The 56269-nt window shown below is 63.3% G+C and carries 47 protein-coding genes and 1 pseudogene; 21 read left to right on the top strand and 27 right to left on the bottom strand.

From position 1 onward, the window contains the following. Window positions 1-470 precede the first annotated feature (470 nt). Window positions 471-1295: a hypothetical protein gene (locus BGO22_RS22335; protein WP_286852446.1), complete on the top strand. Its 825-nt coding sequence runs from the start codon at window positions 471-473 to the stop codon at window positions 1293-1295. Window positions 1296-1652: 357 nt separating this feature from the next. Here BGO22_RS22335 and herA read toward each other — a convergent pair whose 3' ends face one another. The 4 genes from herA to BGO22_RS22310 are packed head-to-tail and all read right to left on the bottom strand — an operon-like array spanning window position 1653 to window position 8487. Continuing rightward, window positions 1653-3422 carry an anti-phage-associated helicase HerA gene (gene herA, locus BGO22_RS22325; protein ID WP_070401328.1) on the bottom strand — a complete coding sequence of 590 codons (1770 nt, stop codon included), beginning with the start codon at window positions 3420-3422 and terminating at the stop codon, window positions 1653-1655. Then, entirely contained in the window at window positions 3419-4654 is a 1236-nt protein-coding gene (locus BGO22_RS22320; protein ID WP_070401327.1) for a DUF4297 family anti-phage-associated protein, read from the bottom strand. The genes herA and BGO22_RS22320 overlap by 4 nt, the downstream gene beginning before the upstream one ends. 36 nt (window positions 4655-4690) lie before the next feature. Then, on the bottom strand, window positions 4691-7366 hold the full coding sequence (locus BGO22_RS22315) for an AAA family ATPase (RefSeq protein ID WP_070401326.1): 2676 nt from the start codon (window positions 7364-7366) through the stop codon (window positions 4691-4693). Continuing rightward, window positions 7363-8487 carry a metallophosphoesterase family protein gene (locus BGO22_RS22310; RefSeq protein WP_070401325.1) on the bottom strand — a complete coding sequence of 375 codons (1125 nt, stop codon included), beginning with the start codon at window positions 8485-8487 and terminating at the stop codon, window positions 7363-7365. Before BGO22_RS22310 ends, BGO22_RS22315 begins: the two co-directional genes overlap by 4 nt. A 403-nt stretch (window positions 8488-8890) precedes the next feature. Between BGO22_RS22310 and BGO22_RS22305 the strand changes: the two genes are divergently transcribed. From BGO22_RS22305 to BGO22_RS22295, 3 genes are all read left to right on the top strand, one after another. Continuing rightward, a complete protein-coding gene (locus BGO22_RS22305) occupies window positions 8891-10633 on the top strand; it encodes a TnsD family Tn7-like transposition protein (protein WP_083293392.1) in 1743 nt (580 codons plus the stop codon). A 76-nt stretch (window positions 10634-10709) separates the two neighbouring features. Beyond that, complete coding sequence (locus BGO22_RS22300; protein WP_083293391.1) at window positions 10710-11054, top strand: helix-turn-helix domain-containing protein; 345 nt, start codon at window positions 10710-10712, stop codon at window positions 11052-11054. A gap of 18 nt (window positions 11055-11072) precedes the next feature. Next, complete coding sequence (locus tag BGO22_RS22295; RefSeq protein ID WP_083293390.1) at window positions 11073-11993, top strand: TniQ family protein; 921 nt, start codon at window positions 11073-11075, stop codon at window positions 11991-11993. Between the two features lie 99 nt (window positions 11994-12092). On the opposite strand, the gene BGO22_RS22290 is transcribed toward BGO22_RS22295, so the two are convergent. The 4 genes from BGO22_RS22290 to BGO22_RS22425 all read right to left on the bottom strand — a co-directional run bounded on the left by BGO22_RS22290 (window position 12093) and on the right by BGO22_RS22425 (window position 17311). Continuing rightward, a complete protein-coding gene (locus BGO22_RS22290) occupies window positions 12093-13358 on the bottom strand; it encodes an AAA family ATPase (RefSeq protein ID WP_116958701.1) in 1266 nt (421 codons plus the stop codon). Further along, complete coding sequence (locus BGO22_RS22285) at window positions 13359-15647, bottom strand: TnsB C-terminal domain-containing protein (RefSeq protein WP_502686493.1); 2289 nt, start codon at window positions 15645-15647, stop codon at window positions 13359-13361. Further along, window positions 15644-16537 (bottom strand): TnsA endonuclease N-terminal domain-containing protein, encoded by an 894-nt coding sequence (locus tag BGO22_RS22280; protein WP_147326202.1) that lies wholly within the window; start codon window positions 16535-16537, stop codon window positions 15644-15646. The genes BGO22_RS22285 and BGO22_RS22280 overlap by 4 nt, the downstream gene beginning before the upstream one ends. Before the next feature lie 447 nt (window positions 16538-16984). Continuing rightward, window positions 16985-17311 carry a helix-turn-helix domain-containing protein gene (locus BGO22_RS22425; RefSeq protein ID WP_181936463.1) on the bottom strand — a complete coding sequence of 109 codons (327 nt, stop codon included), beginning with the start codon at window positions 17309-17311 and terminating at the stop codon, window positions 16985-16987. Between the two features lie 260 nt (window positions 17312-17571). Here BGO22_RS22425 and BGO22_RS22275 point away from each other — a divergent pair, with 260 nt between their 5' ends. Next, a complete protein-coding gene (locus BGO22_RS22275; protein ID WP_147326204.1) occupies window positions 17572-17805 on the top strand; it encodes a hypothetical protein in 234 nt (77 codons plus the stop codon). 93 nt (window positions 17806-17898) lie between these two features. Here BGO22_RS22275 and BGO22_RS22270 read toward each other — a convergent pair whose 3' ends face one another. The 3 genes from BGO22_RS22270 to BGO22_RS22260 form a co-directional block, all read right to left on the bottom strand. Beyond that, complete coding sequence (locus BGO22_RS22270; protein WP_147326205.1) at window positions 17899-19713, bottom strand: AAA family ATPase; 1815 nt, start codon at window positions 19711-19713, stop codon at window positions 17899-17901. A gap of 199 nt (window positions 19714-19912) precedes the next feature. Then, on the bottom strand, window positions 19913-20731 hold the full coding sequence (locus BGO22_RS22265) for a cysteine hydrolase family protein (RefSeq protein ID WP_070400754.1): 819 nt from the start codon (window positions 20729-20731) through the stop codon (window positions 19913-19915). A 5-nt stretch (window positions 20732-20736) separates the two neighbouring features. Continuing rightward, entirely contained in the window at window positions 20737-21480 is a 744-nt protein-coding gene (locus BGO22_RS22260) for an NUDIX hydrolase (RefSeq protein WP_070400755.1), read from the bottom strand. A gap of 75 nt (window positions 21481-21555) precedes the next feature. On the opposite strand from BGO22_RS22260, the gene BGO22_RS22255 reads away from it, so the two are divergent. The 4 genes from BGO22_RS22255 to BGO22_RS22240 all read left to right on the top strand — a co-directional run bounded on the left by BGO22_RS22255 (window position 21556) and on the right by BGO22_RS22240 (window position 26268). Then, a complete protein-coding gene (locus tag BGO22_RS22255) occupies window positions 21556-22608 on the top strand; it encodes an SPFH domain-containing protein (RefSeq protein ID WP_070400756.1) in 1053 nt (350 codons plus the stop codon). Continuing rightward, complete coding sequence (locus tag BGO22_RS22250; RefSeq protein WP_070400757.1) at window positions 22605-23543, top strand: diacylglycerol kinase catalytic domain-containing protein; 939 nt, start codon at window positions 22605-22607, stop codon at window positions 23541-23543. The genes BGO22_RS22255 and BGO22_RS22250 overlap by 4 nt, the downstream gene beginning before the upstream one ends. Before the next feature lie 374 nt (window positions 23544-23917). Next, window positions 23918-24052: a hypothetical protein gene (locus BGO22_RS22245; RefSeq protein WP_416186991.1), complete on the top strand. Its 135-nt coding sequence runs from the start codon at window positions 23918-23920 to the stop codon at window positions 24050-24052. Between the two features lie 209 nt (window positions 24053-24261). Continuing rightward, window positions 24262-26268: an autotransporter-associated beta strand repeat-containing protein gene (locus BGO22_RS22240; RefSeq protein ID WP_070400758.1), complete on the top strand. Its 2007-nt coding sequence runs from the start codon at window positions 24262-24264 to the stop codon at window positions 26266-26268. A gap of 442 nt (window positions 26269-26710) precedes the next feature. On the opposite strand, the gene BGO22_RS22235 is transcribed toward BGO22_RS22240, so the two are convergent. From BGO22_RS22235 to BGO22_RS22185, 11 genes are read right to left on the bottom strand one after another with little or no spacing between them, the layout of a single operon-like run. After that, on the bottom strand, window positions 26711-27763 hold the full coding sequence (locus tag BGO22_RS22235) for an MBL fold metallo-hydrolase (protein ID WP_070400759.1): 1053 nt from the start codon (window positions 27761-27763) through the stop codon (window positions 26711-26713). A 9-nt stretch (window positions 27764-27772) separates the two neighbouring features. Further along, entirely contained in the window at window positions 27773-28606 is an 834-nt protein-coding gene (locus BGO22_RS22230; RefSeq protein WP_070400760.1) for an SDR family NAD(P)-dependent oxidoreductase, read from the bottom strand. Between the two features lie 15 nt (window positions 28607-28621). Then, window positions 28622-30223 carry an AMP-binding protein gene (locus tag BGO22_RS22225; protein ID WP_070400761.1) on the bottom strand — a complete coding sequence of 534 codons (1602 nt, stop codon included), beginning with the start codon at window positions 30221-30223 and terminating at the stop codon, window positions 28622-28624. A gap of 43 nt (window positions 30224-30266) precedes the next feature. Beyond that, window positions 30267-30860 carry a carboxymuconolactone decarboxylase family protein gene (locus tag BGO22_RS22220; protein WP_070400762.1) on the bottom strand — a complete coding sequence of 198 codons (594 nt, stop codon included), beginning with the start codon at window positions 30858-30860 and terminating at the stop codon, window positions 30267-30269. 40 nt (window positions 30861-30900) lie between these two features. Further along, a complete protein-coding gene (locus BGO22_RS22215) occupies window positions 30901-31608 on the bottom strand; it encodes an ABC transporter ATP-binding protein (protein WP_070400763.1) in 708 nt (235 codons plus the stop codon). After that, entirely contained in the window at window positions 31605-32357 is a 753-nt protein-coding gene (locus BGO22_RS22210; protein ID WP_070400764.1) for an ABC transporter ATP-binding protein, read from the bottom strand. The genes BGO22_RS22215 and BGO22_RS22210 overlap by 4 nt, the downstream gene beginning before the upstream one ends. Then, complete coding sequence (locus BGO22_RS22205) at window positions 32354-33322, bottom strand: branched-chain amino acid ABC transporter permease (protein WP_070400765.1); 969 nt, start codon at window positions 33320-33322, stop codon at window positions 32354-32356. The genes BGO22_RS22210 and BGO22_RS22205 overlap by 4 nt, the downstream gene beginning before the upstream one ends. Beyond that, on the bottom strand, window positions 33319-34176 hold the full coding sequence (locus BGO22_RS22200) for a branched-chain amino acid ABC transporter permease (RefSeq protein ID WP_070400766.1): 858 nt from the start codon (window positions 34174-34176) through the stop codon (window positions 33319-33321). The genes BGO22_RS22205 and BGO22_RS22200 overlap by 4 nt, the downstream gene beginning before the upstream one ends. 48 nt (window positions 34177-34224) lie before the next feature. Further along, the gene (locus BGO22_RS22195; RefSeq protein ID WP_245980922.1) at window positions 34225-35487 is read right to left on the bottom strand and encodes an ABC transporter substrate-binding protein; all 1263 of its coding nucleotides are present in this window, start codon (window positions 35485-35487) and stop codon (window positions 34225-34227) included. Beyond that, window positions 35459-35698 carry an SDR family oxidoreductase gene (locus BGO22_RS22190; protein ID WP_070400768.1) on the bottom strand — a complete coding sequence of 80 codons (240 nt, stop codon included), beginning with the start codon at window positions 35696-35698 and terminating at the stop codon, window positions 35459-35461. Before BGO22_RS22190 ends, BGO22_RS22195 begins: the two co-directional genes overlap by 29 nt. Before the next feature lie 25 nt (window positions 35699-35723). Beyond that, entirely contained in the window at window positions 35724-36911 is a 1188-nt protein-coding gene (locus tag BGO22_RS22185) for a lipid-transfer protein (protein WP_070400769.1), read from the bottom strand. A 201-nt stretch (window positions 36912-37112) separates the two neighbouring features. Between BGO22_RS22185 and BGO22_RS22180 the strand changes: the two genes are divergently transcribed. Next, complete coding sequence (locus BGO22_RS22180; RefSeq protein WP_070400770.1) at window positions 37113-37808, top strand: TetR/AcrR family transcriptional regulator; 696 nt, start codon at window positions 37113-37115, stop codon at window positions 37806-37808. A gap of 117 nt (window positions 37809-37925) precedes the next feature. Here the strand turns inward: BGO22_RS22180 and BGO22_RS22175 are convergent, their stop codons facing one another. From BGO22_RS22175 to BGO22_RS22165, 3 genes are read right to left on the bottom strand one after another with little or no spacing between them, the layout of a single operon-like run. After that, window positions 37926-39710, bottom strand: a complete 1785-nt coding sequence (locus BGO22_RS22175; RefSeq protein WP_070400771.1) for an acyl-CoA dehydrogenase — start codon at window positions 39708-39710, stop codon at window positions 37926-37928. A gap of 23 nt (window positions 39711-39733) precedes the next feature. Next, on the bottom strand, window positions 39734-40960 hold the full coding sequence (locus tag BGO22_RS22170; protein WP_070400772.1) for a phenylacetate--CoA ligase family protein: 1227 nt from the start codon (window positions 40958-40960) through the stop codon (window positions 39734-39736). 14 nt (window positions 40961-40974) lie between these two features. Then, on the bottom strand, window positions 40975-41793 hold the full coding sequence (locus BGO22_RS22165; protein WP_425459290.1) for an enoyl-CoA hydratase/isomerase family protein: 819 nt from the start codon (window positions 41791-41793) through the stop codon (window positions 40975-40977). Window positions 41794-41898: 105 nt separating this feature from the next. Between BGO22_RS22165 and BGO22_RS22160 the strand changes: the two genes are divergently transcribed. The 11 genes from BGO22_RS22160 to BGO22_RS22110 all read left to right on the top strand — a co-directional run bounded on the left by BGO22_RS22160 (window position 41899) and on the right by BGO22_RS22110 (window position 54070). Continuing rightward, entirely contained in the window at window positions 41899-42966 is a 1068-nt protein-coding gene (locus tag BGO22_RS22160; RefSeq protein WP_070400773.1) for a CaiB/BaiF CoA transferase family protein, read from the top strand. A 120-nt stretch (window positions 42967-43086) separates the two neighbouring features. Then, the gene (locus tag BGO22_RS22155; RefSeq protein WP_070400774.1) at window positions 43087-44325 is read left to right on the top strand and encodes a thiolase family protein; all 1239 of its coding nucleotides are present in this window, start codon (window positions 43087-43089) and stop codon (window positions 44323-44325) included. A 26-nt stretch (window positions 44326-44351) separates the two neighbouring features. Then, window positions 44352-45113: an SDR family NAD(P)-dependent oxidoreductase gene (locus tag BGO22_RS22150; RefSeq protein ID WP_070400775.1), complete on the top strand. Its 762-nt coding sequence runs from the start codon at window positions 44352-44354 to the stop codon at window positions 45111-45113. A 78-nt stretch (window positions 45114-45191) separates the two neighbouring features. Continuing rightward, on the top strand, window positions 45192-45989 hold the full coding sequence (locus BGO22_RS22145) for an ABC transporter ATP-binding protein (protein ID WP_070400776.1): 798 nt from the start codon (window positions 45192-45194) through the stop codon (window positions 45987-45989). Next, entirely contained in the window at window positions 45986-47953 is a 1968-nt protein-coding gene (locus BGO22_RS22140; RefSeq protein WP_070400777.1) for an AMP-dependent synthetase/ligase, read from the top strand. The genes BGO22_RS22145 and BGO22_RS22140 overlap by 4 nt, the downstream gene beginning before the upstream one ends. Continuing rightward, a complete protein-coding gene (locus BGO22_RS22135; RefSeq protein WP_070400778.1) occupies window positions 47950-48834 on the top strand; it encodes a branched-chain amino acid ABC transporter permease in 885 nt (294 codons plus the stop codon). The genes BGO22_RS22140 and BGO22_RS22135 overlap by 4 nt, the downstream gene beginning before the upstream one ends. Window positions 48835-48836: 2 nt before the next feature. Then, window positions 48837-49889 carry a branched-chain amino acid ABC transporter permease gene (locus BGO22_RS22130; protein WP_083293316.1) on the top strand — a complete coding sequence of 351 codons (1053 nt, stop codon included), beginning with the start codon at window positions 48837-48839 and terminating at the stop codon, window positions 49887-49889. A gap of 81 nt (window positions 49890-49970) precedes the next feature. Further along, a complete protein-coding gene (locus BGO22_RS22125; protein ID WP_083293312.1) occupies window positions 49971-51221 on the top strand; it encodes an ABC transporter substrate-binding protein in 1251 nt (416 codons plus the stop codon). 60 nt (window positions 51222-51281) lie between these two features. After that, on the top strand, window positions 51282-52070 hold the full coding sequence (locus BGO22_RS22120) for an ABC transporter ATP-binding protein (protein WP_070400780.1): 789 nt from the start codon (window positions 51282-51284) through the stop codon (window positions 52068-52070). A gap of 45 nt (window positions 52071-52115) precedes the next feature. Further along, window positions 52116-53267, top strand: a complete 1152-nt coding sequence (locus tag BGO22_RS22115; protein WP_070400781.1) for an acyl-CoA dehydrogenase family protein — start codon at window positions 52116-52118, stop codon at window positions 53265-53267. A 92-nt stretch (window positions 53268-53359) separates the two neighbouring features. Continuing rightward, window positions 53360-54070 carry a TetR/AcrR family transcriptional regulator gene (locus tag BGO22_RS22110; RefSeq protein ID WP_083293313.1) on the top strand — a complete coding sequence of 237 codons (711 nt, stop codon included), beginning with the start codon at window positions 53360-53362 and terminating at the stop codon, window positions 54068-54070. Between the two features lie 178 nt (window positions 54071-54248). Here the strand turns inward: BGO22_RS22110 and BGO22_RS22105 are convergent, their stop codons facing one another. Together BGO22_RS22105 and BGO22_RS22100 are read right to left on the bottom strand one after the other, a co-directional pair. Next, on the bottom strand, window positions 54249-55181 hold the full coding sequence (locus BGO22_RS22105) for a YozE family protein (RefSeq protein ID WP_070400783.1): 933 nt from the start codon (window positions 55179-55181) through the stop codon (window positions 54249-54251). Between the two features lie 263 nt (window positions 55182-55444). Continuing rightward, window positions 55445-56029, bottom strand: a pseudogene (locus BGO22_RS22100) (SDR family NAD(P)-dependent oxidoreductase). Window positions 56030-56269 lie beyond the last annotated feature (240 nt).

The following is a 56269-nucleotide window of genomic DNA, read 5'->3' as shown; positions in this document are numbered from 1 at the left end:
CGCGCTCTCGCCCATCCTGCACGTGGTGCCGCTGCAGCTGCTGGCGTACCACACGGCGCTGGCCAAGGGCACGGACGTCGACAAGCCGAGGAACCTGGCGAAGAGCGTGACGGTGGAGTGAGGCGCTGCGGATCGCGCATCGCCTGTGTTTCTGACAAATAAAGTCGAAAACAGCGAAATAGAGTCGAAAACAAAACAATAAAGTCGAAAACTACGGCAGCGACGCTGACATGGCCATCAACCTGAGTTCAGTCATTGACAGTTCTTCAGTTGGGGAGCTGTGCAGCGACTGCCGCTAGGCGCGTCTACACGTTGAACTCACGGTCTTGGCGTAAGAGCTGTCGTCCAAATGCTAGCCAATGGCAGCATACTGCTGAGAGCTTGCGCTATAGGGGTCGGGCATGCATTTAGGAATTGAGCAACACACAGGACTGGTCTTTGAAGGCACGGGGAACCCCGACATTCCCGCCATGCCGATGCCAACGGTGACGCATGCGAAGTTCATCGATACTGCAGACGATTGGAAGGCGCTCCCGAGTCCTTCGGAGGCTTTTGGTCTCGTGTTCCGAGAGGATTCGTATGACCCGGTAAGCCGAACGCGCAGAGGCCGCCTCTATCAGCAAACCAGCGGTGCTCAGCCTTCGAGGCTTATCGTTTCCGCCCACCCCCATGACCGCGGCTTGATTCCAGGCTACGACAAAGCAACCTACAAGTCGCTGTTCGTCTATACGTCTTGCTTCGAAATCCTACAGCGGCCGAACCAGGGCCAAGGTTCGGTTTTGGCGCTAGGGTCGTCGCGCGCAGCGTCAGCGTGGCGCGTCGTGCAAACGGAGGCGCTATACAGCGGCGCCGTGATGGTGACGCTTAAAGCGTTGTCAGCATTCAGCATCCTGCCTGAGCTCGACCTCAACAAGATCGACGAGCAGCTCCGACCTGCGGTCGCTCAGGCAATCGCGCGCGTCCTCGACTCCGCCTTCAAGGAGTCACCTGGCTCTGTCGTTGACAACTGCCGCGATGCCATGCAGGCGATTCTCTCCTCATGGCTTGCTCAGAGTGGCTCGCCCGACACGATCATTGGCAGGGAGCTTGCGCAAGTCTCTGCGACTATAGAGGGTGCACCCTATGAGCGAATCTGCGTGGGTCACCTGGGCAAGGTGTGCGCGAAGCTGCACAGCCGGAACAAGAGCAATGCGCAGCGCCAAAATGGTTATCGACCCATCATGGAAGAGGACGCCGAGCTCGCCATTCATGCTGTTGGCTTCGCAATCCGAGACCTTGAATGGGCGAAAGCCTAAAGCGGCCTGCAATTTCAACCTGCCCGCGCCTTGCGGCCTATTCAGTTCGAAGTCACTCCAGCCACCCGAGAGGCCGTGCAATCCTGGATCAAATTGGCCGGGTTGAAACAGAAGGCGCTCTCTTGCCCTGCTGCATGAACGAATCGCCGCACTTGGGGACTCGCCAGTATGAACAGATCCTCGGGCGGCAGGTCGACAACCTGGGGCTGGACCGCGCGGATTAGTCTTCGGCTTCGCAGCGGGTGTCGCCGGTCACATTCGGCCCGCGTACTCACGCTGTTGGCGCGAAGCCACCATTGGACGCGGCAACCGGTGCTGACCCGTCTGGCCGTGTTAAGGCGGTTAGCCTCGCCTCCCCTATTCCTTGAGCCACGACTTTTTGATCCCCTCGAAGTTGAGTTGCTTCCACTCTTCCTTCCAGAGCTGGTAGTACGGAATATCTGTCGACGAGGGTGGAGGATCGCAGCGCTGCACCTGGACCAACGATGGCATCACCACCGACTCACCGATCAGAAGCGCCTCGCCTGCACCCAGGGTCGGCAACTTGTCGCACAGGTTACCGAGGGTGTCAGGCAACAGGCGGGCGACGTAACTCTGGTCGCTCGGGTTGGTCAAGCGCATCGCCAGGAAATTGCTGCACTGGGAGAAGATCGTCTCGGAGATTTCTGACGGCCGCTGACTCGACAGAAGCAGCGTGACGCCGTACTTGCGCCCTTCCTTTGCAATGCGCTCGATCGAGAGCTTGGAAGCGCGAAAACGTACCAGGTCGCTGTTGGGCACGTACTTGTGAGCCTCCTCATAAACGAGCAGGAGCGGCGCGTCGGTATTGAACTGCTCTTTCGCCGCCGTGCGCATCACTTTGTAGTGATATCCATATTCGAAAAGGATCCGCGAGATCAGTGACACGGTGATGCTCAGGACCTCAAACGGAACGCCGCTCAAGTCGACGATCGTGACGTTGGACTTCGTATCGCCGTAGCCGATCAGGCTCATCAGAGTACCTTCCAGCGTGGCTGTATCCGCAGCCGGACCGAAGAGGAACTGCAGGCGGTCCTGCTCGACCTTGCCCTCGAACCGCGTGAAGAACTTGTCCAGTGTCTTGTCAGCGTAGCTCCCGCCCGTGATGCTTTGCGACTTGGTCGGATGAAAATCGAGTCGCTTAGAAAAGTAAAGATCCAAGCGCTGATCCGCCGTGAGCAGCAGCCCATGGCCACTATCAGTCTTGCCCTCAGTCAGCAACGCGTAGCTGCCGTCGTTCACCATGTACCGCGCCTCGTTCTTCGAGTTCACGGTTTCGTTCTTGATGTTGTACAGCGCGTTCAGCACTTCATGGATGTCGAACTTGAGAGGACTGTCGTAGAAGACGTTCTTCGCGCACTTGTTGTGGCGCTTCTTGTTCTCCGTGACCAAATGGCGAAACACTGCCGATTGGTTGTAGTTGTCGCGCTCGCCCGTATCCAGAAGCACCTCCTCCAGTTCTTCGCTGTTGAGCAGCCAGTAAGGCAAGGTCAGTGTGCTGGCATCCAGGAAGTTCGCGTCGGGGAATGCCGTCCGGTACTCGGAGTGGATGTCGAAGATGACGACGTGGGAGTTGTTCAGCGAGTAATCGCCGTCTTTCGCGCGCACTGCGGTCTGGATGATCTTGGCGATGGTGTGCGACTTGCCCGCGCCAGTGGAACCCACGACGGCAAGATGCTTGTTGAAGAACCGGTCCCCGTCGACGGGGACGGAGATCTTCTCGTTGGACACCAGCGCGCTGAATGCGAACTTCTTTGCCGGCTCAATCGAATCCTCGAAGATTTTCTTGATGTCTTCGTCCGTCGCCGGCGCCACGCCAGTGGGAGGGATGGTCAGCGTATCGCCGCCACGAATGAACTTGCCGTCAGCGATGATTCCCAGCGGCAAGGCCTCGATGAGGTGACGACGCTCGCCGCTGGCAGTTACTTCGATGCAGAAGTTCTCGATGATCGCGATGAGCGCGCATTCTTCGATATCGGTGATGCGCAGATATGAGCCCACCTTGAGGCTCTTATCGTTTGCGAATGCCGAGATGTTGCCAACCGAGATCTTCACCTTGTCCGGGAAGACAGCAATCACTTCGGCCTTGATGTCATTGGAATCGTTCATGCCTGCATGACCTCCTGAAGCAGATAGGCACTGTCACTCTTGATCGAATGGAGCCCTGTGCCCTTGGGCAGGAGGGCTGAGTCCAACGGCGAGCCTTGGTGAAAGTCGTAGACCTCGACGAGCGAGCCTTTGCAGGCAGCCATGGTCGGCGCTAGCTCGTGCTCATCGGGGACGAATTTGAGCGTCCAGAGTCTTTCTTTGGTGGGGCGCTCCGCCAGCATCTCGGGTGAGAAAGCCGAACCGTGGAAGGGATAGCCGTCAATGAAGGCCACGCCCTGCCTCCAAAGGCTCTCCTTGAGCTCAACCAACTGTTCGGGCGTCAGGCCTCGCAGCAGCACGTAGGGGCAAAACCGATCGGTAGCAGGCGTCCGCATATGCTCCGTGTGCGAGAACTTCCGCCCAAGCCCGGCGAGCATGCGACTGGCCTTGGCCACTTCGAACTCTTCGCCCATCTCGATCACGAAGAATCTCGAAGCCTGGGGCAGCTTAGTCGTGCGATGAGAGAAGTACTTTCGACGGACCATCCTCGCGAAGTACTCGCGCCCCATGTAATCCCTCAGCCAGGCGTTGAAGACCACCTCCTTGCGGTTGATTGCCTTCAAGAACTGCGCCTTGGTTACCTTTCGCTGCGCCACGTCCGCTTCGATTGCGAGTCCCTGAACGACGTTGATCGCCATCGGATAGAAGAAGATCCGCGCATCATCGCTGTTGCACCCGGAGATCTCGCGCACCATCAGTTTGATCAACGTCTCCTTCTGAGCGTCATAGGACGGCGCGCTCACGTTGATGTCCAGCAGCGCGAGAAAGTCGGCCAGCTGTTCGTCGGTGAGCACCAGTTCTTCGTGCACTTTGTGGACCTTCTTTTCCTTCGTGAAGGTAAGAAAGTGTTCCTTCACGAAGTCGCCCGTCAGGGGAAGCGTGAGCTTGTGCTGCCCGCTTTGGTAATAGCCGTGAAGCCGGTACCGGAACATTTGGTCTCTGGAGCAGCCCGCGGCATGGAAATGCCGCAGCATGTGCACGACCGCGTCCTTAATCACCGAGTGGTTGTACTCCGTGCCTTCGTAGTACTTGCACTGCACGAAGGCGCTCTCACCCGGATCATCCAGGTCTATGTCCTCCACGCCTTCGACCGTCACGCTGCCATGAGGGGACGCCTCGAGCAGACTCACGATCGTCTGGTCGAACTGGTAGAAGTAGCCTTTGATCGTCGCGATCGCGCTGCGGTCTTTCACTGTCTATCCTCGGGTGATGCTCAACGGCGGTCGGCCTCACGGCGTAGAGGGTTCGCCGCCGCCGTAGCCAGGCGCATGAGATAGCTCGCGTGCGGCAACGCCAAGGTCCTGCCAGGCGTGCGGGTGGCAGCTAAACACCAGGATCTGATGTCTTTGAGCGGCGTCGTAGAGCACCCGCTTCATCTGGCCCAGTCGATCTTTGTCGGTGTGAACCAGGGCGTCGTCTAGGATGAGCAACGTGGGCTTGCCAGCCTCTTGCAGAAGGTCCGCGTAGGCCAGCCGCGCGACGACACCCATCTGCTCCCGTGCCCCGACGCTGAGTTCCTCGAAATCACCGGTCTCCGCGCCGTTGGTGCCGACTCGGGTGATGCGTCCCGGTGATAGGTCATCACTCACCTCGATGCCCGCGCCCGGGAACAGGATCTGTAGGTAGTGGTTCAGGTGTCGCTGAAGTGGCGCGCGCAGGCGTCGTGCCAGCGCGGCGCGCTTCTCTGTGAGCAGCTTGAGAAGATGGCTCAGCGCCTTGGCCCGGCGTTCGAGCTCGGTGCACCGTCTCTCCATGTGGTCGAGCTCGCGCTGTTTGTCCGCGGCGGCCTCTTCCAGCCCCAAGGCGCCCTTGGCCTCCAGGTCCGCCTCCAACCGGATGATGTCGCTCCCGCGTTGGGCGTACGCGCTCTCAAGCTGCTTGGCGCTCCGCTCAAACCGCTCGACGTCCTGCTGCAGAAGTGCAACGTTGAGCGTGCGCAGTTGCTCGGCGAGTGCTTCCACACCTGCCCGCGCCGTGGTCTCGTTCGCAAGGGCATCGGTCAGGGCATGGCTGGCGTCCGCTTTCCTTTTGGCGCGAAGTGGGTCGGCCAGTGTCGCCTGGGCCGCTGCCAGCTCTTCGCTCGCGACGCTGAGCAGGGCCATCGCTTCGCTCACCGCGAGCTTGGAGTCGTTCAGCTGGGACGTCGCATCTTCCAGTATGACCTTCGCCGTGGATTCATCCGATTCCGCTTGCGACACGGATACGCCGGCAGTTTCAGCCCCGACAGGTTCCGTCAAGTTCTGCAGTGCTTGCTTCGCCTCCGTCAGCTTGGTCGACAGCGCCGCTATGTCCACCGCCAAGGCGGCCACCCCCTTCGGAGCGTGGGCCTCCAAGACGGATTTCGCCGCCTTGGCCTCCGCCGCGCGCTGCACGTGCTGGCGCTCACGCTCTTCCGCAGCCGCCAAGTTCGCCACACCCAGGCGCTGGAGCAGCTCCGCCAGGACTTTGCGCTGTTGATCACGATCCGCAATCAGGCTTTGAAGGCCCTCACCGCCCGGCAGCACCGTGATGCGCCCCACCCCCTCAATGTCGATGCCCGTGCGCTCCACCACGGTGAGGCGGTCGGTGGCATTCACCTGGACACCGGCGACCTGCACCTTCGCGCTGGGCTGGAGGCGGAACTCCAGCGCGGTTGATACCGCATCCAACCGAGCCTGCGCGGTGCGCAGGCTCTCCGTGACTTCGCGCAGGCGCTTGAGCTCCGCGCCGGGCATGGCGAGCGACAGCGTCTCGGCCTGCAAGCTTGTTAGCTCTTCCTGCTTGAGCTGCGCTTGGCGGTGACTCCGGCTCAGGGCTTGTACTTGGGCCGCGAGCTCGGTCACCGCCTTCTCCTGGGCCTGCCAGGTCGCCACTTGGCGCGCCGCTGCCAGTCGGTCGCGCGCCCTCATGCTCGCGTGTTCAGCCTGCGCATGGCGCGGCTCCCAGGCCTGGAGCTGACCGTTGGCCTGCGCCAGCTTGTCCTGCGCCGCCTCCAGCTTCTCCTCGCGCAGCTTCACCGCGTCGTCGTCGCGTGCCATGAGCTGCAGTTGTTGGCGCTGGGCGTCAACCTGCGCCGAAGCCTGCTTGAGCAGCAACTCTTGCGCGGTCCTCCGCTGGGCAAGCCCCAACGCGTCGGCCAGCTTGACCTGCGCTTGCTCAAGTTGCGCGCGCAGGGTCAGCCAGGGCCGAGCCTCGCCGTCTTGCCCATGATCAAGACGCAATGCCGCCAGCCGGTCCACGGCGATTCGGTACGCGTTAATCTCCACGCGCAATAACTGCAGCTCTTCGAGCAGCGCTGTGCGGCGCTTGATCGCTTCCCCGTATGCACCGCGCGGTGCCTCGGTGGACGGCGTCAGCAGCTGATTGCGCTCGGTCTCAACCGCCTTGATGACCTCATCGCCGCTTGTGGCCGCGAGTTCGCCAAGGGAGTCCCCCATCGCGTTGCGCAGATGATCGCTTGCGAACCCGACGACCTTGGCAATTTCATGCGACGTGCCCTGCTTAATCCAGAGCAACCCGGGGATACCCATGTGCTCGGGCGAGCTGGCGCCCTTTCCGGCGAAGCTGAAGCCCAGCAGCTCTCCCAGGTGATCCTCGGCCTCTGCTCCTTCCAGCGTCTTGCCATCGATGATGAGCTGGCATCGCTTCTTGCCCAGAAACGCCTTGCTCAGCCGAGCGGGTTTCCCGCCGAGTGCGAAAGCGATCTCCACAGACGGCGTGGCGGAGCTGTCGCTCCACGGACGCAAGCCACTGATCGCGCTCGACTTGTGCCGCTCGAAAAACGCGGCCCGGATGGCTTCGGCTACGGTGGACTTCCCCGACTCGTTCGGGGCGACGAACAGGTTCAGTCCGTCAGCGAAGTCGCACAACTCCAGCGGGGCCCGAAAGCGCTTGAAATTCTCGATTCGCACCCGCTTGAGCTTCATGCGCAGGCTCCTTTCGCTGGTGCTTGGTCGTCCAGGATCCGCGCCAGCGCTAGCAGCGCGTCACGCGCCAGTTCGGGCTCTGCGCTGGCTTGCTGCTCGCGCAGCTCCTGCAGGGCCTCGCCCACAAAGCCGTCGGCACGCAGCGTTTGAATATCTTCCTCGGTTGGCTCGAGCCTGAGCGCCTCAGCGTTCCACAGGATGGCCCGCGCCTTGGCGCGCGCCGCCCCGAGCGCGGCCGTCAGCTTGCGGTGTCCCGCCAGATTGCAGGTGCCGGACAGGCGCAAGTGAAGGACATCATTGCCACTCACTCCGTCTAACGCTTGCACCACTTCGTCGACGTCTGAATCGACGGCCATATGCTGCTCGAGCTGACGCCAGTTGAATTTTCCGGTGGGTACCGCTGTGACAATAGGCTCGAGTGACGTCGACTCTATGGCCACGAGCAGTGCCTGACCCGACTCGTTGGCTTTAAAGCGGTCCGATTCCGGCGTGCCGGCGTACCAGGTCTTGCTATCCACCTGCTTGGTGCCGTGCCAGTCTCCTAGCCCCAGGTAAGCCAGTCCCGCGCTCTGCGCCCGGCCCGCCGCGATCGGATTGGTCGAGTCCACGTCTGCGGGTAGGATGCCCTGCACACTGCCGTGCGCCAGACCGACTCGCGGCAGGTCGTCCGATGGAACGTGCGTCGCGAACCATTCGGTGAGGTCGGCATAGGTATGGCGCTGGGTCAGCGGTGCCGGCAGCAATGTGAACTTGCCTGCCACCACAAAGGGCCTTGGCTCTAGGCACACGATGACGTTGTCGGGGATTGCCCCCAAGCGATGTGCCCGGTTCCACACCGACTCCGCCAGCGCAGCATCGTGATTACCCGGGATCAGGACCCAGGTCCCGGTAAAGCCTTGCATGGCGTTGAACAGCCGCCGAATAGTCTTCTCGGCCACCGTCTGGGCGTCAAACACGTCGCCAGCGACCAGCACTGCGTCCACGCCTCTATCGGCCGCGATACTGGCCAGGCGCTCCACGGCAGCGAATCGTGCCTCAAATAGAGCGGCCGCGTCGTCGGTCTCAAACTGCGCGAACACTCGACCGATCTGCCAGTCGGCCGTATGCAAAAATGAGATCAAGTCATCCCCCTGATCGCTTGATTTGATGGAATTCCCTTGCAGCGGCGACTTGATGCGCCGTTCACCACCAGTCTAACGTTTTGAAACACTGCACGGCAGTGCACTGCTCGGACGAATCGCGAGAGGTTTCTCCGTTCGTTCGAGCACGAAATCAGGGGTTGTTTCGCGGCGTTGTGACCAATTTTTCAGCGGTCTGTTTGGTGTTACTGACGACCCGTTTTGGTCAACTACGGCCTTTCGGCCTCGAAGCGCAGGTGGCTGCACCCAGTCTCGAGCGGCCGATGCTCAACAACTCGCGCTGCGACCTCCTTGATATGGGATGAGATCCATAGGAACATAGGGCGCGCGCATGGCTCTTGCTCCCATGCCCCTCCCTGGCGACGGATCGTCGACCTGAGCTGCTATGGCCATGGAGCTTCTGCCATTCAATTCTGCGGTTCTTCCTTGGTTGACGGGCGAGACCCTGTTCAGCCTCTGCAGTCGGCATCATCGCCTCTGGGGATTTTCGAACTCATCCCAGTCTACGGAGATTCTTTTCGGTTCACCGAGGCGAGGGACGCAACATGACTTTCCCTGCGCGTTGGATGTGTTCGCGGATCGAACGCAAGGGCTTCTTGGTTCGGCGAACGAGATTGCCAGACAGCGTACTGTGCTGAAGTTCTACGCTCCGTTTCGAGGCGCGGGTGAAGTGCAGGATGCAGTTGTCATGATGCGAAGCGCCTCCGTGGCACATCTGAAGTATCGATTGGGGCTTCTGACGAGTCGGTTTCGTGCGCATCACCCGCTCAAGTCTTGCCCTCAGTGCAGGCATCGTGATCTCGTGGAGTGTGGTTGGGTCTATTGGCGAGGCCATCTTCAATACCCCGGGGTCTGGATGTGCCCGGAGCACAAGATTCCTGTGCAGGAGTCGGCGCTGAAAGCGACCGGGGTGGCTCGTTTCCAGTGGCATCTTCCTGCTGAGGAAGATCAACACAGTCTTGAGGCTTTGAGAACGGACTGGATGCAAGCAAGTGCACTCAAGCTCGCAACCATGACCGTCGATCTGGTGGAGTCCATAACGGAGGATGGCTGGTTGAGCCGGCATCGCTTCCAGGCCGCGGTGAGATCCCGCATGCTGGCCAATGGCTGGCTTCTTACATCGGGCAGGCTGCGGCTCGAAGATGCCGCAAGCTCCTTCCTTCAGCATGTACGACCACTTCGACGTATTCCGGAACTAGCAGCTCTGCCGAGCTCCGTTGAAGAGGCGAAATCACAATTGGGTCGACTTCTGCGGCCGATGAGAAGTGGAACGCATCCGCTTCGATGGATGGTCGTCGCGAGCTGGCTGTTTGACGACGTGGATGATCTTCGAGCGGAACTCGCGCATCCCAGCGAAAGGGACTGTTGGCCGGAGGTGAACAAGGAACTCAGTCAGGGGGCAACTGATAAGGAGGACGTGCGCGTTCGACTGGTGGCGTTCATGAGCGAAGGGGCGTCTGCCACATCAGCAGCGCGTGAGTACGGAGTGGACGTCAAGACCGCCATGGCATGGGCAGCATCTTCTGGGATTTCCACGAAGCGTAGGTCGAAGAAGCTGACGGCGGAAAGCCTGCTTTCAATCTTGCAGGCGCTTCAATTTGGCGACGACAGAAATGAACTCGCTCAGCGGTATAGCATTTCGAGTGGGACCATCACTCGCATCCTCATGACCGAGGTGGGGCTGCACGCCCAATGGGTCGCTGCTAGGAAAGCGAGATCCCGAGAGCGCGCACGTTCGACGTGGCTATCCCTTCTGGCAAGTGGCGAACATCAGGGCTTGAAGTGGATGAGAAAACTGGAGCCAGCCGCTTATGCGTGGCTGTATCGCAACGACACCGCCTGGCTTCGGGCCAACCTTCCGCCTGCTCCGAAAGAAAGTGCCCGCAGGGCGAGCCCAGCGGTTCGTTGGGATGTCCGTGATTTGGAGCTCAGTGCACGTGTCTTTCAGACTGCGCTGTCGCTGTCGAAGAACGGGGCAACAACGTTGCGACTCTGGCAGTTGTACCAGGTCCTTCCAGAGCTGAAGGCGAAACTAGGTCAACTACAACGGCTGCCCTTGACGCAGCGAGCGCTCGAGACCGTCCTTACAAGACGCGCAACTTCCACTTCCCCGAGCGAGCTACTCTGATTGCGCAGCCCGGCCGCTTTCCTGTCTTTGTGCATGATGGTTGACATGCAAATATGCGCTAGATTATGCTTTATGCATGCTCGAAACAGCGTCGCTCGCCAGGTTGCTCAACGCTAGGGAGGCGTGCAGACAGCGCGGCATTTCCCAGGCGCAAATTGCGTCTGCCGTTGGTGCCAGTCAGTCGCAGGTAAGCCGGATCTTGAACGGGCGAGGGCTGCGTAGATCTCGCTTGCTTGAAGATGTGTGCCTCTACGTCGAGCGCTTCGAAGTCGGCGTGACGGCCGATGCGGTGAGGGGCAACGAAGAGCTTGTCGACGCGTTGCGTTCTGCGTGGGACGGATCGGCCGGGCACGCAAAGGCATTGTCAACCGTCATTCGGTCCCTCTCTGCATTGCGACCTACGCCGATCAGTCGGTTGTAGGCTAGAAGGGCCCCCAGATTGCTCGTCGTACCTGCCCCCAAGCCTGGCGAGCTTGCCATCGGCTATTGGGGGGCCGTCCTCCGGTGGAACGGATTGAGTCGGAACGTCGCGGATGGACGTCAAGCGTTACGCCTATTCACAGGGCAATCGGTCAACTTCTGTGACGTACCTCGCGTCGAACTCTTGGCGAAGATCGCAGCAATGGACCTTGAGTCATATGTTCGGCATCACACAATGTTTCCTCTTCGTCGTGCAGTGACAAAAGACGTCTCCGGAGGGATGCTGGGGCAAGGAAAGTACCGTGCTTCCATGATCAGCGGGGGCACGTTGCGAGTGCCAAGACCGCAAGCTTATCTTTGCCAAGAATGCGTGCGCGAGGATCTTGGCTTTCACGGCTATGCCTACTGGCGTCGAGAACACCAACTGCCTGGGCAATGGAGATGTGACAAACATGGCGCCACACTGTCTCGCGTTGGCATAAGCCAGGCGGAGGCGTTCTACGCCTCGCCGGCCCAGATGCTGCCGCAGGCCAAGGTTGAGAGTGACTTGATGTTCGAGAAGGATGCGACGGATTGCGCGACGTACCGGTTCTTCGATATCTGTTCGCACCTGCTAGGCGGCGTTGTTGTCCTCCCCCTCGATGCCGTCTTTTCTGCAGCCAAGTATCGAGCCGAAGATCTTGGGATCAATACTGAAGCCTGCACCCTTGTCCGTCACCTGCTAAAACTAGAAGAAGTCCAGGCCTGCTATGACCGGCGATGGCTCGATGCCTTGAGTCAAGAAGGACTCACGAGACATGTGTTCAGCGATGACGTCTCAGGGAGTGCGATGTTCTCTACGCTGTCGGCCGCCCTTGTATTCGCGGCCTTGTACGAGACGAGTGAAGAAGCGATTTCAGGGATGGTTCTCTCAACAAGAGAGTGCACGAAAAGTCATTGACTCAGATTCGCATAGTTGCTGATAGGTAAACCGGAAAGCAATGGACGGGGCACTGGGGGGACTGCAACAGTGGTAGCGCCTTCCCAAGACAAGTGAGACTCACGAGAACCGACTCCAAAACTCCGACCAGAATGGCGTGTCGCGCAGCACGAGGTCTTCATACATGGCCATCTTGGATGGGCTTCCTTCCCGAATCGCCGCGACGGCTGGTGCGAGCGGCTCGAGCCAGGTTTGAGCTGCCGTGATGAAGTCTTCGAGCCGCAAGCTGTCATCCGCGCGTTCGAAGGCAACGCGGTGAGCAGCGATCCACAGTGCGATGATGACTCGTTGAATGCCTGCGGTCAGATCAATGATCAGCTTGGCAAGGTTGTCGTCGATCGGGAGCTTCTTCTGAACATACTGATACCGCGCAAGCACGTCCAGAAACTGGGACCTAAATCTTGGCGCAGTGTGATCGGAGAACTGTTCGAACCGATGGTAACCGGCAGTATTCAGTCGCTGCAAGGTACTCAAGCGCGAGGTCAGAGCACCGATTCCATCCGGCGTACCGGACACAAGCACTGGTATCTGGCCTGTGTTGACGAGATTGAGGAACCAGCGCACGACGCGATCTTCTACGATGCTGATTTCCGGCCGTTCTGCGGTGCCAGCGCGGTTGACTCGTTGCTTCAGGGACGAGATCTTGAAGAGATTCTGAATTTCATCGAGATGAAGAATCCCAAGGAAGCCAGACACGGCGACTTGCCGCCATTCGTCCAAAGCTCGCATTCCATCTGGAATTCGTTCCTTCGCCAGCCAGTTGTCGAATCGCCGACCGCCAGTGGCCTCGTCCCACGCAAGCATCAGCGCACGCGCAAGGTCCGATGAGCGCCCAGAGGGTGGAGCCTCTACGGACAGCCACAGGACTTGGGTCAACCCCCCGATGACCTTTGGGAATCGTTCATGACGAATGACCTGAGGGCCAAAGGCATGTAGGCATCGAAGGCAGGCCTGTGTTTTGCCGACACCAGACAGCCCCTCTACTGCTGCCGCGGTTGCTTGTGGAATTCGAATGCCGGCGCGAGTCGCATCTCCACTAACTGAGGCCCAGGTAGACGCTTGTCTGGGGTCTCTGTAGCTGTATCCCTGGCGTACCATCAGATCGATTGAATGAAACAGGCGTCGCTCGACCAACGTCGGGACATGCAAATCACGAACAGACATCAAGTCATGCAGACGAACATGCTTCGGAGTCGAGCCCAGATCTGTGGGTTCCGGTGGCAGATAGAGCAGGGAACTGAGAGTGGCGTCCGACGATTGAATGCCTGGCAAACACTCCGTGAGGAGGTTGCCCGCGTATGGGTTTGAAGGGTCCTCTGCCTTCATCTACCTGTCTCGGTTTGCGCGTTCGAGCAGTGTGGACATCATCGCGTCGTGGGCGATCTCCGCTTCATACCGAGGTACTTCCAAAGGGCAAGACTCCGCCATAGGATGCGCAAGTGATGCAGCTTCCTCCAAGTGGCGAGCCTCTGTCATTGTGGGCATCGGCCCGTCGAACTTGTCGATCGCTTCTTGAGTCAAGCGATTTGCATTGTCCCGGATCTCTTGAAGGCGCCTTCGTGACTGAATGGAGGCCGCAAGCCGTGCATGTTCTTCAGCGGGCCTGTCCATGACCTCTTTTGCGAGTACGTCTGCCCACTCATCCATACTGTAGTGAGGCGATGCCCTCGACTCGCCGGTCAAGGTCATCTCAAACATCTGGTGGTCCTTGGGCGACGGCGTCCAAATCGTTTCCATGCCACCAGGGTGATGATGAACGGGTACGTTCCAGCCGCCGAAGTTCCGCGCGCGGGTGGTCCATTCAAGCTCATGAATATGATTGGAGGTGTACATGCAACCAGCATGCCAAACCCCATCTGATTTGACACGCGCCGTAGCCGCGGGGAGCAGCTCAGCGACGAGGTCATGCTCAAACACTTGACGCTGATACGCAGCCCCGACAGAGTGACCCCAGCGCCAAAGGCCTGCCGGAGATGGGAACACGCCGGCAGCTCTCATCTCGCCCGTCATTCGATCGCTACGGTTTGCAGTGAAGTTGTAATCCGCAAACGCAATCGATAAGTAGTCCGCGTAGTCTTTCAACGTAAAGGTGCACTTTCGCGGATCGACCTTGCGCAGCTCGAGTTCATGTCGACGAGCGTCCATTGCGCCTGGAATGAACCAGAATTGCTCGTCCTTGATGATGCGAAACTGCACCTCGACCGTACCCTTCAGATCCCCGCGGTAGGGAGGTGTGTAGGCGACGTCGTAGTCGAGCTTGAGTGCTGTGTGCTTGTGTCCGGCCGAGAGATACTCGCCGCGGTCACACAGGAGGCGGTAGCAGAGAGTTGGGGCTGGAACCAACTGCGTTGCCAGCGCGAACTGAGGAATTCGTGTGGAAAGTGAATGCGACATGCACGCGTTGAAGATGGCGACCTTTGCGGTCGACCAGCTGGGACCCGTGAGGCAAATGTAGAAGCCCATGATGGCCGTCGACCAGATGTCGACAATGATGTACACAATGGGACGACCGATAATCCAGGCTCGTTTCACCGATGATCGAAGATAGATGTCTCCTATCGTTGAATCGATCGCCCAGGTGTGCGCCGGACCGGGTACACCCTTCCAGCTTCGTGCAGTCAGACCTCTCAACTGGCTGTTGAAATGATGTTTTGTAGTTTGCTCCGCTAGACGCTCGAGCTGACTCGAATCCCACATGAGCACGCGTCGAATCTGCTGGGCGTTCGGATACGATCCCTGCGGGCCTAGTTCGTACTTCACTTCACCATCAACATCCTTGGCCGTTGCAACAAAGGATGAGCCCAAGATCAGCTTTATCCGCGCTGGCATCGGCGGCTTAGGCCTGGGGATCTGTTTGTCTGCAGCAAGAATCCGCAAGCGCCAGTCCGTGCTCATGCCAGGCTGAATCGAAGCAATGGGAACTCCAGTGGCGCGTGCGATTCTTTGTGCGGTAGATTTCCGCCCCGCCTTGCCTCGAGTGGGCGCCTCGTTCTTGGGCGGGTCGCACGGCCTCGCTTCCCCTGGGGCGCCACAGCGATGACGCAAGGGGTACAGGCTCGACTCGTGCATGCCCCATCTGCACAAAGACGACCAATGCTTGTAGATGTAGGCGCGACTGACCCGCTTGGTTTGCATCGTTTCACTCACAAGTGGAGCAATGCTCTTGTGAACGATGATGCACTCTTGGAGTTTTACCAAGTCCAGAAAGAGCGCCATCTTGGCGATCCGGTCCTCGTGATCGATTCTTGCCAGCTCTCTATTTCCTCCGCGACCCTTTGACGATGGATCGGATCCATTCGGTACAAAACGACGCTCAACAGAAACTGGCAAAAGGAGCTTCGCCGAGTGAAGCTCCTGGAGTTGCGTGCGGTCGAGCCACAGGAGATTGCCGACCAGCCGCGCGGGTGGCTTCTTTCGAGGTCGCCGGAGGCGCTCTATCGTTACACGTGCTCTCCCTCCCTTGGACTTCGTCGGAGAACTTGCCTCAGAGTAGAGGAGGACCGCGCATGTCACATCCAACTCAGGGGCGTCGAGTATCACCCGGTAGATGCCTGGAAGTATGTTGCTTCGACTTCGCGAGCGATTGACCACACGGAACGTCGAGTCGGCGATCATTTCCACGAGGTCCTCCGCATCTCGATAGGGTTGTAGGCCAGAAAGGCCTCGCGTTCTATCAAGCGGAAGGGAACATGAAACTTGATAGGTCGACGGAGATCGACGGACAGAGGGCCGTGTACGACGGATTGCCACAGAGCCTTCTGCGCTTGCGGCTCCGAGCCGAGATGCTTGGTGAGGAGATGAATCAACTCAGTAATGGATCTGAACTGATTGAGCTCGACGAGCTTTGATGCGAACGTCCTCTCCTGCTCGGTGGTATCACGGTGGCGCGTCCAACATGCGACAGTTTTTAAGTTGTCCGCGACGGCGGGGTGAAAGACCTCGGGAGTGATGAGGAGCCAGTCGATGCCTCTGCATTCCCAGTACGCCCTCTCGACCTCAAGTAGATTCATCTTGCGTTTTGGTAATCGGGCATCTTGCTTGCAGGCCACCGCTGTTGCGTTGAAGCGCCCATCTCCTCCACGCCTAACCACGAAGAAGTCGGTGGACATGCGCCACAGAGCTGTGGCGCCATCGCCGCTGGTTCTCGGGTGTTTGACACCCAGCTGCAGACAAAGTCCGACCGTCCCTGGAAATAGCCTAAGTGGGTTGCCTTGGTCGTAGTCGAGCAGCGGATGATTGGATGGTTCGATGGATAGCCGATACTGCTCAAGGCAGTCCGTCACATCGGTCAGCATCCGGATGAAGTACAGGCCAACGAGTTCTTGATCGCTCAACAAGTGCCGTTGTCGGCCGTTCCAGATATGGAGGTGGCTTCTTCCAACGGAAGCCGGATCACCGCGCCCGACTTGGTGCCAAGGGACATAGAGGTCGTAGGTGCCTGATCCCCTGCCTTGGCGTTCGAAGCGTTCCAGCACCTTGGGCGTAAAGCGTTTCGTCGTTCTCATGCAATCCCCGAGAAAAAGGAGAAACGAAAGGGGATTGACGAGACCGCTTGACGACTCGTACACTGAAGCAGTCCTGCAAAGACTTCTTCGGAATCCCCGGAGAACCGGCGGCGACCCGTTACAGCGGGTCGCCGTTTTTCTTTGTCTACATGTTCAGCCTCCTACGATGGTCGTGTGCGATCACGCACCCAGTGCGAACTGGGACCGTCCTTTCCTGCGTGATGAGTTGCGCGAACGAAGAACTCGTGAGCGAGAGTGAGGTGATAGCCGGCGGAACCCCGTGGGCCTGACACGGTCGTTGTTGCGGCTTGCCAGAGAGTTTCGCTACGGGGCGAACTTGCCTTGACCCGGTGCTTGGATTGAGTACCCTTGGCGTGCCAGTGCTGAGGGGACTTCTCCGAGGCTTCAGGTAGACAGGTCCCCAGAGCGGGATCTGTCTGCTTGATTTCACATGGTTTCCTCCTGCAAAAGGGACATCACACGATCCAGGACATCATCCGGTAGCTGGTTGGATCTTGATCTAAGGGTGAGAATGCAGGCGCTCACTCTCGGAGGAAGGGGATTTCCGGAGTACATGTCCTGAATGGCTAGGCTAACCAGCATCTGCCGATCGTCGTCGCTTAATTCCAGGTACGAGGCAATGCTTGTGACGCGACTTGGGGTGGCCAATCGCTTTGAGTTTTCGAGCTCACTGTAGTAGCTCGTGGAGAGACCAAGCAGAGAAGCCATACTCGCTTGGCTAAAACGTCTAGTGGTACGCAGCCGGTACAGCATTTCGCCAAAGCTGCTAGGTGGCTGAGACACCTTTCCGGTCCGGTTACTGGCTCCGCCGCGAACTGGCGGATGGTCCGGCGACGGACATCCGAGATGGTTCGGCTCAAGAGCCATTCTCATGTGTGGGACCTCGCGCCTTGATCGGAACTTCTGTGTTTGACGGCTCGGAAAGTATGTGACCAGGTCGCTGGTTGAGATCAAGAAGTTGACATGGCAATAGGTGAACTCCTTCTTCTCACCTTTCACCAGCGGTGAGAACAATGAACGAGTTCTTCTCACCGTTCACCAAAGGTGAGAACAACGAACGAGTTCTTCTCACCATACTGAACTGTCAGATTGATCGAGGACGTCGTACCACCATGGTTGGGATTGAAGGAGATGCCAAGCACTGGCCGCAAGAGTGGTTGCGGCAGCTTCCGTTGCGTATGGAGGCCATGCAGCATGCAGGCGTACGTCGAAGTGAATTCCATTTTGCCGCGTACGTTCTACTCTGAAGACAGCATCTCAGTGCGTTCAGCCGCCATTCGACGCCTCTGAATATGCCGTTCACGGTTGGGCACTAGGTCTAGGATGGCGAAGTCGGCGCTTCAATGCAGCCTCTCTGGCCGCCGATGCTCCTGTCCCCACTCATACAGAAACCGCGTAACCATGCGCCGAACCTCCCTGGCATTGAGCCTCGCATTCGAATAGACCGAGCTTGGTGGTATAGGAAGTACGCCTGCTGGGAGACCCCATTCAATTCTGATGTCTTCCACCACACCTCGCGCCAGAACGGGCATGTGCTCCCGCCGAGGCTCAGGCATGTACACGATGATGAACCTCGAAAGCAGTGGTCGCGGAATGTTGCCAAGCCCGTTCGCCGTGGCCCAGAAACTCAGCCGAGTCATGTCGCAGGTCGTCTGAAGGAACGTGTCGTGCCAGCGCTTGGCTGACTCCGATTCGAGGAGACCCAAAAGCACAGACGTGATGGGCGCGCTATTGCTCGTACGACTTGTCACTTTGTCCAGTTCATCGAGCAACACAAGGCCGCTCGCGCTCTGGTGCCGCAACATCAGATTCAAGAGTGGCGACGGTTCGCCAGAGGCCCAACCCCTCGGCGTTCCGGTAATCGGTTTGCTGTCATGCATGCCACCAATTCCCAGCGGCAAGAACGGCAGCTTGAGTAGTTCCGCGATGCGACGTACAAATCGTGTCTTGCCGGACCCCGGGAACCCAACCACGAGCACAGGAGGTAGCTGCAGTTGTTGCACGCCGAACAAGCAACGGGATTGCAGCAAGACCCCCAGTTCGTCGATAGCCGCGTCCGCCCAGGGGAACTCGGCCCTCATGGCGATCAGGATCTCTTCGACGTGATGTAGTGGCGGCATGTGCGCCACTGGCAGGTAACCCAGCAATGGCTCGTACTGCTTGATGACCTCCCTGTCTTCCTTGCAGTTGCCGGGATTGATCGGTCCGTGAACCACCCGAAGCACATGCGCTGTTTGCGTGGCGTCGGCGCTTCCATCGATGGTCGAAAACGCGCCTTGCGCTGTGGAGGCCATTGCAGCGATTTGGTCACCTCCAAAGACGTTCAGCGCGACGATCTGCTGCAGTCGACCATTCCATAAAGTCGCACATTCCATGGCATCCCGTCGTTGGCGCAGGTGCTTGGTCAACGCAATCCAAAGCCCCATGCCCACACTCTCGAAGAACTGCTTGCGAGCCGCTTCTGCGCGCAACGGAAAGTGCTGCGTGTCGTTGACCGATAGGACCGCAATGGCACGGATGACCGCCAAACAGTCTCGCGTGGACCAAGTCGAAAGCTTTGCGTCCCGCTCAGCCTCCATCGCCAAGTCGATGCACTTGAGGAGTGTTTCAGCTACCGATGCGGGAACCAGAAGTTTGGGCGGCGCACTCGCCGAAGCCGTCTCTGCGAGCACAAGCCTGGGCAGCCCATAGTTGCCCAGCGACGTCGGCGCCACTTGCCATGCACCATGAGCGAGCGCCAGATCACTCATGGCCAACTGGACCATGGCGAACGCCTCAAGCAGATAGGCGTTTCGCGTGTTTCGGCCCATCTCGTGCAGCCACTCGTTGCGAAAATTCCGAACGCTGTCATCATCGAGCTCAAGGGCCTCGAGCTCTTCGAGGACCCTGATGGCAAGTTCTGAACGCCTGGGGCTCTCCACAGGGGATGAGAGCGCTCGTCTGATCAGGCGTCGAAACGCGCCGAATCGCCGAGGTGCGTTGTTCGTGTCCGTTGCGATGAGCAGCAACGGGTGGCGGAAGCCTCGTCCGCCAATGAGTGAAGAAGTGGGTCGAGCGTCGGTGCGCTCCTTGGCATCTGCAACCATGTTCGCCTCCAAAAAGGTGGAACGGTTGCGGTGCAGGTCCTGCGGTGTTGCAGGACGTTCGGAGAGCAACCCCCGAGTCGTGGGACAAAGCGCCCACGAAGTCAGGCTACGTCACGTTGCATCGCGAAGCAAGCTTCGAGTTCGAAGTGGCCGACGAACGCGAGCGGACGACGAATTTGCGCTATCGGATACTCCGTACACGACTTCGGATATGCCGCAAATTCTTAGAGCGCGAGACACTTGTTGTCGCTCCGTTCTTTTGCCCACCTCAGACGAGGCTGCGGGCGAATTCATCGACCGTCATCACCTCGGTGCCTGCCGCGCGCGCCCGGTCGAACAGGTCGTCGGCGAGTGATTCGAATCCGGGCACCGGGCTCATGCAGTCGCGAAGCAGGACCACCCGGGGCGTGGCCGCGGGCGTCCTCCTGCCCAGGAACCGCATGAACTGGTCGTAGCTGGCCGCCACGCAGTGGCTCGAGGCCTGGCCCGCGATCGCGATCACCTCGGCACCGTCGGCCAGTGCGGTGGCCAGCGTGGTGTTGAACTGCGTGGCCGGCACCGAGGCCACGGGCGCGTCGGCCTCGAACACACCGAAGTGCTCGCTCAGTGGGTATTCACCCTTGAGCACCTTGGTGACGGCGCGCTGGTGCGCCATTTCCCAGGCCGCGAGGCTGCGCGCCAGATCGCCCTGGATGTTGTGGCCCCAGGTGCCGGTGACGCAGTGCACCGGCCAGACCACCATGCCCGCCTTGCCGGCCGCGGCCAGTTGCTCGAGCATGCCGATCACCTGTTCGGTCAGGCGGGCGTCGCGCGGCCGGTAGGAGCCGGCTCGCACATCGTCCGCGGTGATGAAGCTGAACGGCGCCACGGGCTGTCCGTCCGGGCCGAGCCAGAAGGTGGTGCGCTCGACCGCCACGCTGGCGTGCGAGTCCAGCGTGACCGTGATGCCGCCGATGCGGCTTGCGTTCGAGTCAATGAGGCCGGCCAGGCGCTTGAGGTCTTCGTTGGCGCCGGCCACCGGCAGGGCGGCGCCCTCGATGTCGCAGAAGTCGTTCTGGGGATCGATGATGAGCAGTTGGGTGCGCATGGCAGTCACTCCTTGCTGGCAGGCGATTCGACCGATCGGAAGGTGCGCGGAAAGACCGCGGCGCGCTCGCGGTCGAGGATGCGATAGCCCATGGCCGCACGCCCCGCGTCGCCCGCGATCGAACCCGCCTCGAGCAGGAACTGCGCATCGAGCATGCGCTTGCGAAACGCGCTCTTGTCCATGGGGCGGCCGAGCACGATCTCGTAGGTGCGCTGCAACTGCGGCAGCGTGAAGGGCTCCTCCAGCAGGAAGGCCGGCAGCGAGGTGTACTCCACCTTGCCGCGCAGGCGCTCCACCGCCGCGGCCAGGATCTCCGCGTGGTCGAAGGCCAGGCGCTTGCGCAGGGCCGCGTTGACCTCGATCCACTCCGACGCCGCCGACGCCATCTCCTCGCTGTCGGCGGGCGGTGGGACCAGGGCGAAGTAGACATGGGTGGTGCACCACCCGCGGGGGTCGCGCGTCGCACTGCCCCAACTGCCCAGTTGTTCCAGGTAGGGCGCGCTGAACCCGGTCTTCTCGCCCAGCTTGCGCAGCGCACAGTCGGCCAGGCTGGCGTCCAGGTCCACGTTGACGAATCCGCCCGGCAGGGCCAGGCGGCCCGGGAATGGATCGGTGGCTGCCTCCGGGCGGCGCACCAGCAGCACCTTCAACTGCTCGTCGAGCACCGTGAAGATCACGACGTCGACGGTGACCAGCGGTCGCTCGAAGTCGGGTGCCGCAACGCGAGAAGGGGATCGTTGGCTGGCCATGCTTGACATCTCCGGTTTGAGTTGTACTATACAACCCATAAGAGTTGTACAGTACAACTCAATAAGGAGCCCCAAATGCTTGGCATCCGCTTCATCAAGTCGCAGCCCACCACCCACCTCATGCAGTTCCGCGGCGGCAAGCTCGTGCGCGAAGGGGCCGGGCTGTCCTTCTTCTACTACGCACCCACCACTTCCCTGGTCGCGGTGCCGATCGCCAGCCGCGACGCCGGCTTCATGCTGGACCTGGTGACCAGCGACTTCCAGGGCGTGACGGTGCAGGGCGAGCTCACCTACCGGGTGGGCGACCCGGGCCGCATCTACAAGTTGATGGACTTCTCGCTCGAGCCCGACGGCACCACCTACGCCTCGGAGGACCCGGAGCGCCTGCAGGACCGGGTGGTGATGCAGGTGCGCGCCATCGTGCAACAGGTGATCCAGGGCCTGTCGCTGCGCAACGCGCTCAAGGCCACGGCCGAGGTCGCGCGCGCCGTTCAGGAGCAACTGGGCCGCCAGCCCGAGGTGCAGGCGCTGGGGCTGGAGATCCTGGGGGTGGCGGTGGTGGCGATCAAGCCCACGCCCGACATCGCCCGCGCGCTGGAGGCCGAGGCGCGGGAGGCCAATCTCAAGGCGGCCGACGACGCCATCTCGCAGCGGCGCATGGCCGGCGTGCAGAACGAGCGGGCCATCCGCCAGAACGAGCTGGACACCGAGATCGCGGTGGAGGTGAAGAAGCGCGAGATCCAGGAGACACAGATGGAGGCCCGGGCCGCGGCCATGCGGCGCCAGAACGAGTTGCGCGCCGAGCAGATGGGCGCCGACATCGAGCTGGAGAACCAGCGCAAGGCCTTCGTGGCCAGCGAAGCCGAGAACACGCGCCAGGCGGCCGAGGCCCAGGCGCACAAGGTGCGCGCCGTGATGGACGCGCTGGAGAAGGCCGACCCCCGGGTGGTGCAGGCGCTGGCGGCCGTGGGCATGCAGCCGGGCCAGCTCATCGCCCAGGCCTTCGGCGGCATCGCCGAGCGGGCCGAGCGAATCGGGCAGCTCAACCTGTCGCCCGAGTTGCTCAACTCCCTGTTGGGCGCGGGCGGTGGGGCCGCGGCGTCGGCGGTCACGCGGAGGTCGGCGTGACCACCGCCGCCAGCGATCGGCGGGTGGTGCTGGTGACGCGGCGCACGCGGCTCGATACCCTCATCGCGCGCCACAACACGCTCGGGCAGGCGAGGTTCTATGTGGAGCACCTGGGGGCCGACTTCTCGGACTACCTCAAGGAGAACGAGGCCTACGCGGCCAGCCTGCGGGTGACGGTGCAGGCCCTGCAGGCCTGGGGGCGCTACCAGATCGTCGACCGTTCGCTGCTGGCCAACTTCGTCTTCGCGCCGAGCGACATCGTGGTGGCCCTGGGCCAGGACGGCCTGGTGGCCAACACCATGAAGTACCTCGAGGGCCAGCCGCTGGTGGGGCTCAACCCCGAGCCCTCGCGCTGGGACGGCGTGCTGCTGCCGTTCCAGCCGGCCGATCTCGCCGCCATCCTGCCGGGCGTGGCGGCGGACCGGCGCGACACCCGCACGGTGACCATGGCCGAGGCACGACTGAGCGACGGCCAGGTGCTGCGCGCGGTGAACGACCTGTTCGTCGGTCCGCGCAGCCACACCTCGGCGCTGTACGAGCTGTCGCACGGGTCGACCACCGAGTTCCAGTCCTCCTCGGGGTTGATCGTCTCCACCGGCCTGGGCTCCACCGCCTGGCTCAAAAGCATCGTCACCGGGTCGCTCGCGATCGCGCGCAGCCTGGGCGCCAGCACCGACGACGAGGACTACCAGCCCATGCCCTGGGAGGAGCGGGCCCTGGTGTTCGCGGTGCGCGAGCCGTTCCCCACGCGCACCTCTCAGGCCACGCTGGTGCACGGGCGGGTGCTGGCGGGCGCGCCGCTGCGGGTGCGCTCGCGCATGCCGGACAACGGGGTCATCTTCTCGGACGGCATGGAGGCCGACCACTTGCAATTCACTGCGGGGATGGAGGCGAGGATTGAGCCCTCGAGGACGACCGGCAAACTGGTGCTTTGAGCAGTGTTTGGGTATCGGTGTTGAGCAAATGAGGGTCTTGTCTAGTGGGGCAGAGATGGGCCCTCATCGGGGGAATCGAGGCGCATTGCCGTGCGGCTGCCTCAAGCCAAGCCGCATCATCGTGGCCTAGAAGTGACGCTGCAGATACCGAGCTTTGCAGCACCCAGGTATTCGGACTCGGCGAGATTTGTTGGCGCTTGTCAGTGGGCGCGCGCGCCAACGCCCGGCGCGCCGCTGATCTACTTCATTGCGCCTCGTGCCTTCACCCTCGAGGCCGGTAACCTGTTTCTGGACTCCAATGGCATCAATGTCGTCTCCGGCGCCTTGCTCGCGCCTTCGCGGCTGAGCTGTGCCACACGCCGGCGCAGTTGCTGGTGCAGACGCACTGGACGCAGGACCGCATCGCCAGCCGCAGCGGTTTCCGTTCGGTGGACGCGCTGCAGCGCGCGTTCGCGCGCCAGCACGCCGTCACGCCGCAGGCCTATCGCGACGGCGCGCGGCGCCACTGAGGCTGACACGCGCTGCTTCCATTACAGTAGCGCTGGCACCTGTCCGCGCTGACTGACCTTAGGGAGGCAAGAGCTGTCATGACAAGGAAGACAAACGATGCCGTGTGCCACCCGGTGCGGGGGCAGCGTCGCGATGGATCCTTGCGCCACCGGCGCTCGCGCCTGTCGACGGCGGTGCTGGCCCTGGTCTGCGCGACCCTGGGCGCCCCATGGCGCAATCGATCACGGCCATCGGTGACGTGAATCCGGCCCCTGTCTCGACGCCGACCTGGGACGTGCCGGGTGGCGAGATCTATGTCGGCGACACCGGCGGCGTGGGCACCTTGACCATCCAGGGCGGCGCCACGGCGAGCAGCGCGACCGGCGCGCTCGGCTACACCGGGGGCGACGGCACTGTCACCGTCACGGGCAGCGATGCCAGCGGCAGCGTGTCGAGTTGGACCATGCCGGGCGATCTGGCCGTCGGCGCGGGCGGCACGGCGTCCCTCTCCATCCTGAATGGCGGCCTGGTGAGCAACGCGTTCGGCAACATCGCCTCGGGCGGCGGCACGGCATCGGCCACCGTCTCGGGCGTTGACGTCCATGGCAACCGCTCGACCTGGATCAATGCCGTTACCCTCACCGTGGGCAATGCCGGCGCGGGCTCGCTGCTCATCGAGAACGGAGGCCTGGTGCGCAGTGTCCAGGGCGCCATCGGCGGCACCACCGGCGTGGGCCCGGGCGTTTCCAGCGGTACGGTCACGGTCAGGGGCAGCGACGGCAATGGCCGCGTCTCGACCTGGGAACTCGGCAACAACCTGTATGTGGGTTTTCTGGACCCTGGTGACTTGTTCGTTGAAGACGGCGGTGCGATCACGGGCCACACCGCCTACATCGGTTACCAGGTGGGCGGCAACGGCACGGCCACGGTGTCGGGGCAAGACGCCGTCAGTGGGCGCGCGTCGAGCTTCGATTTCTCCGCGCAACTGAACGTCGGCTACGAGGGCACCGGCGAACTGACCATCGAAGACAGCGGCACGGTGCGAACGTCACTGGCCCGCATCGCCGTTCAGGCCGGCTCCACCGGCACGCTGCACCTCAACGGCAATGCGCTCGCGCGCGGCGTACTTGAAACCGACGTGGTGATCCGGGGCGACGGCGCCGCCACGCTCGACCTCAACGGCGGCATCCTGCGGGTGACCTGGGACGAGTCGGACTTTCTGCGCGGCTTCACCACACTGGCCGGGGGCGCTGAGGGCGTGTGGCTCGACACGAACAACCATGCGGTGGGCATCGGCACCGCCTTCACCGGCGCGGCCAGCTTCAACAAGCTCGGCCTGGGGGCGCTGACGATGTCCGGTCTCAGCACCTACGCGGGCGCCACCACCATCACCGCCGGCACCTTGCGCGCCGGCGTGGCCAACGCCTTCAGCGCGGCCTCCGCGCACACGGTGGCGGCCGGCGCCACGCTCGACACGGCGGGCCTGGACCAGACCGTGGCCAGCCTGGACAACGCGGGCACCGTCGCGCTGCTGGGCGCCGCGCCGGGCAGCCGGCTGACGGTGAGCGGCGCCTACGTGGGCCACAACGCGCTGCTGAGGATCGGCACCGCCTTGGGCGACAGCAGCAGCGTCAGCGACCGCCTGGTGCTCGATGGCGCCGGTGCCAGCGCCAGCGGCACCACCACCGTGCAGGTCACCAACCTCGGCGGCCTGGGCGCGTTGACCACGGGCGACGGCATCGAGGTCATCAGCGCCATCAACGGCGCCACCACCACGGCCCAGACCACCCGAGACGCCTTCCGGCTCGCGGGTGATCACGTCGACGCAGGCGCCTACGAGTACCGCCTGTACGCGGCGGACGCCAACGGCGCGGGGGAGAACTGGTTCCTGCGCTCCAGCGCGCTGGCGGCCGATGCCGCCACGCCCGCCTACCGCGTGGAGGTGCCGCTGTTCGCCGCGCTGCCCGAGCAACTGCGCCTGGGGAACGCCGTGATGCTGGGCAACTGGCACCAGCGCATCGGCGATGGCATCGCCCGCGGCGCCGAGCGTCAGACCTGGGCGCGCATCATCAGCGCGGAGCGCACCATCAGCCCCAGTTCGTGGTCAAGGTGGCGCAGCAATTTTGGGGGCACGACCCGCACACTGTTCAAGGACCGGCCGCTCATGAGCGCGAAGCCGATCTGCAGTGCCAAGCCCAGCTTGAGGCTGCCGCTGCGCCATCGCGCCAGCAACTAGTGCTCGGTGCACTGCAGCTGAAAAACGCCTGCAACTCGAACTCGCTGAGTTCGCACGCGATGTCGCGCAGGCACAGGTAAGACGTTTGCAAGCCTTGCATGGCCGCGCTCCTCGACGATTTGGGGGCCGAAAACGATTCGCTGCGGCGAAGTGAACAGCAATGTTCGAACAATCAATGACTTACCGACCACCCCCCCGCGTCAGTACTGGAGAGTTATACGTCACTTTTTGCACTGAAATCAAAAGGACCCCTTGATCGGAACCTTCGCATCTGCCGACCGGCCTCGCGCGGTGGCTGCCCAGATTCAGCCAATCGAACAGACCTATCGTCCGTGCGAAATCCTCGCCATGCTGCCCGGAGCGATGTGGCGCATGGAGTATCGAAGTCGCGCACTCGTTGACATCATGATTGCTAGCCTGAGATTGGAGAGTAGCGCGACCTTCACGACTTCAGTGCATACCATGCGACGCCGTCTCCACTCACGGCGCATTCCACGGCGCTTTCCGCGATGAGGTAGTTCATGCAAGCCACGGCCTCGCCCGTGGCGAGACTCAGTTGCTGTCCATCCTGCGCCCCTATGGCGCGGTGAAAGAGGGCGGGGAACACGTCCACGATCCGTTGCGGCCCGTTGCATAGCGATTGGCGCAGCCGCTCCAGCGCCTGGTCCTGGCTGGCCCTGAGCGAGTCCAGGCGTTGGTGCAGCCCGTAGAAGGGCTCGTTGTGGGAGGGCAACACCAGCACATCGGCGGGCACCTCCCGCGCCAGCTTGTCCAGCGACTCGTACCACTCCTTGAGCGGATTGGCCTGAGGTTCGGTGGCGAACACCGATACGTTCGACGAGATTCGCGGCAGCACTTGGTCGCCCGCGATCAGCAAATTCAGGTTGTGGCAGTACAGGCAGGCATGCTCCGGCGAATGGCCGCCGGTGGTGATGACCCGCCAGTCGTGCGGGCCCAATGGCACCAGATCGCAATCCTGCAGGCGCCGGAAGCTCTCGGGTAGCGCGTGGATGTGCTTGCCGAAGCTGCCAAAGCGGCTGCGGTAGCCTTCGATGGCCGCTTCCGACCAGCCGGCGCGGCGGTGGAACAGCACGCCGTCGGGCGGCGCCTCGCGATTCGTGTCGGCATGCATCACGCGGCAACTCAGGTATTCCAGCCGGCTCATGTGCAATGGTATGCCTGCACGGCGCGTGAACCAGCCGGCCAATCCGATGTGGTCGGGGTGCATGTGCGTGGCGTACACCCCCTGCAGGGGGCGCGCCAGCGGACCCTGCGCCATGAGGGCCAACCAGTCGGCCACGGTGGCGGGATCGTTCAGGCCGGTGTCCACCAGCACCCAGCCATCGCGCGTGTCGATGGTCCAGACGTTGATGTGGTCGAGCCGGAATGGCATCGACAGGCGGATCCAGCGCACGCCGGGGGCGAGTTCGACCGTGTGGCGCGGCGCGGGCGGCTCGAACGGGTAGGTCAGCGCAGCAGTGTCGGGCTTCGTCATGGTGCAAGGTCAGATGCCGGTGAGCCCGCCCGTGCACAGCAGGGTCTGGCCGCTCACGTAGTCAGACTCAGGAATGCAGAACAGGTAGGCCGCGCCGGCGGCCTCCTCGGGCGTGCCGGCCCGGCCCAGCGGGATGCTGCGCTCAAGCATGGCCATCAGGTCCGGGTTCACGCCCACCTTGATCGCGCGTCCATCGACCTGGATGGCGGCGCCGGCATCGGTGGTGGCCTCGGTCATGCGGGTCCCGATGAGGCCGTAGGCCACGCAGTTGACCGTGGTGTTCAGGCGACCCCACTCCTTGGCCAGCGTCATGGTCAGGCCCACGATGCCGGCCTTGGCGGCAGAGTAGTTGACCTGCCCCACGTTGCCGAAGACACCCGCGACCGAGGAGATGTTGACCACCTTGCGCACCACGCGGCGGCCGGCCTCGGCGTCGGTCCGGCTCAGCGCCCGGATCACCGGCTGCGCCGCCCGCAGAATGCGGAACGGCGCGGTCAGGTGCACGTCGATCATCGCGTGCCATTGCTCGTCGGTCATCTTCTGGATGACGTTGTCCCAGGTGTAGCCTGCGTTGTTCACAAGAATGTCCAGCCCGCCGAACGCGCTGGTGGCCGTGCCGATCAGCCGGTCCGCGAAATCTGCGTCCGCCACGCTGCCGCAGCAGGCCACCGCCTCGCCGCCCAGCGCGATGATTTCCTCGCGCACGGCCATGGCGGGCTCGTTGTCGAGGTCGTTGAGGACGAGCCGGGCGCCTTCGCTCGCGAGCTTGAGGGCCATCGCCCGGCCGATGCCCCGGCCCGATCCGGTGACCACGGCCACCTTGCCCCGCAATTTTTCCGACATGGTGTGCTTCTGTGTTTACCGGGCGGTTGCCGCCTCGGCGTCGTAGGCGTCAACGCTGCCTTGCTGGCGCAGGACGGCGCGCTGGATCTTTCCGGTCGCCGTCTTCGGCAAGCTGTCCATCTGGCGCAAGTAACGCGGCTTGGCAAAGCGCGGCAGCTGAGCGCTGGCCTGGCGGACGATGTCCGCCATGTCCAGCACCGCGCCTTCGCGGGGCACCAGGGCCAGCATCACCTCATCCTCCCCGCCCGCGCCCTGCGCCGGAACGGCGTAGGCCGCCACTTCGTGGATACCCGGCAACTGGCCCACCACGGCCTCGACTTCTGTGGCCGAGATGTTCTCGCCACGTCGGCGAATGCAGTCCTTGATGCGGTCCACGAAGGTAATGAGCCCCTGCGCGTCCCGCGTGCCGGCGTCGCCCGTGTGAAACCAGAGGTTGCGCCATGCCTCGACCGTTTTCGCCGGGACGTTCAAGTAGCCCGCCATGAAGCCGAAGGGCACCTTGGGCCGCACCAGGATTTCGCCCACCTGCCCGACCGGCACGGGTACGTCGGTCTCTGGGTCGGCGATGCAGATCTCGAATCGGTCCTCGTGCGCCCAGCCGGCCGCGTTCGGCGCCGGCTGCCCGATGCGTCCCCAGATGGGAATGCCGACCTCGGTCATGCCGAACCCGGACAGGACGTCCTTCACGCCGAAGCGCTCGCGGAACACGGCTTCGTGCTGGGCGGGGTTGGGTGCGCTCAGGCTGGCGCGCAAGCGGTGGTTGCGGTCCTGCTCCGTGGGCGGCTGATTGATGACGAACATGGCTGTGGTGCCGAGGTGGTTGGTCAGCGTGGCACCGGATTCCCGGATGTCGGCCAGCCAAGTGCTGGCGCTGAAGCGCTGCTTCAGGAAGGCCGGGATGCCCGCCAGCACCGTGGCCCCCAGTTGCAGGAACAGGCCGTTGGCATGGAACAGGGGCAGGCAGATGTAGTACTTGTCGGTTTCGGTGATTTCCAGGCTGCGTATCGACCCCAGCCCAAGCAGTGCGCAGTGGCAGTGCGGCATCAGCACGCCCTTGCTCGGCCCGGTGGTGCCGGAGGTGTACATGATGCAGAAGATGTCCTCGGGCCTCGGCGCGGGGCCCTCCCAAGGCGCGCAGGCGTTGCTGTCCGTCCAGGCCACCTGGCGCAAGTGCTCGGGCACGGCGGCGGGCGCATCGCCCACCACGATCAGGGTGCGCAGGTGGGGCAGTTCCTCCGCCAGGATGGCGATGTGTTCGACCAGCGATGCGTCCACCACTATGGTGGCCAGTTGGCAGTCGTTCAACTGGTGACGAAGGAATGAGGAGCGCAGCTCGGTGTTGAGCATCACCGCTGTGGCCCGCAGGTAGCCGATGCCGAACGTGGTCGCCACCATGGCGCAGCTGTTGAACATGAAGACGCCGACGCGCTCCTCAGGCTGCACGCCCAGTTGGTGTAGGAAGCCGGCAAACCGCTGGCTGCTCGCGAAGGCCTGCTCCGCAGTGAGGGTGCTGCCCCGGCTGTCCTCCAGCCAGGGCGCGCCAGGGTGGCTGGTGGCCCATTCGCGCAGGGCATCGGTCAGCGTGCATGCGTGGGGTTCGTGGATACGGCTGTACATGGGTCTCTTTCTCCATTCCTTGGAATATCGATGTGGGGCAGGCTCAGACTTCCAGGTTCTTGAGCCAGGGAACGTGGGCCAGCGCCTCCGAGGGAACTGGCTCCAGCACCGATCCCATCAGGCCGTTCCAGCGGTTGAACCATCCGACCATGGCCACGCAGGACACGATCTCGACGACTTCCTCCTCGGTGAAGACCTGCCGGGCCTGCCCGATGGCCTGGGCTGGTTCGCGCACCGGCAGGGTGCCGCCCGCGGTGGCGATGGCCAGCGCCTTGCGCTCCTGCCCGGTGTACCGGGGATCGTCCAAGTAGGACGGCAGCGCGGCCAGCTTGTCCCAACCGATGCCCAGGTGGTGGGCGGCATGGACGAGGTGTGTCGTCGTATAGCGGCAACGCGCGCCGCGCGCGGCTTCCGCGGCGACCAGGAAGCGCAGTGGCTCCGTGAGCAGGCCGTCGCCGCGCAGCGTCACGCCTAGCAGCTTGAGCAGCGCGGGCACCACGCCGGGCTTGCGCGCCATGGTCAGCAGCGCATTCGGGCGATAGCCGACGAAATCCACCAACTCTTCCAGCACGGGGTCTTGGGAGCGGGGGTCGTTTTCATGCAGGGGCACGATGCGCGCGGCGGTGTGGACGTTCATGGGCATGCCTTGACTTGAGATTTTTGTGAACACGGAGCGGTCACGCCGCCGCGCCCGTCGTGATGAGACCCTCGACGTGGGCGCGCTGCGCATCCAACTCCTGGGCCGTGCCGGACCAGGCGACCTGGCCGTGGTCCAGCACGTACTGACGGTGGGCCAGCTTCATCGGCACCTTGAGGTTCTGTTCCACCAGCACGATGCCGGTGCCCTGGCGATGGACCTCGCTGAACACCCGGACCAGCTGGGCTACGATGACCGGCGCCAGCCCCTCGGTGGGTTCGTCGAGCAGCAGCATGCGCGGGTTGCCCAGCAGGGCGCGCCCGATCGACAGCATCTGCTGCTCGCCGCCGGAAAGCTGGTCACCGCCAAAGTTCAGCCGCTCCCGCAACCGCGGGAACACGTCCAGCACCCGATCGAGGGTCCAGTGCCCCGGCTGGTGGGCCAGCGCGCCCATCTTCAGGTTCTCCAGCACCGAAAGGTTGGGGAAGATGCGGCGCGTGTCCGGCACCAGCGCCACGCCGAGCTTGGCGATGGCTTCCACGCCCAGGCCCGAAATGTCCTGCTCACCCAGCAGGCGCCGGCCGGCCACCAGCGGCATCAGGCCGATCAGGGCTTTCAGCAAGGTGGTCTTGCCCGCGCCGTTGCGCCCGACGATGGCGACGATCTCATGAAAATCGATCCGCACTGAGATTTCTTCCAGCGCCAGGGCCTGGCCGTACTTGATACTGGCTTTTTCGAGTTCGATCACTGCGCGTCCTCCCCGAGGTAAATCGAGCGCACCGATTCGTTCCGGCGGATAGCCTCGGGAGAGCCGCACGCAATGACCGAGCCGTTGCTCATGACCACAATTTCGTGGGAAAGCGACATCACCACGTCCATGTTGTGCTCGATCAGCAGCACCGTCCTCCCCTGCGCGGCCTTACGGATCAGGGCCAGTGCGGCCTGGATCTCATGGTGGCCGATGCCGGCCAGTGGCTCGTCCAGCAGCAGGATTTTGGGGTCGGGCAGCAGGGTCACGCCCAGCTCCAGCGAGCGCTGCAGGCCGTAGGGCAGCGTACCCGCGATGTCGTCGCGGTGGGCCGTCAGCCCCGTCAGCTCCAAAATGGCATCCAGTTGCTCGCGGAATTGCCGGTCAAAGTGGCGGCTCATCCAAAAGGGCTGGAACCCCGGCCTGCGCGACTGAGCCGCGACCATCAGGTTCTCCGCCACCGTCATCTCGCCGAAGATCTTGATGATCTGGAAGCTGCGCCCGATGCCCATGCGGGCCCGCTCGTGGGCTGGGCGCTGGCTGATGTCCCGGCCGCCGCAGTAAACCTTGCCGGAATGGCGCATCTGCCGCCCGGCGAGCACATTCAGCAGCGTCGTCTTGCCCGCGCCGTTGGGCCCGATCAGGCCGTAGATGCGGCCCTCCTGGAACTCATGGCTGACGTCGTTGACCGCCTTCAGGGCGCCGTAGCTGACGGTCACGCCCTCGCATCGCAGTGCCGCCTGGCTCATCGGGGACTTCTCCGCCGGTTCTTCTGGTACACCGCAAAGCCCTTCTCCAGTTCGCCGACGATGCCCCGCGGGAAGAATATGGTCGTGAGGATGAACACCAGGCCCAGCACGCCGTACCAGTACTCGGTCCAACTGCTCAGCCACTCCTTGAGCACCTCGAAGGCGATCACGCCGACAGTGGCGCCCCATAGCGAGCCGGAGCCGCCCAGCAGGGTCATGATGATCACGTCCCCAGAGGTCGTCCAGTGCAGCATCTGCGGGTTCATGTACATCAGCAGCGAGGCCAGCAGAGCCCCCGCCAGGCCGCTCAGGCCACCCGAGATCACGAAGGTGATCTGCTTGTATCGATTGACGTTGAAGCCCAGTTGGTCGGCGCGGGTCTCGTTGCCGCGGATCGCCGCGATCACGCGGCCGAACGGCGAGCTGCGCAGCGAGATCACCGCCAACATGACTAGGGCATACACGCCCAGCACGAACCAGTAGTAGTGGACGGGGTCGTAGAAGTCGATGCCCAGGAAACCCGGCCGCTCCACGCCCGAGATGCCGTCCGACCCGCCGGTGAAGCCGCGCAGCTTGCTGTCCGCCAGGATGAAGATCAACTGGGACAACGCCAGGGTCACCAGCGCGAAGAAAATGCCGGACACCCGCAGCGCAAAGAAGCTGAACAGCAAGGCGAACGCGGCCCCCACGATGATGGCCAGGCCGACGCCAGCGGAGAAGGGCAACCCGTACTTCTGCGTCGCCAGGGCCACGGCATAGCCGCCCACCCCGAGGAAGGTGGCGTGCCCGAACGACACCATGCCCAGCGCGCCGAAGACGAAGTCAAAGCCGACGGCGAAGATCGCCCAGATGGCCGCCAGGGTGACCAGTTGGATCAGCGCCTCCCCTGGGTGAAGGAAGGGCAGCAAGATGCCCGCCGCGGCCAGCAGCAGGCCAAAGCAGATGTCGAATCTGGTGAGTTTCATGCCGTCCTCGCCGTCCGGTAGAACAGGCCCTGCGGCCGCGTCAAAAGGGTGCCAATCAGCAGCACGAAGGTCATGATGTCCACCCAGCCGGGCAGGTACACATAGCCCAGCGCACGCACCATGCCGATCAGCATGGACGCGGCAATCGCCCCCCGGATGTTCCCGAGGCCGCCCAGGATCACGACGATGAAGCAGTCGATGATGGTGTTGGTCGCCATGCCCAATTCGATGGGGAACAGCGGCGCAGCAATTGCGCCCGCCAAGCCCGACAGGCCACAACCTGTGGCGAAGACCGCCATGCGGATCGTGCCCACCGGCAGGCCCAGGATGCGCACCATTTCCGCGTCGCTGCTGGCGGCCCGCACGAGCATGCCGAAGGTGCTTTTCTCCAGCACCAGGTACAGGCCCGCCGAGACAAGTGCGCCGAACCCGATCACGAACAGCCGGTACATCGGGATCGTGCTGCCCAGCATGTCCACGGTGCCGTTCCACAGCTGCGGAATCGCTACTTCCTGGTAGCCAGGACCCCAGACGAATCGCACCAGGTCGCTCAGGATCAGGATCAGACCGAAGGTCAGGATCAACTGGTAGAAGTGCGGGCGCTCGTAGAGCGGGCGCAGCGTCAGCTTCTCGATCACCGCGCCCGCCAGCGCGGTGAAGAACGTGGCAGCCAGCACCCCCATGAGAAACGAGCCCGTTCGCCGCCCCGTTTCATACGAGACGTAGGCGCCCAACATGTAGATGGCACCGTGGGCGAAGTTGATCACGCCCAGCATGCCGAAGATGAGCGTCAGACCCGCCGCCAACAGGAAGAGCAGCATGCCCAGGCTCAAGCCAATCACGATAGTTGACATAGTGATTCACCAAGTGCGGGGGGCCGGGGCGGCGCCCCGCAACAGCCCTCAGCTCTTGCAGGCCTCGAACAGCTTCTCTTCGGGGAAGACCTTGGTGATTTTCATCGTCAGGAGGGGGGCCGGCGGGGTGCCCTGCACCACCTCGCCCCAGAAGCCCGGCTGCAAGGCCTGGTGGTCGCAGGCGCGCATGGTCTTCTTGCCCTCCACGGAGTTCTCGCGGACGCTGGTGGCGAAGGCGTCCACCCACTTTTCCTTGTCCCAGGAGCCAGTCTTTTCCACCGTGTCCAGCCACCAGGCCATGCCGTCGTAGGCTTCCCCGGCCGTCATGCTGGGAGAGACGCCGAACTTCTTGCGGTAGGCTTCGACGAACTTGCGGTTGGCGGCGGTGTCGATGGTGTGGTCATAGCGCAAGCCGGAATTGACGCCCAGCGAGGCCGGCCCAGCGGCCGCTGCCATGGTTTCATCGGCAACCACAGGTCCGAAAAGCACCTTGCTCTTGCCCAGGTTCACCTGGCCCGCCTGTTTGAGTAGGGTGACCACGTCCGAACCCGTCAGCATCAGCAGCACGCCGTCGGCGTCGGACTTGGCGATCTTGTCCACGATCGACGAGTAGTCGCGGTTGCCCAGGGGCGGAAAGTCCTCGCCCACGATCTGTACACCGGTGGACCCGACCTGGCTCTTGATCCACTCATAGCCGTCGCGGGTGGCTTGGTAATCGGCGGTGACGGCGTAGATCTTCTTGAGCTTCTTGTCCTGCATGTACACCAGCGCCATGCGGTTTTCCATGCCCAGGTTGTTCGACGTGCGGAAGGTGTAGCGGGAGCCGCCAGGCACGGTGATTTTGTCGTCCGCCGAAATGGTGACGAGGTGGGGAACCTTGCGCTGCTTGGTCAGGTTCATGACGGCGAGCGTGGAGGCGGAGCTGAGCGCGCCGAAGATCATGTGCGAGCCCTCGGAGATCAGCTTGGTGGCCTTCTGCACGGCCGGCTGGGGCTTGGTCTCATCGTCCTCCCAGGTGATTTCGATGGGGACGCCCAGCACCTTGCCACCGCGCTCCTCGACAGCGACCTGCGCGCCTCGACGCATGTCCTCGCCCAGCAGCCCGTAGGGGCCGGACAGCGACAGCACGCCACCGATCTTGAACTTTTCCGGCTTGGTCTGGGCGTACCCGTTGGACACCAACCCCATGGCCGCCGCCGCGGCGACCACCATGCTCTTCTTGAACCATTTCGCAACGCTACCCATGATCTGTCTCCTGTCGTTGGTCACCATGAATTCCAGGTCAGCCGATGCCGGCGAAAATGCCGCCATCAACCATGATTTCAGCGGAAGTGACGTACTTGGATTCGTCACTCGCCAGCCACAGGGCCGTGTAGGCCACGTCCCATGCCTCTCCCATGCGGCCCATGGGACGCTGCCGGTCCCGCTTGGCCAGCGTTTCTTCCAGCGAGGCCTCCTGATATCCGTCCGCCAAGGCCAGTGAAGGTTGCCGAACCATGGGCGTATTCATCAGGTCGGGCATCAGCACGTTCGAGCGGATGCCTCGCTCAGCCTGCGCGCCCGTACAGGGTTACCACGGTGACGCCACCCAGGCCCGCGTTGTGCTGCAGGGCGAATCGCGCACCCTCAACCTGGCGTTCTTCGGCGCTACCGCGGATCTGGTGGGTCAGCTCGTAACACTGCGCCAGGCCGGTCGCGCCCAGCGGATGGCCTTTGGACAGCAACCCGCCCGAGGGGTTGACGACGACCGCGCCGCCATAGGTGTTGCCGTTGGCCTCGACGAAGGCCTGGGCCTCTCCGACGGGGCAGAACCCCAAGCCCTCGTAGCTGAGCAGCTCGTTCTGCGCGAAGCAGTCGTGCAGTTCGCACACGTCGATGTCCTGCGGCCCCACGCCCGCCGCCTTGTAGACCTGGTGGGCGGCCTCGCGCGTCATGTCGAAGCCCACGACGGAAATCCCCGACTTCTCGTCGAACGTGCCGGGACGGTCGGACACCAGCGACTGCGCCAGCACCTGGACGTTGGTGCCCAGCCCCATCTTCTGCGCGAACTTCTTGCTGACAAATACCGCCGCCGCGGCGCCGCAGGTTGGCGGGCAGGCCATCAGGCGGGTCATGGTGCCGGGCACCAGGGACGAGCTAGCCATCACTTCTTCCTCCGTCACCTCCTTGCGGAACAGCGCCAGCGGATTGCGCGCGGCATGGCGGCTCGCCTTGGCGCGGATCTTGGCGAAGGTTTCCAGCGAGGTGCCGTACCGGTCCATGTGCTCGCGGCCCGCCGCGGCGAAGTAGCGGATCGCCATGGGCAGCTCCGGATGGCCGAACACTTCGTCCATGACCCCGTTGAAGCGATCAAGCGGGTCGGGCCGGTCATCCCAATAGTTCTTCAGGGCACCGGAAGGCATCTGCTCGAAGCCCACCGCGAGGGCGCAGTCGACCGAGCCGTTGGCCACTGCCTTGCGCGCCAGGTACAGCGCAGTGGAGCCGGAGGCGCAATTGTTGTTGACGTTGATCACCGGCACGCCGGTCATGCCGACTTCATAGACAGCGCGCTGGCCGCTGGCCGAGTCGCCATAGACATAACCCGCATAGACGTCCTGCACGTCGGAGTAGGCGAGGCCGGCGTCCTGCAGCGCCTGGCGGATCGCCTGCGCGGCCATTTCCGGATACGGCAGGTTGTCTCCGGGTTTCTTGAAAGGGGTCATGCCGACACCGGCGACGAGAACGGGTTCTGACATTGCGATACCTCCGGGTTGATTCATCAAAACGTACGTTGAATCGAAGCGCACCGCACAATCCGCATGCTGTCCGCAACAGCGGGAAGGACGTTGTGCATGCTTTTCAGTGGGTACTATTTCGCATAAATTGGTACCATTAGATGCCCTTCATCGGTACCATGTCAAATGATTTGGTACCGAATTTGACTGGTGAAAACCCTTATGAGAAAGAATCTCACCGACGACGACTTCATGGATGCGTTGACCGATCTGCTGCTCGCGGAGGGCATCAACGGCCTGACGGTGGGCGAGATCGCCGCACGGCTGCACTGTTCGCGGCGGCGCCTCTACGACGTTGCGCAGACGAAGGAAGAGATCTTCTGCGCGGCGGCTGAGCACTTCTTCAACCGCATCCTGGGCCAGAGCGAAGCGCTGGTCGGCCGTGAGCAGGATCTGACAGCGGCGCTCGCCGCCTACCTCAACGTAGGTGTTCAGGCGGCCGGCCGGATCGGCGTCCAGTTCCTGAAGGATCTGGAATACTCCGCGACCGCCAGGAGCATCTTCGACCGCTACCAACAGGCGCGCACCATGAGGCTGTCCCAACTGATCGACGAGGGAGTGCAGCAGGGCGTGTTCGCGCCCTGCCACGGGTTGGTGGTGTCCGAACTCATCCTGGGCGCCGCGCTGAGGCTGCGCCGCCCGGCCTTCCTCGCCCAGGCCAACCTGACCATCGAGGAGGCCTTTCAGGAGTTCTACCGGGTATTGCTGGGTGGACTTCTGATCGACTCAGCCACTCCGAAAGTGACTCAGGATGGCACGCGGACAGGCCGGACTACCGCGCGGCGCACATTCGCAAAGAAAGATGTTGGTGCTGACGAGGTCGGCGCGATGTTGATGGCCGCCTGGAACCGCGATTAGTACTACAGCCGTAGCGATATCCGCTGCGGTGATGGTCTTCGAGAAGCAGGCGTTCATACCCGTCTGCAGATCTTCGGACGTCGTAGCCGTTCTGATCGTTCATCGTCTGCTCATCTTTCAGAGCTGGTCGTCCGACAATGCCAACGTGCTGGCCGCTCCATTGATCACGATGTCGCGCAGCGCGGAAGCCTCCACTAGGACGTGCGTCGCGTAGTGACTGGCCGTGATGCGCTTGGCACTCAGGAAGCCCGCATCGCCAGCGCCCGCCGCCAGTTGCGCCGTCGCGGCCTCAGCCATGCGCGCCGACAGCCAGCCCCCGATCACGGTGCCCGCCAGTCGAAGGAAGGGTACTGCGCCTGCGGCACAATCCTGCGACTGCGCATCACTGTGGACGAGCAGCCAATCAGCGCTTTCCTCCAGGGCATGAGCTGTTTTCATCAGCGCATCCCCGATTGGCTCGAGTTCCGGGTCGCGCGCATCCATCAGCCGGCGCGCATCGCTGTCGATACGAGCCAGTAACGCCTTCAGCGTGCGCCCACCCTCGCGCGCCAGCTTGCGGCCAATCAGGTCGTTGGCCTGGATGCCCGTGGTGCCTTCATAGATCGTCGTGATGCGGGCGTCGCGGAAGTACTGCGCAGCACCGGTTTCCTCGACGTAGCCCATGCCGCCATGGATCTGCACGCCGTCGGAGGTGATGCCCTGCGCGCTGTCAGTGCACCAGCCTTTGACCACTGGCGTCAGCAGGCCGACAAGGGCCTGTGCCTGCGCGCGCTCCTGGGTGTCGGGGTGACCGGCGGCACGGTCCATCTGGCCGGCGCAGAAATAGGCCAGCGCGCGCATCGCCTCGGTTCGCGCCTTCATGTCCATCAGCATGCGCCGCACGTCGGGGTGGCCGGCGATGGTGCCGCTGACGGCCAGCGCCGGCTTGCCCTGCACGCGCTCGAGCGCATAGGCCCGAGCATGCTGGTAGGCGCGCTCGGAAACGCCCACGCCCTCCAGCCCCACATTCAACCGCGCGTGGTTCATCATCGTGAACATGCAGGCCAGCCCCTGGTGCGGCTCACCGACGAGATAGCCGATGGCGCCCCCGCGCTCGCCGAAGCTCATGGACGCCGTGGGGCTGCCATGGATGCCCAGCTTGTGCTCGATCGAAGTGCAGGAAAGGTCATTGCGTTCACCCAGGGAGCCGTCGCCGTTGACCAGGAATTTCGGGCACAGGAACAGCGAGATGCCTTTGACGCCCGGCGGCGCATCGGGCAGGCGAGCGAGCACCAGGTGCACGATGTTCTCGGCCATGTCGTGCTCTCCCCAGGTGATGAAGATCTTGTTGCCGCTGATGCGGTAGTGATCCCCCTCGGGTACGGCGCGGCTGCGCAGCGCGGCCAGATCGGATCCGGCCTGCGGTTCGGTGAGATTCATGGTACCGGTCCAGCGACCTGCGATCATCGGCTCGAGAAAGCGCTGCTTGAGGGCGCCGCTGCCGTGGTGGGCGATCGCCTCCACGGCACCGAGCGTGAGCATCTGGCAGAGGCTGAAGGCCAGGTTGGACGACTTCCACATCTCCAGCACGGCGGTGGACACCAGCGTCGGCAGGCCTTGGCCGCCCCATTCGGTGGAGGCCGGCATGCCGATCCAGCCGTTCTCGCAGAAGCTGGACCAGGCTTCGCGAAATCCATCGGCAGACGTGACCTCGCCATCGTTCCAGCGCGCGCCCTGCACGTCGCCCGGACGATTCAGCGGATCCAGCACGCCAGCGGCATAGTTGGCAGCCTCCCGCAAAATTGCCTCGACCAATTCAGGCGTGGTCTCCTCATGGCCGGGCTGGGCGCAGATCGCCTCCAGGCCTCCCACTTCTTTCATCGTGAACAGCATGTCGCGCAAAGGCGCGGTGTAAACGGACATCGCTTACTCCTTGTATCCCCGCACTAGGAGTGCTTCCGATCGACCAGCAAGGGGGCATCAACGGCCAGATCGTCGGCTGATATCCATTCGATAGCGTCCAGCTTCAAACGGGTGCGTTGCTTGAAGATCTCGTGAAGAGCCTTCTCGGCCATTGCCGCCTCTCCGCCTGGGTTCAAGACGCCACGCAAGGTGATCGTTTCGCGATGCTGCTGGCTCGTGACCACCACTTGAGCTCGCTGGATAGGCGGAACCTGCGCCAACACCTCCTCGACGTTGCGCGGATAGATGAAGATTTCCCGGGCCTTTACACCCTGTCCGACCCGGCCTTCCAGAAGGTTGATGTGGCTGACGAAACCATCCGCTGAGGCGGCGCGTCCGCTGGCCACGTCGCCGGTGCCAAACCGCACGAGTGGCCAGCCACGGTTCATGGTGGTGACCACGATTTCACCGGTTTCACCCAAGGGCAGGGGAACGCCGGTTTGCGGGTCGCAGATCTGGACCAACCTTTCCGGTTGCACGGTGTAGCCTTCCTCGTCCGCTTCTTCGTAGCCGATGAGGCCGAAGTCACCGGTGGCGTATGCGGAGAAGATCTTGATGCCGTACCGGCTCTCGAGCGCGCGTCGCTTGCCCATCCAGTCGCCCATCTCCCCGCCGAGGAACGCCGACTTGAGCTTCCAGGCGCACGGCAGCGCGTGTCCCATGTTCTCCAGGGTCCGGATCAGTGTGAGAAAGAAGGCGGTGGAGGCACAGATGCAGGTGATGCCCAGTTCCAGGATCAGCTGGGCCTGCTGCTCGGCGCCACCTGGGCCGCAGGGGACGACGGTGGCGCCTGTGGCGGCGATGCCCTGATCGAGCAGCACGCCGGCGGGCACCAGGTGGTACGACCAGGTGTTCAGCACTCGGTCCTGCGGGCCGAGGCCTGCGCGCTGGAAGCAGTGGGCGAAACCGTGGCCGTCCTGGTCGTCCACCAACTGGGGTTCGTAGATGGGGCCGGGTGACACGAAGATGCGCTGGATCGCCGCTTCATCGACTGTCAGGAAGCCGCCAAAGGGCGGCGCCCGGCGTTGGCGCTCCAGTAGCGCGTCCTTGCTCGTGACGGGCAGGCGCGCCAGGTCCGCCGCGCTGCGGATGTCCTGTGGCGTCATGCGCGCGCGCTCGTAGATCTCGCGGATGGCGGGCGCCCGCTCGAAGGCGTGCTGCTGCGCCGCGCGCAGCGCGCCGAGACGATCGGATGGGAGGGAATGCGTCATGGCCCGGCGCTCCCTTACTGGCCGGTGAACCGCGGTGAGCGCTTCTCTTCGAAGGCCAGCAAGCCCTCGCGCAGATCGGCGCTGTGCGCATGCACCTCCGAGGCGAGCAGCTCTAGGCGCAGCGCGGTCTCGATGGGTTGTTGCAGGCCGTCGTCGACCAGCGCTTTCATGCGCCTCAGGCCCAGCGGGCTCTTGGCGGCAATCTTGTCCACGAGCGCCTGGGTGGCCGTTTCCAGTTCACCAGGGGCCACCACCTGGTTAACCAGGCCGGCCTCCATCAGTTCTTCCGCAGTGAGGAAGTCGCCGGTGAACAGCAGGTACTTGGCGCGTGTGGCCCCGATGATGCGGGGCAGGCGCACCGACCCCCCTCCACCAGGCAGCAAACCGTAGTTGGCGTGGGCATCGCCGATCTTGGCGCCGCGAACGGCGAGCACCAGGTCGCAGCAGAGCACCAGCTCGAGGCCGCCCGCCAGGGCCAGCCCGTTGAGTGCGGCGATCACCGGCTTGGGGAAACTGTCCAGCCGGTTCATCGTGGCCAGCACGGTGTCGAGGAAGCGGCGCGGGCCGTCCAGATCCAGATCCGATTGCGACCGAACGTACTTGAGGTCGGCCCCGGCGCAAAAAGCCCGGCCCGTGCCGGTGAGAACCACCGCGCGCACGTCTGGGTTCTTCTCGGCGTCGTTCAAGGCCTGATCGAGGCCGCCGAGCACTTCGGGCGTAAGGGCGTTCATCGCGTCCGGCCGGTTCAGGCGGATCCACATCGCACCTTGGCGGACTTCCGCGGCAACAGCGGCGGGCGGCATCGTTTCCATTTCCTGGGCTTGGTTCTTCATGGGCGGATTCTGCGATTCAAGGGTCGGTTTGGCTCTCAGGGGATTCCATTACTGCATGGTCGTTCAATTTACTTTACAGTAAAAATGATCAACAGAAAGGTCGACATGAATCCACCGATTGCATCGCAGGGATCTCCGCTGAAGGGGATCAGGATCGTTGAGTTCGAGGGCATCGGCCCGGGGCCGCTGGCCGGCCTGTTTCTGGCGCAGCTGGGCGCGGATGTCACGGTCGTGGCTCGTCCGGGTCCTGGCGCTTTGCCGAAGGACATGACGCCGCGCGAGGACGGCTTGCTGTCGCGTGGCAAGCGTCGGGTGGTTCTGAACCTGAAGCAGGAAAACGACAGGGACCGCGCGTTGGAGATCGTCGCGGCCAGCGATGGCTTGATCGAGGGCAACCGGCCGGGTGTCATGGAACGCCTAGGCCTGGGGCCCGGCGTCTGCGGGCGCTTGAACCCGCGCCTGGTATATGGGCGCATGACCGGCTGGGGACAGGACGGACCGCTGGCCCAGGCCGCCGGCCACGACATGAACTACGTGGCGCTCACGGGCCTGATGGCGCTGACGGAGCGCCCCGGCCACCCGCCCATATTGCCTCCCACGGTGCTCGGCGATGCGGCGGGCGCACTGGGCTTCTCGCTGGGCATGGTGTCGGGCCTGCTGGCCGCCAGGACGAGCGGGCAGGGCTGCGTGGTGGATGGCGCCATCGTGGATGTGCTGGCCATGCTGTCGCCGCTGGTACAGCTCGTCAGCGCCGCGGGCGGCTTCGATGCAGGCGTGCCGAGTGTGTTCCATGACTCGCCCTTCTACGACCGCTACCTCTGCGCCGATGGTCGCTACGTCACCGTGGGAGCGATCGAGCCACCGTTCTACGCACTGCTGCTGGAGCGGCTCGGGCTGAGCGACGTGGTGCTGTCCGAGCAGATGGACCGGTCCGCTTGGCCTGCATTGAAGGCGCGCATGGCGGCGCTCTTTGCATCGCGGCCCAGTGCGCACTGGACGCAGTTGCTGGAAGGCACAGACGCCTGCTACGCGCCGGTCTTGAACATGGCCGAGGCGGCCAGGCACCCTCACAACGTGGCGCGTGGCCTCTACCACGTGACACCGGCGGGCGATGTCGAGACCGTCAGAGGGCTGCGCTTCGCCGCGCTGGCGGACCGCGCCACCAGGGCCTGATCAGCCTCGGGATTTCCCTAGGCGGCTTGCGTGAATTTGACTATATAGTAAATCACTTTTATTTATAGTAGATTGGCGCTGATGCGGCGCCAACCATCGATCCAGTACAGGAGAAGCGCGTTGGAAGACATCTACGTCGTTGGTGTGGGGATGACCCCGTTTGGCCGGCATCTGAACAAGGACATCAAGCAGCTGACGCGCGAGGCCACTGAGGCGGCGTTGCTGGACGCCGGGATCCGGCGGGAGGACTTGCAGGCAGCCTTCTTCGGCAACACCTCGCAGGGCCACATGGATGGTCAGCACATGATCCGCGGGCAGATCGCCCTGCGTGCCATGGGGATCGGCCGCATTCCGGTGGTCAACGTAGAAAACGCCTGCGCCAGCGGCTCGTCCGCGTTCGTGCTGGCGTGCAACCACGTCCGCTCCGGTGCCGGCGAGGTGGCTCTGGCCATCGGTTCGGAGAAGATGTTCACCGCGGACAAGCAGAAGATGTTCTCGGTCTTCGACAGCGCCTGGGATCTGTCGAGGGCAGGCGAGATTCGCGAAAACCTGATGCTGCTCGGGCGCGACGTGGTGGTGCCGGAGGGCTCCACTTCGCCCAAGCCCTACAGCGTGTTCATGGATGTGTACGCGGCCTTCGCCCGTTCCCACATGCGCAGCTTCGGCACTACGCAGCGCCAGCTGGCGGCCGTCTCGGCCAAGAACCACGCGCATTCGGTGCACAACCCGCTGTCGCAGTACCAAGTGGCCTACAGCATCGAAGACGTGCTGGGCGCCCCGCCCATCACCTACCCTTTGACGCTGCCGATGTGCTCGCCGGTGTCGGATGGCGCCGCTGCGGTCATCGTGTGTAGCCGGTCCGCGCTCCAGCGGCTGGGCATCGACACGCGCCGGGCGATCCGGGTGCTGGCAGCCCTCGTTCAAAGCGGCTCGGACCGCAGCGAGGACGACCATGCCAGCCATTGCACCGCACTGGCGGCCCGCCGGGCGTACGAACTGGCCGGTGTGGGGCCGGACGACATCTCCGTGGCCGAAGTCCACGATGCCACGGCCATGGGCGAAATCATCCAGTCCGAAAACCTGGGCTTCTGCGAGTTCGGCCAGGGCGGTGTGATCGCCGAGCGGGGCGACACCCGCATCGGTGGGCGCATTCCCATCAACCCCTCTGGCGGCCTGGAGTCCAAGGGGCATCCGGTCGGCGCGACGGGGCTGGCACAGGTGCACGAGCTGGTGACTCAACTGCGCGCGGAAGCCGGTACCCGGCAGGTAGAAGGCGCGCGCATCGCCCTGGCAGAAAACGGCGGGGGCCTCGAGGGCATCGAGGAAGCCGTGGCCTGCATCACCATCCTGGCGCGTTGAGCGCCCTACCCAAAGCGACAAGCAACATGGACATCAAGAACACGGTAGCGCTGGTGACCGGCGCGGGATCAGGCCTCGGCCTGGCGACTTGCAAAGCCCTGGTCGAAGCAGGCGCCCAAGTGGTGGCCGTCGATCTGGACGAAGAACGCCTGGTACGCGAGATGGCCCCGCTGGGCGAGCGCGTGCACACCCTGAAAGTGGATGTGGCCGACGACGCCAGTGTGGCGGCCGCCGTGGCGTTTGCGGTCGACACCTTCGGTGGCTTGCACGTGGCCGTGAACTGCGCGGGCATCCTGGGGCCGTGCAAGACCTTGTCCAAGGGTGAGCTCTTTCCGCTGGATCTCTGGAACCGAGTGATCGGCGTCAACCTCACCGGCACCTTCAACGTCATCCGGCACGCCGCACGTGCGATGGCGGCCAACGAGCCCAACGAGGATGGAGAGCGTGGCGTGATCGTCAACACATCGTCCGGCGCGGCCTGGCAGGGGCAGATGGGGCAGGCCGCCTATAGCGCGAGCAAGGCCGCTGTCATGGGTCTGACGCTACCGGTGGCACGCGACCTGGCGTCGCACGGGGTGCGCGTCGTCGCGCTAGCGCCCGGCCTGTTCGAGACCGGCATGTCGGCCGGCATGCCGGCCAAGGTGGCGCAAAACATCATCGACAACGTGATCCTGTTCCCGAACCGCATGGGGCAGGCGCCGGAGTTCTCGGCCCTGGTTTGCCACGTGGTGGAGAACGCCTACCTGAATGCCACCACGCTAAGCATCGACGGCGGGGCCCGGCTCTGATGCCCATCGTGCAAGCGCGCCACGACCTGAACAAGGAGACCCGATGGACATGATCCAACCTGGCAAAGGTCATTCGGCATGACGGCCGCCCACCCTGCCCACCACGACGACGTCGTGCTCTCGGCCCGCAACCTGCTGCTGCAGTTCGGTGGCATCGTCGCGCTCAACGACGTGTCCATCGACGTGCGCAAGGACGAGTTGCTGGCCATCATCGGCCCGAACGGCGCGGGCAAGTCCTCGCTCATGAACTGCCTGAGCGGCTTCTACCGCCCCAAGAAAGGTGACATCACGCTCGGCGGGCGCAGCGTGCGCCAGATGGCGGTGCACGAGGTTGCGGGCCAGGGCCTGGCCAGGACCTTCCAGGGCACGCACATCTTCTCGGGCATGACGGTGGTCGAGAACCTGATGGTGGGCCGCCACCTGCACATGCGCACGAACCTGGCGCAGTCGTTCTTCTACTTTGGCGCGGCCCGGCGCGAAGAGGTGGCCCATCGGGAAGTGGTGGAGGAAATCATCGAGTTCCTGGAAATCGAGGCCATCCGCCATGCCCCGGTGGGCAGCCTCGGCTATGGCCTTCGCAAGCGCGTCGACCTGGGCCGGGCGCTGGCTCAGGATCCTCGCATCCTCTTGATGGACGAGCCCATGGCGGGCATGAACGCGGAGGAAAAAGAGGACCTGGCGCGCTTCATCCTAGACGTGCGCGAGGCCAAACGCATTCCGGTCGTACTGGTGGAGCACGACATGGGCGTGGTGATGGACCTGGCCGACCGCATTGCGGTGCTCGACTTCGGCCGCAAGATCGCCGAAGGAACCCCCAAGGAGATCCAGGCCGATCCTGCCGTCATGAAGGCCTATCTCGGGGAGGACGGGCCATGAAGCTCCAGATCGAAACCCTGCCGCAGCTGTTGCAGCGCCGTGCGCAGGCCACGCCCGATCGGCTGTCCCAACGCCACAAGCAGCGCGGCATCTGGCGCGAGTACAGCTTCTCGGCGGTGCAGCGCCATGTGCTGGAGCTGACCCTGGGGCTGCACCGCATGGGCGTGCAGCGCGGCGCCACCGTGGCCATCATGGGCGAGAACGAGCCGCAGCACTACTGGGCCGAATTCGCGGCGCACGCGCTGGGCTGCAAGGTGGTCTCGCTGTATCCAGACCTGACGGCGGAGGAAGTCCGGTACCTGCTGGAAGACAGTGAGACGGTCTGCCTGTTCGCTCAGGACCAGGAACAGGTGGACAAGGGCCTGGAGGTCAAGGACGGACTGGGGCTGCTGCGCCACATCGTGTACTGGGACGACACGGGCATGTGGTCCTACAAGGACCCCGTCCTTAGCACCTTCGGGGCGGTGCAGCAGCAAGGGCGCGAGCTGGATGCGCAGGCCCCTGAATTGTACCGCTCGCTGGTGGCGCAGGGCACGCCCGACGATGTGGCGGTGTTGTCCTACACCTCGGGCACCACCGGCAAACCCAAGGGGGTGGTGCTCACGCACCGCTTCCTGATCGACAACGCGCAGCGCCTGATCCAGGCCACCGATGCCCAGCCGGGCATGGAGTACCTGAGCTACATCGCGCCGGCCTGGGCCACTGAGCAGATCAACGGGATTTCCATGGGCCTGGGCTTGCCCATGGTGGTCAACTTCCCGGAAAGCCCCGAGCAGGTGCTGGCCAACATCCGGGAACTGGCGGTCGAGGCCATGACCTTCGCCCCGCGCCAATGGGAAAGCATGGCCTCGTCGGTGCAGGCTCACATGCTGGACGCCGGGCCGGTGCGGCGTGCCGTGTACGAATGGGGCTTGAAGGTGGGGCATGCCTTCCACGTCGGCCGCCTGGATGGCAAGCCGGTCGGCTGGCTGGATCGCCTGCAGTTCCCCCTGGCCGAAGCCCTGGTCCTGCGGCCGTTGCGCGACCAACTGGGCCTGACCCGGTTGCGAATCGCCAGTTGCGGGGGGGCCACCATGGCGCCCGACGTGTTTCGCATGTTCCACGCCATGGGCGTGCCGCTGCGGAACATCTACGGCTCCACCGAAACTGGCCTGCTCACCTGCCACCAGGGCGAGCGCTTCGATCTGGAAACCGTAGGGCACTGGATGCAGGCGCACCCGCAGGCGGGCGCACCGCTCGAATGGCGGGTGAGCTCCGACGGCGAGCTCCAGATCCGGGGTGGGAGTCCCTTTCTGGGCTACTACCGACGGGAGGGCTCGGTCGAGTCCAAGGTCAAGGCCGGCTGGTTCCACACCGGCGATGCCGTGACCAGGACCGAGCGAGGAGAGCTGGTCTTTCTGGAGCGGCTGTCCGACCTGAAGCGGCTGCGCAGCGGTGACACCTTTCCGCCCCAATTCGTCGAGACGCGCCTTCGCTTCAGCCCCTTCATCAAGGACATCATGACCGTGGGCGATGAGCAGCGCGATTTCGTGGCCGCGCTCATCAACATCGACATGGCCGTGCTGTCGCGCTGGGCCGAAGACAAGCGCATCGGTTTCTCGACCTTCACCGATCTGTCGCAGCGGCCCGAGATCGCGGCCCTGATCAGCCAGGAAATCGCGCGTGTCAACCAGTTCCTGCCTGCGCATGCGCGGGTGAAGCGATTCGCCAACTTCCCCAAGGAACTTGATCCCGACGAAGGCGAGCTGACGCGTTCGCGCAAGCTGCGGCGCGAGTTCCTGGAGGAGCGCTACGGCGCCCTGATCCAGGGCCTGTACGACGGCTCCCGTGAGGTGCGGATCGACATCCCCGTGACCTACCAGGACGGACGCCGGAGCAACTTCAACGCGAACGTGTTCATTCACGATGCCGACGGATCCGGTGCAAACACCTCGACCGAACCCCAGCGCAGGAGGCCTGCATGAGCGATTTTCTGAACTACCTCATCAACGGGGCATTGACCGGTCTTCTCTACGCCCTGATGGCCATGGGCTTCGTGGTGATCTACCGCGCGTCCAAGGTGTTCAACTTCGCGCAGGGAGAGCTGGTCGTCTTCGGTGGTTACATGGTGTGGTGGACCATCATCCAGATGGGCATGCCGATGTGGCTTGGTCTGCCCGTGGCCTTCGCGAGCGCGGCGATCTTCGGGCTGATGATCGAGCGGATCTTCTTCGCTCGCCTCGTGGGCGAATCCGTCTTCTCGATGGTGATGGTGACCATCGGGCTGCTGATCCTGATCCGCGGCATCGTGCTGGTGTTCTTTGGCCCCCAGGTGCGCGCGTTCCCGATCATCTTTCCGATCGAACCCATCATCCTGGGTGACGTGGTCATCTCCCGCTCGCTGCTGTACGGCGGCCTGCTGACTATCGCCTTCGGCTTTGGCCTGTCCTGGTTCTTCAACCGGACCCGCATGGGCTTGACGATGACGGCCGTGGCCGAAGACCACCAGGTGGCCATGTCCATGGGTATCTCGGTGCAGCGCTCGATCGCCTTCGCCTGGATGCTGGGCGCCGCGCTCTCGACGCTGGGCGCCATGGTCCACCTGAGCGGCCGCTCCATCAACATGATGAGCTCCGACATCGGGCTGGCGGCGCTGCCGGTGGCCTTGCTGGCGGGCCTGGAGTCGCTGGCCGGGCTGCTGCTGGCCGGCATTCTGGTCGGCGTCATCCAGGGGCTGGCATCGGCCTACCTCGATCCCCTGGTGGGCGGGGCGCTGGGCTCGGTCTTCCCTTTCATCATCATGCTGCTGATGTTGTTGATCCGTCCCACCGGCCTGTTCGGCTGGAAAACCATTGAGAGGGTATGAGCATGGATCCCGCAGGCGTCTTCGCGACCTCGTTTACCCAGGACCAAGCGCTGGTGCGCACGCGCCGCCAGGCCGTGACACTGGTCCTGTTCGTGCTGGCCATGTTCTCGCTGCCCTTCGTCGCCGACGCCCGCGCGGTGGCGGTGATGACGTCGATGCTGATCACCGCCGTGGTGGTGATCGGCCTGCAGATCAACACCGGCCTGGCCGGCCAGATCAACATGGGCCAGGCGGCCTTCATGGGAGTGGGCGCGTACGCCACCGCGCTGCTGGCAACCAAGGGCGGCCTGCCGTTCTGGCTCGCGCTGCCGGCGGGCGGTGTGTGCGCGGCTCTGTTCGGCCTGGTGTTCGGCTTGGCCGCCGTGCGCATCAAGGGCTTCTACCTGGCCCTGACGACGATCGCGGCACAGATCCTGTTCCATTTCATGGTGCTGAACATGCCCGCGGCCTGGCTGGGAGGCTCCAACGGCATCACGGTCGAAGCGGCCCGGCTGTTCGGCCTGGTGCTCGACACCGACACCGGCGTCTACTACCTGTGCCTGGTGGTCGCCTGCATCATGATCGCCGGCGCCTACGGCGTGGCCCGCAGCCGGCACGGTCGGATCTTCGCCGCCGTTCGCGATGACGATGTCGCCTCCGGCATGATGGGCATCAACGTGGTGCGCACCAAGGCACTGGCCTTCCTGCTGGGTGCGTTCTACGCGGGCATCGGGGGAGGGCTGTGGGCGTACTACGTGCGCTTCGTCTCGATCGACCAGTTCACCCTGATCCACTCCATCTGGTTCATCGCCATGATCATCGTGGGCGGCATGGGCTCGGTGACGGGCGCATTGATTGGCGTGTTCGTCATCCGGCTTGCGCAGGAATCCTTCACCAGCGTGGGCCCTTCGCTGGTCGAGAGCTTCTCCTTCCTGAGCGGCGACGTGGTCTTCGCCGCGATGAACATTTTCCTGGGCGGCATCATCGCCGGCTTCCTGATTTTCGAGCCGCGTGGATTGATGCACCGCTGGAACATCCTCAAGCGTTCCTACCGGATGTGGCCCTACCCCTACTGATGCCGGATCTTCGCGGCCGTCCGCTGCGCTGGAGGACGGTCGATTCGTGTTGGACAGCGTGATCAAAATCAGGAGACTTGTGTGAATACAAACAATGGATGTCTGTCGGCCCTCGCGCGTCTGGCGCAATACGGCGCCTTGGCCGCGGGTGTGTTCGGTCTGGCGGGCACGGCCCAGGCGCAGACCACGTACAACATCGCCGGCCTGGCCGACTTCACGGGGCCCTATGCCGATGTCATGAAGGACATGACGGGCTGCCGCAAGGGCGTTCTGGACTGGTGGAGCGAAGAGGTGGGCAAGGCCCAGGGCGTGGCGCTTCGCATCAAGGAGTACGACACGCGCTACGATGTCGCGCAGGTGGCCAGCCTGTGGCCCGGCATCAAATCGGAACTCGACCCCGTGGCGATCCTGGGCATCGGCGGCTCGGACGCGGCGGCACTGCAGCAGCGCCTGCCCAACGACAAGGTGCCTCAGATCCTGGCCACCGCCGGCTATGGCTTCGCCTGGAAGAGCGACAGCTGGGTGTTCAACGCACGCGCCACCTACCCGCACGAAGTGGCGGCCTTCTACACCTGGCTGCAGAAAAAATCGGGTTCCACGGCGCCGATCAAGGTCGGCGTGATCTCGTCCGAGGTTTCCCCGGCCTACGTGGACATCCACAAGGGCACCGAGAAGTTCGCGAAGGACAACCCCAAGATCCTGGAGGTCGTGGAGACGGTCTACACCGAAGCCCAGCCGACTGACCTCACCCAGCAGGTGAACCGCTTGGTCCGCAAGGGCGCGACCGTGCTCCAGGTCTTCAACAACACGGCCTCCGTGGTGGCGACCCGCCGTGCACTTCAGAGCCTGGGCAAGACCAACATCCCCATCGTCATGTCGGCCCACAACGGCCTGGTTTCCTCGGGCAAGGCCCTGGGCGGGCTGGAGCAGATGGAGGGCAACTTCGAGGTCTACGGCATGGCCATGTCCACGGACGATCCCACTCCGGCACGCGCCTACTTCGAGCAGTTGCGCACCAAGTACAAGGCGCAGGTCAGCTACACCTCGGCCTGCATCATGGGCATGAGCCAGGGACTGATCGTGGCCCGTGCCGTCGAGCAGGCGATCAAGACCAAAGGTGCCAAGGGCGTCAAGGGCGAAGACGTGCGCGCGGCGCTGCTGACCACGCCGATGCCGAGTGAACGCAGCTTCGGCGTGCTGCCCGACCTCCAGTATGGCAAGGACGCGCCCTTCCCCACCGAAGGCCTGGCCGTGAACATCGGCACGGTCGAAAAGGGCAAGTACAAGCTGCTGGAGCAGAACGTTCCCATGCCCGTGCTGAACAAGTGGTAAATGAACCCTGGCCTGGATCCGGATCGATTCCGATCCAGGCCCACTCCAATGGAGTCCCCTGTGCTTGAACTGAACAACGTCGAGGTCCTGTACAGCGATGTCATTCTCGCGGTCAAAGGCATTTCGGCCAAAGTGCCTGCCGGGCAATGCGTGACCCTCCTGGGGGCGAACGGTGCCGGCAAGAGCACCACGTTGAAGGCCATATCGAACCTGATCAAAACGGAAGACGGCCGTGTGACGGCCGGCACCATCAGTTTCGATGGTATCGACATCGCGGGGGGCAATCCGGCCGACCAAGTCCGTCGAGGCATGGTGCACGTGATGGAGGGCCGCAAGGTGCTGCGGCATATGACGGTGGAGCAGAACCTGGTGGTCGGCGGACACATGGGCTCCGGGCGCGATGCCAGGGCCCTGCTGGACGAGGTATATGGTCGCATCAAGCGGCTTGCCGCCCTGCGTCACCGCACGGCGGGCTACCTGTCCGGGGGCGAGCAGCAGTTGCTGGTGATCGGGCGTGCCCTCATGGCCAAGCCCAAGCTGGTCATGATCGATGAACCCTCGCTGGGCCTGGCCCCGCTCATGGTGGAGGAGGTCTACGGCCTGCTGTCCGAGCTCAAGGCCAGCGGCCTGACGCTGCTGATCGTCGAGCAGAACACGCGCGTCGCGCTGGAGCTGGCCGACTACGGCTATGTGATGGAGGGTGGCCGCGTCGTGCTCGAAGGCCCGTCGACCAGCCTGCGGAGCAACGAGGACGTGCGCGAGTTCTACCTGGGCCTGACGGTGGAAGGTGAACGCAAGAGCTTCAGGGACATGAAGCACTATCGCCGCCGCAAGCGGTGGTTGGGCTGAGGGCATGGCCCGTCGGAACCGACAGACAAAATTCAAGGATGAGCAATGAGCAGCGTGTCGAATGCGTTTTTGAGCGAACAGGAAGTGATGATCCGGGAGTCGGCCCGCCGCGTGGCCAACGAGGTGGTGGCCAGCACCGCTGCCGAGCGCGACCGCAGCAGCGCCTGGCCTCACGATGAAATCCGGGCGGTGGCTGAACTCGGCTTCATGGGAATGCTGGCGCCCCAGGCCTACGGCGGATCTGGGCTGTCGTTCGTGGAGTACTGCCTGGCTATTGAGGAATTCGCCGCAGCCGATGGCGGCTTTGCCACCATGATGCATGTGCACAACTCGGCCGCGCACGTGCTGCGGTCGTTTGGCACCGAGGAGCAGATGAACTCCTTTCTGCCCGAGCTGGCCAGTGCGCAACGTATCGGGGCCTTCCTGCTGTCCGAACCCCAAGCTGGATCGGACACCGCCGCCATCCGCACCACGGCCCGGCGCGAGGGCAACAGCTATGTGCTCAATGGGAGCAAGCAATGGATCTCAAACGGCAGCGAGGCCGGCTTCGCACTGGTGGTCGCCGCCACGGGCGATCCGGGCTCCCGCGACCGCTTCAGCCTCTTCATCGCGGATCCGAAGGAACCGGGGTACCAGTGCCTTCGAATCGAGAACAAGCTGGGTCAGCACACGGCTCACACCGCCCAGATCCAGTTGGACAACCTGCGTGTGCCAGCGAAGAACATGGTTGGCGAGGAAGGGCGTGGCTATGGCAAGGCGCTCTCCTTGCTGTCGGATGGCCGCATCGCGATCGCAGCGCTGTCCATCGGCATTGCCCGTGCTGCTTTGGAGGCCGCGATCCACTACGCGAAGGAGCGGGAGGCCTATGGCAAACCGATCGCCGAACTGCAGGCCGTGAGCTTTGACCTGGCGGAGATGGCCACGCAGGTGGACGTGGCCCGCCAGTTCATGCTGTACGCCGCGCGCCTGACGGATGCGAAACTGCCGTCCATCAAAGAGGCTGCGATGGCCAAGCTATTTGCCAGCGAAATGGCAGAGAAGGTCTGTTCGGCTGCGCTGCAGGTCCATGGCGGCTACGGCTACGTGAATGACTTCCCCGTCGAGCGCTATTACCGCGACGTGCGGGTGACGAAGATCTACGAAGGCACCAGCCACATCCAGAGGCTGATTATTGCGCGCCAGATCTTGGCAGGATGACTCGGGCTTGCGACTTGAAGCTGCGATTAGCCTGTCCGATATCATCGAAGCCCAGCCTGCATCCGGGTTAACGCGCAGAGGACACTGCAAGAATGAGCACGCAGATTGACGCCAAGCCTAAGTCGAGACCCCGCGGCAACGCCGCCAGACGTCCAGGCAAGGGCGTTAAGTGGAACAACGCGGTGGGTGGCGCGGATGAGCAGTACCAGCTCAAGAAGCAGGCGGTCATTGCCGAGGCTTCTCGCACCTTTGGCCGCCATGGGTACAAGAACGTGTCCCTGGACGAGATTGCCGCCGCGCTCAATGTCACCAAGCCCGCTCTCTATTACTACTTCAAGAACAAGCAGGAGCTGATCTACGAGTGCCACGAACTGTCGATGAGGCTTGGTGACCAGGTGCTGAAAGACGCCATTGCATCAGAGGGAACCGGGTATGGGCGCGTCACTACCTTCATCAAGAACTACATCTCTCTGCTGACCGACGAGATGGGGGCCCCTGCCATCCTCCACGACTTCTCTGCGATGACGGCGGCGGATCAGCGCAAGATCACCTTGAGGCGCCGCAAGTTCGATTTGGAGTTGCGCCAGGTGTTCGAAGAAGGCATACGGGATGGATCCATCGCACCGTGCGATGCCAAGCTGGCGGTCTTCTGGTTCATGGGAGCCGTCGGCGGGATTTCCCAGTGGTTCCACGCAGAAGGTCGTCTGCGTGGGGATCAGGTCGCCGACATATTCATCGGCCTGCTGGCCCATGGCATTCGACCGGCTGCGCCGGAAAAGGGCGGCGCGAGGGGGAAGTCTTGATCCGATGTTCGGAACCATTGACCGTGATCAGCCAGCCCTGAAGCGCGTAAAGAAGTCGAATGCCACAGTCGATTGACCCAGACCCTGCCGCAAAAGCGGGGCGTACCGAGCCCGAGGTCGAGCGGGCCAAGTGCGCCTTGCGGCCGCAAAGACTTAGGTCTTCGGCGGCCGCAGGTTCTCAGTTGGGAAAGTCCGCACCGCGGATGTCGTCGAAGAACCACTCGTCAACGGTCAGCTTGAGCGTACCGCGCTTCTTCATCAGTTTGGCCGCAAGCTTCGGAGACGCGTAGTTGGTGAAGTCGAACTCGAATCCCGTGCGCACGTCCCCACTGTGGTTCGTCAGTTCCATCGCCTCTGCATCGGTCAGCTCGTGCGCTTCGGCCACAGTCAGCTTGAGCTCTGCGGCCAATGCCTCAGCCAGTGTGCGATGGCGCAACTCCCCGCCCTCAAACTCGCGCCAGGCCTGACGCGCGGCGCGAACGACGTGTGAGCCGTAGCCCGCAAAGTAGTCTTCCACCTCGCGCCAGGTAGAAGCCCCGATAGGGAAGGATTTGTCACGCTGGATGTCGCCAGCGACATCACCAATTGGGTCACTGCGACCTCGCTGGCCTTCGAGCCAGCGATGGAATGGAGCGCGCGCAGCCTCTTTTGCGACCTGTGTTGCACGCAAAGGCGTCTCCAGCACGTTCGGGGCACCGTCAGGGCGGTACTTCCGGCCGCGCTCCTCGGCCGGCAAGGTGTTCCATTGAGCAAGGCTGGAGAGGAAGCGCTCGCCGTCCTTGCCGTCGGTGTGATAGCTGGTGGGCACCAGGTGGTCCAGTGGCCAAAAGACGTCACAACGGGCGCAATAGCACTTCGTAGGGTCGTCTTCCACAACGTCTCCGTGCAGGTAGTAGCGGTACGGACCGGATGGGCGCAACGGCTTCGGCGCGTCCGCGACAGCCTGCGACGAGCTATCGCTGTGCTTCGACAGCAGCGACCAGTTGGTGAAGCCGTTCTGCACCGCAATGCGGTCCAGGGCTTCGCTGTGGCAGATGGAGAGTGCGCGGCCGAGCTTCTTCGCTTCGCGGCGGAAGCGCTCGAGCTGCAAGGGAGAGAAAGATGTAGCCATGACTTGACTCCGCGGTCGCGGCAAGTCCGATGCGCCCACACACCGAGCCAGCGGCGACCATTGGAAGGTCAAGGCAGGACTCGTCTTGAAACTCGCGCTGTCAGTACGACTTCGCCTCGTGGGCGGGCAAGCCGGCGGAACGGCTTGAGCCGAAGCATAGCGACACTTGGGCCGAATTGTCTAGTACCCCTGGAGGCGTCAGCAGCGCACCAGACGCCTACCTGTTGAACGTTCGTAAAGTCGCGTGCCTGTCTCACGTACATCTAGGTGCTCAGGCCGCCATCGACCATCAGGAGACTTCCGGTAGTGAAGGAGCTCATGTCCGACGCCAGATACAACGCCGAACGTGCGATTTCCGGAGGAGTGGCATGGCGTCCCAGCGAAATCTACTCGTCAAACATGGTTGCGGCATCTCGTTGGATGGCCTGCGAAATCTGCCGCTCTATGCCGAGCTGGAAGTCATTGGAAACCGGTCCAGGGTGAAGGGTGTTCACTCGGATGCCCCGGTGGCCTGCCTCCTTCGAGATGGAGCGCATCAGACCAATCTGCGCATGCTTGGCAGTGATGTAGGCGTACACGCCCTCAGCTCCAATGACGCCTGCCACACTGCTCGTGATGATGATGCTGCCGAAGTCGGCCATGTGCGGAAGAGCGTACTTGCAGACCAGAAACGCGCCGCGAACGTGTACAGCCATCACGCTGTCAAACACGTCTTCCGGGTACTCCGCGAGCGGCGCCACGACGCCAGCATTGCCAGCGTTGCTGAACAATACGTCGATGCGGCCCCAGGCTTGGCGCGCGGCTTCGATGAACGAACGAACGTCCTCGGCGCGTCTTACATCGGTCATGTGCACGTGAACCCTGTCGTCGTTGAGTGACTTCACTGCCCAAGAATCACTTTGCCTTGGAGCAACGTCTCGGACTGAGCCTGCTTTTCGCGGTGGGCAGTTGCCGTGCCACTTCAGGCATTGTCATTCCTTCCAGCACGTGGGTGATGACTTGCCGCTCTCGTCCCGAGAGAGCCGCCATGGTGTGCCTGGAGAGCTTGGCTGTCGCTCTCTCCTGCCTCGCCACTTGCATGTGGCGTC

This window comes from Hydrogenophaga sp. 70-12, from assembly GCF_001897365.1.
GTDB lineage: Bacteria > Pseudomonadota > Gammaproteobacteria > Burkholderiales > Burkholderiaceae_C > Hydrogenophaga > Hydrogenophaga borbori.
The sequence above is the reverse complement of the archived record's forward strand: the minus strand, read 5'-3'. Positions and strand labels throughout refer to the sequence as shown.

What these genes read in the sequence shown, in the direction of transcription:
- BGO22_RS22335 (WP_286852446.1), top strand. Translation starts at nt 471, where the DNA reads ATGCCGATGCCAACGGTGACGCATGCGAAGTTCATCGATACTGCAGAC.
- herA (WP_070401328.1), bottom strand. Translation starts at nt 3,422, where the DNA reads ATGAACGATTCCAATGACATCAAGGCCGAAGTGATTGCTGTCTTCCCG.
- BGO22_RS22315 (WP_070401326.1), bottom strand. Translation starts at nt 7,366, where the DNA reads ATGAAGCTCAAGCGGGTGCGAATCGAGAATTTCAAGCGCTTTCGGGCC.
- BGO22_RS22305 (WP_083293392.1), top strand. Translation starts at nt 8,891, where the DNA reads ATGGCCATGGAGCTTCTGCCATTCAATTCTGCGGTTCTTCCTTGGTTG.
- BGO22_RS22300 (WP_083293391.1), top strand. Translation starts at nt 10,710, where the DNA reads ATGCTCGAAACAGCGTCGCTCGCCAGGTTGCTCAACGCTAGGGAGGCG.
- BGO22_RS22290 (WP_116958701.1), bottom strand. Translation starts at nt 13,358, where the DNA reads ATGAAGGCAGAGGACCCTTCAAACCCATACGCGGGCAACCTCCTCACG.
- BGO22_RS22285 (WP_502686493.1), bottom strand. Translation starts at nt 15,647, where the DNA reads ATGATCGCCGACTCGACGTTCCGTGTGGTCAATCGCTCGCGAAGTCGA.
- BGO22_RS22280 (WP_147326202.1), bottom strand. Translation starts at nt 16,537, where the DNA reads ATGAGAACGACGAAACGCTTTACGCCCAAGGTGCTGGAACGCTTCGAA.
- BGO22_RS22425 (WP_181936463.1), bottom strand. Translation starts at nt 17,311, where the DNA reads ATGCTGTACCGGCTGCGTACCACTAGACGTTTTAGCCAAGCGAGTATG.
- BGO22_RS22275 (WP_147326204.1), top strand. Translation starts at nt 17,572, where the DNA reads ATGAACGAGTTCTTCTCACCGTTCACCAAAGGTGAGAACAACGAACGA.
- BGO22_RS22265 (WP_070400754.1), bottom strand. Translation starts at nt 20,731, where the DNA reads ATGCGCACCCAACTGCTCATCATCGATCCCCAGAACGACTTCTGCGAC.
- BGO22_RS22260 (WP_070400755.1), bottom strand. Translation starts at nt 21,480, where the DNA reads ATGGCCAGCCAACGATCCCCTTCTCGCGTTGCGGCACCCGACTTCGAG.
- BGO22_RS22255 (WP_070400756.1), top strand. Translation starts at nt 21,556, where the DNA reads ATGCTTGGCATCCGCTTCATCAAGTCGCAGCCCACCACCCACCTCATG.
- BGO22_RS22240 (WP_070400758.1), top strand. Translation starts at nt 24,262, where the DNA reads ATGGCGCAATCGATCACGGCCATCGGTGACGTGAATCCGGCCCCTGTC.
- BGO22_RS22235 (WP_070400759.1), bottom strand. Translation starts at nt 27,763, where the DNA reads ATGACGAAGCCCGACACTGCTGCGCTGACCTACCCGTTCGAGCCGCCC.
- BGO22_RS22230 (WP_070400760.1), bottom strand. Translation starts at nt 28,606, where the DNA reads ATGTCGGAAAAATTGCGGGGCAAGGTGGCCGTGGTCACCGGATCGGGC.
- BGO22_RS22225 (WP_070400761.1), bottom strand. Translation starts at nt 30,223, where the DNA reads ATGTACAGCCGTATCCACGAACCCCACGCATGCACGCTGACCGATGCC.
- BGO22_RS22220 (WP_070400762.1), bottom strand. Translation starts at nt 30,860, where the DNA reads ATGAACGTCCACACCGCCGCGCGCATCGTGCCCCTGCATGAAAACGAC.
- BGO22_RS22210 (WP_070400764.1), bottom strand. Translation starts at nt 32,357, where the DNA reads ATGAGCCAGGCGGCACTGCGATGCGAGGGCGTGACCGTCAGCTACGGC.
- BGO22_RS22205 (WP_070400765.1), bottom strand. Translation starts at nt 33,322, where the DNA reads ATGAAACTCACCAGATTCGACATCTGCTTTGGCCTGCTGCTGGCCGCG.
- BGO22_RS22200 (WP_070400766.1), bottom strand. Translation starts at nt 34,176, where the DNA reads ATGTCAACTATCGTGATTGGCTTGAGCCTGGGCATGCTGCTCTTCCTG.
- BGO22_RS22195 (WP_245980922.1), bottom strand. Translation starts at nt 35,487, where the DNA reads ATGGCGGCATTTTCGCCGGCATCGGCTGACCTGGAATTCATGGTGACC.
- BGO22_RS22190 (WP_070400768.1), bottom strand. Translation starts at nt 35,698, where the DNA reads ATGCCCGACCTGATGAATACGCCCATGGTTCGGCAACCTTCACTGGCC.
- BGO22_RS22185 (WP_070400769.1), bottom strand. Translation starts at nt 36,911, where the DNA reads ATGTCAGAACCCGTTCTCGTCGCCGGTGTCGGCATGACCCCTTTCAAG.
- BGO22_RS22180 (WP_070400770.1), top strand. Translation starts at nt 37,113, where the DNA reads ATGAGAAAGAATCTCACCGACGACGACTTCATGGATGCGTTGACCGAT.
- BGO22_RS22175 (WP_070400771.1), bottom strand. Translation starts at nt 39,710, where the DNA reads ATGTCCGTTTACACCGCGCCTTTGCGCGACATGCTGTTCACGATGAAA.
- BGO22_RS22170 (WP_070400772.1), bottom strand. Translation starts at nt 40,960, where the DNA reads ATGACGCATTCCCTCCCATCCGATCGTCTCGGCGCGCTGCGCGCGGCG.
- BGO22_RS22165 (WP_425459290.1), bottom strand. Translation starts at nt 41,793, where the DNA reads ATGAAGAACCAAGCCCAGGAAATGGAAACGATGCCGCCCGCCGCTGTT.
- BGO22_RS22160 (WP_070400773.1), top strand. Translation starts at nt 41,899, where the DNA reads ATGAATCCACCGATTGCATCGCAGGGATCTCCGCTGAAGGGGATCAGG.
- BGO22_RS22150 (WP_070400775.1), top strand. Translation starts at nt 44,352, where the DNA reads ATGGACATCAAGAACACGGTAGCGCTGGTGACCGGCGCGGGATCAGGC.
- BGO22_RS22145 (WP_070400776.1), top strand. Translation starts at nt 45,192, where the DNA reads ATGACGGCCGCCCACCCTGCCCACCACGACGACGTCGTGCTCTCGGCC.
- BGO22_RS22140 (WP_070400777.1), top strand. Translation starts at nt 45,986, where the DNA reads ATGAAGCTCCAGATCGAAACCCTGCCGCAGCTGTTGCAGCGCCGTGCG.
- BGO22_RS22135 (WP_070400778.1), top strand. Translation starts at nt 47,950, where the DNA reads ATGAGCGATTTTCTGAACTACCTCATCAACGGGGCATTGACCGGTCTT.
- BGO22_RS22130 (WP_083293316.1), top strand. Translation starts at nt 48,837, where the DNA reads ATGGATCCCGCAGGCGTCTTCGCGACCTCGTTTACCCAGGACCAAGCG.
- BGO22_RS22115 (WP_070400781.1), top strand. Translation starts at nt 52,116, where the DNA reads ATGAGCAGCGTGTCGAATGCGTTTTTGAGCGAACAGGAAGTGATGATC.
- BGO22_RS22110 (WP_083293313.1), top strand. Translation starts at nt 53,360, where the DNA reads ATGAGCACGCAGATTGACGCCAAGCCTAAGTCGAGACCCCGCGGCAAC.
- BGO22_RS22105 (WP_070400783.1), bottom strand. Translation starts at nt 55,181, where the DNA reads ATGGCTACATCTTTCTCTCCCTTGCAGCTCGAGCGCTTCCGCCGCGAA.